The following is a 57671-nucleotide window of genomic DNA, read 5'->3' as shown; positions in this document are numbered from 1 at the left end:
TCCAAGCCGATATCGACCAGATGCTGCAGCCGCTCCGTGAGCGACTTGACCACAGGGGCTGCGGCCGCATCGTTTATTTCCCGAATAACGCGGATGAGGTGTCCGACCTCCATAGCAGACAGCTCGGCAATGTTATGTCCGTTGATCTTGCAGCTCAACGCGGCTTGGCTGAGTCTCGCGCCGTGACAGCAGGAACAGACGCCTTCGGTGATGTAAGGCGCAACCGTTTGCTGGGTGCGTTCGGATTTCGTTTTGACGTCCTGCTTGATATATTTATTGGTGAATTTCTCGATGACGCCTTCCACCGTAATATTCGTTGCTTTCCCGGCAAAATCCATCTTGACTTTCTTGGCCTTGCCGTAGAGCAGCTCTTCCAGATCCTCAGCCGAATAATCGCTCAGCTTCTTGTCGGGATCGAAAGGCCCCGACTGAATGACCATGTTCCAATCCCAGCTATCCACCGCGTAACCCGGCAGCATGATAGCCCCTTCCTTCATAGACTTGGACAGATCCACTGCCTTGTCCATATCGATGCACAAACTGCGGCCGATCCCGTTGCATTCGGGACACATGCCTTGCGGATCGTTAAAGGAGAACACATTCGCTTGTCCGACATAGGGCTGGCCTACCCGCGAAAATAATAAACGAAGGAGCGGAGAAATATCGGTAATCGTGCCCATCGTGGAATGAGAGCCTCCGCCAAGCCGCTTCTGGTCTACTATAACCGCCATGCTGAGATTCTCGATCGCGTCCGCGTCGGGCTGCGGGTAACGGGGCAGGAAAGTGCGCACGAACATACTGAAGTTCTCATTCAGCAGTCGCGTCGATTCCGCGGCGATCGTATCGAAGACGATCGACGATTTGCCGGAGCCGGATACACCGGTGAAGATCGTAATGTTCCGCTTCGGGATGCGCAAAGATACGTTTTTGAGATTGTTCTCCCGTGCAGCAGTAATGACGATATATTCCTGATTCGATTCGCTCATGATTGACGTCCTTCCGATTTATATTTTCGTCCCACTCCACATTATACCATTTTAGGAATCGCAAAATCCTGCTCTATCGTCCGAGGCACATAAAACCGGCTGCATCCTGCTTGCAGCCGGTTACCTCCGAACTTCTTCCACCGACCTGCTGGAGCGGCTGCACCGCGCCGGCGTAGTGTTCACCTTCGGCTCGGATGCCCATAGCCCCGCCCAATTGCTGTACGATTAAGAGGCGGTGACGAGTTACCTGCATTCCATCGGAGTGCGGCAGCTCGCCACGTTCCGCAACCGCAAACGAATGATGGTCCCGCTGGGGCGTTAGCAGCGCTGAGCTGCGGACCGGATCGCGAGGTCGGCCGAGCTTTCGGGCCGGCCTCCTCTTTTATGATGCGGTAGTTTATATATGAGAACGCGTATCTTTTTTCAAAACCAATATGGCCGCTGCTATAAGGAGTACCCCCATAAAAGCGGGCGCGGCATGACCAAGCGATACATAGATTTGGCCTCCTATAATAGGCCCGATTATTCTTGCTAAAGCCTGAATCGATTGACTGCCTCCTTGAATCCTTCCTTGTTCGCTGGAACCGACAGACTTGGAGAGCATCCCGTTGAAGGAAGGCCCGAAGATCGAATCACCGAAACCGAATAGAAACATTCCGGCAATAGCATGGTCAGCAGAAGGATCAGAATCCCGACGACCAGCTTGATCGCCGCAATGTCCGCATATAAGTAAATCATGAGGCCTGGGATTATCATGATCAAACTTCCCGTAATCAATCTCCCCATAAGCCGCTTGTTTAACTCTTCCCGAATCCTGAACATCTTGAACATCGATATAACAAGCGAATGTTCAATTGGATTGCGGTATGAGCCGGAAACATCATCAGAAGAAAAGGCGTCCCTATAATCGAAAAACCGAACCCGGTACTCGCTTGCAGCAGCGAAGCCGCAAACACTACCATCAACAATACAAGCAAGTTCTCAATAACATTCACCGCCTAACGCCGGACTTTCTCGGTGGCCGACCAGTTTCCTGTATTATAGACATATCCGCTTAATCCCTCAACCCTTTTTCAGCCATTTCGCCATATCGAACAGCTCAAAAAGCACCCAGGATTGGGTGCTTGATGATACATGCCGGACGACGCGCAAACGGTAGCGCTCGTATAACAGCCGGCGCCGTTATTCTTTTTTGATCCAACTGCTGCCCAGCCAAGTTTTGATCCTAATCCAGTCGTTCCACCGCTCGATCGCCTCTACTTCCTGCGAATGCAGCTCGGCCAGAGGCAGCTTCACATCCGCTTTCGGGGACGCATAGATCGGTGTTTTGTCCGTCAGCTTGACTCGCTGTTCGTAAGGCTCTGTATGTCCGATCAAATAAGCGGACGGTTCCGGACGAATCCACTTCGGACCAAGCCATGTCGAAACCCGGTACCATTGTCCGAGACGAGCGTTTGCTTTCAGCTTGGCGTCTTTCAGCGTGGCCCCAACCGGCGAAGATTCGCTGGGACGATTGTACAGCTGCACTTCCCCCAGAAGCTGAATCTGCTCTTCCATCTGCTCGATCGGATAACGCTCCAGCCACAGGCGGTACCCCTCGGCGGCCAAATACAGCGGGACTTCTTTATTTTCCTCCCATAACTCGCCGAATGTCCAGAGCGGCAGTTCGTTTTCCTCCTGATACGTGCCCAGCTCCGCCGTGAAACCCGGACGTCCGAACTGCATGATGAACCAATCCGTGAAGCCGCCGCCGGAAGGATTTTTCTCCGGTTTGACCTGGCCGTATCCGGTCATCGCGCTGATCGCGTTAGCCAGCCTTTTATCCCGATTCACATGCTCGGACGACGTATTGAAATGCCAGTACAGCACCCGGCCCGACGAATGGTACGAAAAGGCGATTTCCGGGTCGATCTCGTACGTTAACTTCATCATACTAGCCGCTTCCGCTGTCTGCGCCGGCTCCCAGCCTTTAAAGTTTTTGAATTTCGGGTACCCGGGAGAATTGCGAATGTCGGCCCACATGGCCGGGTATTGTCTGTTGATGTCGACCCCTTGGGCATTCGCTTTCCAATGTTTGAAATTGCTGCTGTTTCCATTCATTCCGAGCAGATTCGCATGCCAAAATTCGGGGAATGCCTCCAGCCCTTCCTGCTGAAGTGCAGTGCCGTCCGGGTTGACCATAGGCACAAACCAAATTGTGCAGCGGTCCAGAATATCGCGAACGTTATAGTCTCCATAGTTCACATCATGCTCGTAAGCATAGGCGTATCGGTCGATCAAATACAAAATGAGATTCGTCCCCATCCACTCGCGTGCATGCTGAGCCCCGTCCACAAGTATCGCGGCATCCCCCTTGCCCAGCTTGACCGCCCGGATATCCCGCCCGAAGACGGTTTGGCCGATCGATTGAAGTTCGATTAAGTCCGGATAGGCAGCAGCCAGCCGTTCGAGATCTTGCATCATCAGCGGATACGTGTACATTTGATACGGATCAATGATTGCTTTGTTTGCGACAGCCGAATCCGCGCCCTCCGCCGGGTCCGGGTTCGCGATCGAAACTGCCCCCAGAACGACTGCCAGTACTAGCAGCAGCATTCCGATTTTGCCTTTTGTTCTCAAAACGTTTCTCTCTCCTGTCCGTTTCTGCATGATTCTCTTCGTATGAGAGGCATTTTCAGTTGCGATTCACTATTTTAATAGGTCATCGACAAAATTACCAGTATTTTGTCATAGATTCATAACTTTATAGCCTTGCTTTGTACATGAATTAGGTCATTTGTCACAGTCCGGGTAGATTATATGCAATAAAAAAGCTTTCCTAAACCACCCTATCGGGCGATTTCAAGAAAGCTAGTCTGCTTTAGAATACATGGAAAATCTCCCGTTATTTAGTGCATACGGGGAGGTGATGAGGGTAGTCGATATGCCATTATCCTCGCGGCAGAGCCTTTCCCTAATCTTTCTTTCTTCCATATTGATTAATGCAGCAATAAAGGACCAAAACCCCTGCGGCCGCTACAAGGCCATAACTAAGTGGAACCGCTGCCGAATTCCGGGCGAGGGTAGGCGACTTCGCATCTATTTTACCAGCTTGATAAAATTGATCGTAGACAGAAACGTACGCAGCATTTGAACTGCCAATAACCTCCGCCACTCGTTCTCCCCGGATGATGCCTAAGTTATTCGTATCTGCCACACCGGACAGGCTATTGTCCGGCAGCTTTCGTTGCAGGATCAGCAGTTGACCATATTCGTGAACCGGAAATGTTTGATGCACGGCCAGCCCGCCTTCTGTTTGCCTTAGGATCACGATATCCGAATCCAGATCCCCTTTTAATATTTGTTCGACCTTCACATATATCCGTTTAATCACGTAGGGTCCGGGTTCGTTTTTTTTTGGAGGCAGGTTCTCGAATCTAATAATGTTACCGGTAAATATCACATCAGCATATTCCAGCATCTGATCGGGAGGAAGAATCAATGCCTTTCCATATGAAGGGGGCGTAATCCGGAAAACGAGAAGTAGCCAAAGGCAGCCTATCACGATAACGGTTGCAAAATATCGCATTCGGGTTCCTCCCTTCCCTGCCATGTTGAATTTTATCCTCGTAAGCGGAACGCAATGTTAGATCCTTGTTACAAGTTCCTCCACTTCCCGCAGCACCGTACTCCCCTCAAGTGACGGCGCCCATAATCAGGTTCATCAGCAGCTTGTAGTTCCGCCAGTGTCCGTGAAGCTTCTGGCTGTTCGTGACGACTGCCGCCGCTACGTCATAGGCGGGATCAATCATCAGCATGCAGCCGCTAAAGGCGGGATGCCCTGCCGCTAGCGGCGAGTTCAAATCGCCAAAGCAGCCGTAACGGTCGGCTTCCGTTTTCAGGAACATAACCGGCGTTTTCGCAAATTTGCCGGCTGTTGACTCCCGCAGCATGAAATCGATCGCCGCTTCCGAGAACACGTCCTCCCCGCCGTATCGTCCCTTGGTCAGAAACAGGGAAGCGAACTTGACCAAATCTAGCGCCGTTGAATACAAGCCGGTCCCGCCGCTCGGAGCCCGCTTGTCGAGCCGCATCTCCTCCATCCCGTTGTCCTGAGAACAAGGAAGCACGTATTCTCCTTCCGCATAGTCGGCACTGTCGTAGCTCGTACGATTCATAGCGAGCGGCTCGAACAGCACAGACCTGGCCCAGCCTGCAATCGGCTCCCCGGTGACCCGCTCGATCATATCCATAACGATATCCTGATTATTCGTGTCGTACAGCGCTCTTTCGCCTGGCGCCGCTTCACGCTCCAGCGATGCGTATACGCCTTGCAAATACGCTTTCATTTCTCCGCGCGCCGGACTCGCGCCCGGCAGCTTGTTATGCCCTGCGCTGTGTGACAGCAAATGGCCCAGCGTTACGTCCTCGAACGGATATTCCGTGACATATCTCCGGACAGGATCACCTACCGACCATACGCCCGACTCCATCAGCTTGACGGCCAGCGCGGATGTGACGACTTTCGTGATGGAACCTACATTAAACGCTGTCTCCGGTCCAATCTGACGCCCTTCCCCGGGGCTGAACGTAGGTCGGCCGTGCGCCAGCTGGTAGACAAGCTCGTCGCCTTTAACGACAGCAACACTCATGCATGGTGTCAATCCCTCTTCTACCCGTGCGATAAACGGCTTATCCAGCAATCTGGCATTCCGCTCGCACGCTTCCTGATGAATACGAATCATTACGCGCCATCTCCGTTTCGCATGTACTGTCATGAATCACATCTGTATTGGATGCGCCTTCAAAAATGGAAGGATCGTATCCTAGTACATCTTCAAATCGTCGAACTGAACAAAACGTATATCTTCATTATACAGAAAAACCCAATAGTAGTATGGCGAATGTTCCGAATAAATCCAGTGTTTTGTAAACAGCTATTGCACGCGGAAAAGCCGCCATTCTCTTAAAATGGCGGCTTTCCGGGACACCGTCGCAGCAATCAGGCCTGCGCCCAGCCTTGCAGCAGCGCTCCCGCAGCTGCGTTCAACAGGTCCGCCGCGGTGGCGGACACCAGCTGCTGCGCTCGTACGCTCGGATCGTTCAGATGAGCGACGAAATCTTGTAAATAGGCGATCGCGGTTTGCCGGTTCCCCTGCTCCTCCAGCAAACGAATGATATCCAGTCTGTACTTCAATTCGCCGGCAAAGGTAGACTGAATGTCTCCGGATTGTTGCAGCTGGTTCGTCTGCTCCGCCATCGCAGCGATCGTCATCGGCCGATTCGGTTCATTGTCGATCACCGCGGCTCTGCCTGCGGACTTTACAATGCTCCATTCGCCAGTCGCCGTCAGCTCGGCCGTTGCATAAGGAACAAGCTTCCAAGCCTCTCCTCCGTCAAAAGGATAACCATCGCCTGCCGCATACGTGACGAATCGGGTTTTCCCGCCTTCTGTACGTACATCCAGTACCGGGTACGCCGTCCAGTCCGTCCCTTTACGGATGAGCACATGGCTTCCGATCCAGAGGTTCGCATCCGCCACGATGCCGCTCGCTGTAAAGCCGTCTTGAAAGCTTTGTGCGATCGCTCCTTCCTTCTGCTCGCCTTGCGCGATAGCAATGCCTCGGCCGTCACGCTCAATCCGGCCTTCTCCGGCGAGGAACGCGGAACGCAGAACATCGGCCCCGTTTTGTTCTTCATAAGACAATACGCCTAGTTGGCCGCCGAACGTAACCGTCTGATTCGGGTTACCGCCCTCCCGGAACGTTCGAGGCAGCGACGCCGCTCCCGTTCTCGTACTGAACACCAGATCGTGCCAACCGGCTCCGCTAACGGCAAGCCCGACCGACGCGGAAACATCCGGCGCATATACGCTGTCCGTCGCGGTTAATGCCGTCACCTGCTGGATGCTCGGCGCGGCGGTATACGATTCGAACACCGAAGCAAAGGTGCTTCCTTGCGGCGCTCCGTTCAAACGCCGGACCACATACGGCAATTGAGCGCCGCTATCAGCCGTCCCCCGTTGTCCCCAGCCGCTGCCGATGTATACCGACTCCGCGACTGTCATTGGCACTTGCCACGACTTGATCCATCCGGTTCCGCCGGCATTTTTCCAGCCGACCGTCCACGGCTGGTCGGTTACAGCCGACTTCACATCGGTCAGCCCATATCCGGCAACCGCCGCCGAACCGCCCGGAGACAGCTGAATGTGTTCGGACGTTGCGCCTGACGTTGCCCCATGGAGCATGTAGTCGTGAGTTCCGCCCCCGCGGACGCGGAACAGATCAACCAAATATTCCGGCCGCCGTGCGGTCGCTCCGAGCGAAAGCACGGTGCGGTCGTATACATCCGTTTGTGCGTACGCCCTCGAGCTGGCTTCCGCCGCCTTTACCGGACCCGGAGTTTCGTAGAAGCCGAGACTGCCACCCCGCCCGCTGTCCTTCTGGTTCGCCTTGTCCACGACAACCAGATTATGCGCCGCCGACCGCGAGGTCATCGCCTTATCGGGACTGTCCCACAAATACCCGAGGTCGGATAAAGCTTCTCCGCCGTTCGCCCAATAGCTCAGATCGAGACTGTCCAGATGGCGATGGCCTCCCCAGTCACTGAGATTCAGAATAGCGGAGCTGCCCAGATTACTGCTGCCGCCGCGCAGGTAGGCCAGCTTCCACTGTGGAAACATCACATCCGGCAGCACCAGCGGATCGGCTTGCTCCAATTGATCCGGCCTGTAAAACAGCCCTTCCAGCCCGCTCAGTGTAAACCCGCCGAAGCGCAGCAGGCTGGTCAGGCTGTCCAGCCCGGACCGCTTCGCCCCAAGACCAAGGTAATAACCGGCGGGCGCGCTCGTCATATACGAATCGCCTACCACCGGATATTTCATCGAGGGCAGCAGCGCATCGCCCAGCGTTTTGTACACCATCCGGTAATCGGTACGGTTATAGACGGTAAAGTTGTCGATTCGAGAAGTGCCCGCCGGCGGCGTATACGACGGCGGATCGGAATAACCCTCCAAAATTTCGCCGAGCCGCCACAAATATCCGACGACCTGCAAACCGTACGCCGGCGTTTCGGCCGGAGATCCATCGGCTTTATACCACTGGCTCATCAGCTGATTGAAACCATGAAGACCGAACCGGACCAGCTTCGGTTCGTCGACGGCCACGCCGATGGCCGCGGCAGCGGTACGATTGGAGATCGATTTGTTGTTGATCGACGAGTCGGCCAGAAACAGCGCCGCCGATTCCAGCAGCAGATCGCGCTCGATGACGAGCCGGTCGCCGCTATTCAGCAGCGGAGCCTGCTGATCCTGCACATTTTGCAGCAAATCGTAGGCGGTGACGAGCGGCAGAATGAACGAGCCTTCCAGCCCGTCCGCATTGCCGCGCCCGGCCATCCAGTATCCGGCGTACAGCCCCCGGTTCGGCGTGTTCGGCGGAGCCGTCAGCTCCGGCTTCGGCAGCTTGTCGATGGAAAACGCCGCCGTTTTCGGGTCCATATCGGCAAACTCGCCATAGCCCGAATGCAGCAGCCAGTGCGGATACACGGCGGCAAAACGCAGCAAAATGCTTTTCGCCTGCCGGGCGTACGCCGCCTCGCCGGTCAGCTTGTACAAGATCGCCATCTTGTTTGCTATGTTGGCCATGTACAGCACTTTTTTGGCGCGAATATAGGAAGTGAAGCTTGGGCGCAGCGGAAATCCGTTATAGTCGTAAACCTCGCGGTTGTAGTAAGTAATACGCTGCTCTACCCCGCCCCAATTTGCAATCATAACCCCTTCCTCGGGATATTGTTCGTTCGGGAACGCCATGCCGCCGCAATACATCACATCCGGATTGCTTGGGCTCCATTGCCAGCTTCCGTGCGGGAAGCCGTTAGCAGGAGCGTTCGGACAAGGAGTGAACAAATTGGCGTTCGGCGTCGTTACGGGAATCATATTTTCGATCGCAGCGGCATCGTACCCCATCGCCAGCGCTGCTTCGTTACGCAGCGACTGGATCTGCTGGTCCGAGAAAGCGCGAAACTCGGCCGACGTCTGCACTTTCTGGAAATAGTCGTTCCAGTCCGCTTCCTTGTACAGCACGCGCGGTACGGATGCCGCGCCCCGTTCGGCGGGAGCTTTCCAGTTCGGAAACAGGTCCGCGAATTCGACCGGCGGTTTCGGCTGAGCCGACGGCGACATCAGCACCTGCCAGCGTTCCGGATCGATACCGCTGCCGAACGTCTCCTCCAGCTTAAGCGTTTCATCCGCAAAAACGGTTATGTTATCCATGTATACATTCCCCGATGTCCCGACATCCGAATAATCGTTAGCCAGGAACGGATTTGTGTAGACCGAGGTGCTGCCGAACCCTTTACCTACAAGTAAATACGGTGGAGGACCGGAAGCCGGAGCCGGAGTGGTTTTTAGCAAGACGGGATCGGTTCCTTTCAAACCGCCCCAGAGCTGGACGGTTCCGTTCTCCCAAACGATTCGCACACGATATGTTTGCCCGAGCGGAGCGGTTCCCGTATAACCTCCCGGAAGCAGGTTGAACTTGCCGTTGCTGGAAATGCCGATGGAGACATACTTGGCCGTATCCCAGTACAGAGACAGGGCCGGTGCCCACGAACTCCCTGCGTTGCTGATCGGCTGAATGTCCGCCTCCGCTATGACTCGTCCAGGTACCGACGGCCATGCAAGCGGAGTAACGAGAAGATCGTAGGCGTTAACAGGACCGGAGAAAAAAAGTTTTCCTTGATCCAAATGCTCGAACGGATCCATCAAAGCTGCGCTCACATCCTTTGGCTGCGCCGCGTTCCAGCCCGTCCAGACAGACAGCGTCAAGACCAGGCTGAGCAGGAAGCTGACGGCGCGTTTCATATGCTTTTTCATTACAAACACCTCCCTAATTTATGGAGCCAAATAGGGGTCATCGAGATATTAGCTCATGCTGCTAATGCAGGTTCATCCCTCCTTTCGCAAACGCTTACATTACATATTATATATAGAATAATATGGAAGAGAATACAATACCCCTTTTAATATAGACATGTTATAGACATGAATCATACAGGTTTTAAACAATTAATACCTTCTATTCTTCCCATCCCTCCCTTGTTAGGGATATGAGGAGTGAGAAACGGAAGCGAAAGTTCCGCTATAACCCGCGGAGCGCCACAATCCAGAGCAATAACGGAAGCAAAGTTCCGTTATGATCGCATTTTCGCCCGAGCAGAGCCGAATAAACAGGCGTTAACGGAAGCAGCGCTTCCTCTATTCGGGCCTTGGACGCGCGCGATGCTGTCTTAGCGGAACTTCCAGTTCCGCTAACTAACGCCATGTCACCGTCGCTGCAAAATAAGAAGCAGCTCCACGCCCGTTACCGGGTCGGGAACTGCTTCTCTCGTTAGGTGTTGCTATGCTCAAGCGATTCTACTTGATCCATGCCGCGGGCTCAGCTCAGCATCAGCCTCATCTTCTGCCTTGCCCGAAGCCGCCACCCGGTCCGCGACCACCGCCTCCGGGTCCACCGCCGCTGTTGACCGTTGTGACGCCGGATTGGTTGACGTAGGTCACCTTGTCGCCCAGCGTAAAGGTAACAAGCTTGGTGCTGCCGCTTGTCGAACCGCCTTCATACAGCCCATTCTTCGCCGTACCGGTAGACTTGCCGCCTGTGGAAATCGTGTAGGTCTCTCCCGCTTTCAGCTCTGGCGAGGAGACGACCACGCTGCGGAACGTCTTCGCGGGAGCAAAGGTTGCAAGCGCCGTACCGGAGCTGTCCGTCAAAGTAACGAGGGTGCCCGCCGCAAGCGAGCTCGGGAACGTCATCAGCACGGCCCGCTGTGTTGAATCCTCGGACGGAGCCTGAGCCATTCCTGCGCTGCCCGCCGCGATCAGGAATCCGCCCGATTGCTTAAACGTGCCGTCGTAATCGAGAGCGCCATTGCCGTCAGTCGTCGGTCCGTTCACAATGACGGTGCCGCCGGACATCACGATGGAACCGTTGGAATCGAGCCCGTCTCCCGCCGCATCGACATAAACCGTCCCGCCGCTAATCGTAAGCAAGCCGCTTGTGGCGCTGAACCTGTCTCCGCTCTTGCCGGAGCCAGCCGATGCGGAGCTGTCGTTTCCCCCGCTGACATTAATGCCGTCATCGCTGGAAGCCAAGCGAATGTCGCCGCCCGCAATCGTAATATTCGTGCTTTCGATGCCCTCATAGCTTTTGACGATCTCGATCGTTCCTCCCGATATCGTGATGGACGCATCGGCATGGATGGCGTCGTCGCCTGACGACAGATTGAATTGCCCGCCAGCCAAAACAATACCCGCGTTGCTGTGGATGGCGTCATCCGCCGCGTCGATCCGGAACTGGCCGTCCGCGAAGGCGATATCGGCCGTCGCTTTCAGCGCCTTGGCGCTCGGCGTTTCCGCAGCCGATGCCTGCGTCGCCGCCGCGCCACCGCGATTCTGATCTTGCGGCGGTCTGCCGAAGCCGCCCCCGCCCGGCATTTGCTCCTGGTGCGTTTTCGTGGAAGCGCCGCTGCCCCCGCCGGAGACGATCTCGAAATCGCCGCCTCCGATTAGAGCGGAAGAAGCCGCCTGAATGCCGTCGTTTACGGATTCAATCCGGAACGTCCCGCCGGCGATAACCACTCGGCCATTATCCGTCTCGGTATCGTTCGTTGTTTTGATACCGTCGCCTCCCGCCTTTATCGCGATCGAACCGCCTTTCACGGCGAACAAATCGCGTCCGATCATGCCGTCGTCGGCAGCCTGAACGTCTATCGTACCGCTCATGATTTTCAGATCGTCTTTGCTCGTAATGCCATCGTTAGCGTTCCCGCGAACACTCAGTTTTCCGGCTCCGTTGATTGTCAGATCGCCTTTGCTGAACAGCGCCGCGGTCGGGGCATCTTCGGACGTATCCGCATAAACCTTGCCGTCGGATAACAGGTTGTCGGTGCCGTCCTGCAAAGTGACGATCGTTTTATCGGCCTTTTTCACGTATAGGGCAGGACCGTCGTCCTTGGTGATCTGAACGCCGTTAAGCACCAGATGCACGACCGCATCCTTCGGCACGTCGATCATAATTTGCCCGTTCGACGCCGTTCCGCTTACGACATAAGTGCCGGCGCTGACAATCTTCACTACGCCGCCCTCGACCGACGCACCCGAGCCGTTGATACTCGCGCCTTCGGCTTTCAGCACGATCGAAGTCGAGCTGCCCGCGTCCCAAGCGGTCAACGCATCATTCTCCTTGAAGCCTGCCAGCTCGGCCGCATTCATATTCGCCTGCTTCACTTCTGCGGCTGCATGGGTCCCCTCCGCTTTAACTGCTGAAGCGGCGTCCGAAGATCCGGCCGCAGATGCGCCCCCCAAGGCGGATGTATCTCCATTTGAGCTGCACCCCGCAGCCAACAAGGCGCTTACGAGCATATAGGTGATCGCTTTTGCTTTGTACGTATGTTTCATCGCGTCTTTCCCCCCGTTTCCTTAGTATTCCTGCACGGCAGGATTCATCGTTAATGTAATATCGAGATTGCCGTTCCGCGTACGTACCGCGTCCAGCAATTCCTTCTGGTTGGTTTGCGGGCCCAGCTTCACGGCGTATATGATCTCGTACAAACTTCCCAGCTCCGTCGTACGCACCTTTTTCAGCTCGTAATCGATCTTGAACTTGCGGAAAACGTCAGCGAACGCCTCCTCGTAACCGAGGTTTTCCGGAACCGTTATTTTCAGCATCTTCATCGATTCCTTGCTCGCCCCGAACTTGATCGTCTTCAGAACGAGCATCAGCACACACAAGATTACGGTAAACAGCACTGCATATCCGTAAGCGCCGACGCCGCAGCCGAGACCCGCCGCCATTGCGAACAGAACGTACGAGATATCCTTCGAATCGCCAGGAGCGCTGCGGAACCGGATAATCGAAAACGCGCCGGCGAGACTGAACGCACGGGCGATGTTGCTGCCGATCAGCAGAATAATGATGGCGACAATCGTCGGCAGTACCATCATCGTGAGCGTGAAGCTTTGGGAGTAGGCCGGTTGCGTCTTCATGTAGGTCAGACTGATCACTCCGCCCAGTACAATGGACACCACGAAAGCGAGCAAGGCGTTAGTAACCGTTAATTCGGTAACGGCCGTTGAAGCGAAGATGGATTCGATCATAGCAGGATTCTCTCCCTTACCGGTTTCTCATCGCAAAGCGTACGTTTTGCTGCGATATTTTTCTTGTACTCATTGCCGTATTTGGAAAAGCTCGTTCGGTACAGCCGATACTCGGACAACAAGCCTGCCAGCCATACCGGAATCGTCTTCTCCGCTTTCACTTCCATCAGCCACTGGCCTCTTTCCGTGAGCGGATCGCCATAGTCGCCGCATTCCAGCCCCAGGTCGTACCGGCGCGACCGGATATTCGTGTCGAACGTTATCCGCAAATCCCGGTTCCCCCGGCAAAACATCGCGATCCGGTCATAGGCGATATACACCTCCGGTTTCAGCTCGTATCTCGACAGGAAATACTCGATCTCCCGCACGACCTGACCGTTCATCCCTTCCCGGTACGCCGGCGCCTGTCCGCTGCGGACAAATTCGTACGCTTCGCCGAGCCGAAGCGCCGTCCGCCGCTTATTGACCAGGCCGAACACCTTCTTCTTTAGCTCCAGATACACCTTGGCATCCGGAACGGGTACGCCATAGGCACGGATTCGCAGCTTCTCCCTGTATTTCGGCTTCGCCAGACTATTCCGCACCAGCGTATGCGTTTCGGTATCGCAGTACAGATTGCTGATGGAATAAAACTTGTCGTCTTTGTTGTAAGCGTCCAGCTCCATGTAGGCCATCAGCCGATTATAGATTTCGTAGAACGTTTTCGTATCCATTACATATTTGTTCTCGTATCGATTGAACACCTCAATCGCCATATGCAGCGCTCCTTCCCTTACCCGGCGACCGTTTCGCCCTTCCTGTTTGTAGCTTAGGGCGCGAACCTTTAACGAATCTTAAATCGTTAAGGAAATGTAAATTTTTTCTCGAACGTCGCCAGGAATGCTACTATATAGAAAGCCCCGGCAATTAAGGTTGATTAAAGCTTCGAAGCTTACCATACTAGCAAGACGACGATACAGAAGGGGTTAACAGCCATGAGAATATTGATCGTAGAGGACGAGGTGAATTTGGCGGAGGCGCTCTCGCACCTATTGAGGAAACACCATTATTCCGTCGACGCCGTTCATGACGGGCAGGCCGGTCTGGACAACGCGTTTAGCGGAATTTACGACTTGCTGCTGCTCGATATTATGCTTCCGGGTCTGGATGGGGTATCCATATTGAAAACGATCCGCGCCCAAGGCCTTCCGACGCCGGTTATTATGCTGACGGCCAAAGGTGAAATTCCCGACAAAATTGCCGGTCTCGACCACGGTGCGGACGATTATGTCGCCAAACCGTTCAATACCGATGAGCTGCTCGCACGCATCCGGGCGGCGCTTCGGCGCAAGGGCGAGGTTATGCCGGAGGACGGGCTGCGGTTCGGTGATATCGAGCTGAATACGGCGAATCTCAAGCTTACTTGCAAAGGCAAGGAGCTGAAGCTGATTCTGAAGGAGTGCGAGCTGCTGGAGCTTTTAATGATGAGGAAACAGGCGGTAACGTCCAAGGAGCAAATGATCGAGAAGCTATGGGGCTTCGATTCGGAGGCGGAGCATAATAATGTGGAAGTGTATATCTCGTTTCTGCGGAAAAAGCTCGCCTTCCTCCATTCCTCGGTGCGTATCAACACGCTTCGAGGCGTAGGCTATGTATTGGAGGCGTCCACCTGATGTTCAACAAGCTGCGCAACCGGTTCTTGCTGATGAACATGGTCATCATCTCGGTTATTATGCTTGTCGCTTTCGCAACGATCTATGTGATTACGTATCGGAACGTCTCGAAGGACATCGGGATGGACTTGAAACGCGTGGCGGATGCGGAGCGTAAGCTGGGGGGCGGTCCGGGCCGTCCCCCGCACGGCAAGGACATGCCGGAGCCCGGAGAGCGGTCGGTGTTCTTCACGCTGCAGACGGACAACCAGTGGAAGGTTACAGAGGCGAAATCCCCCTTCGACTTCGACAGCGAGTTTTATGCGGCCGCCGCCAAAAAGGCGGAGGCGCATCCTGCCGAGTTTCGCCAGTTCACGCTGGACGGGACTCGCTGGGCCTACAGCGTGATGCAGATAACGTCAGGTTATTCGATCGTTTATATCGACGTCACCGCCCAGACGACCATTTTGATCCATCTGGTTTATACGTTCTCCGCTGTCGCGCTGGTCATGCTTGGGGTGATCTACCTGACCAGCCGTTATTTTGCCGACCGTTCCATCGCTCCCGTCAAGCTGGCCTTCGATAAGCAAAAACGGTTCATCGCCGACGCTTCGCACGAATTAAAAACGCCGCTAGCCGTTATTAACACGAACGCGGACGTCCTGCTCGCGAACGAGGATTCGACCATTCGCGAACAAGTCAAGTGGCTGCACCATATTAAAAAGGAGACGGAGCGCATGAAGACGCTCACGAACGAGCTGCTGTATCTCACCGAAATGGACGATGCACGGGCGCGTACGATGCACATTCCATTCGATATAAGCGAAGCTGTCGAGAGCGTAATTCTCACAATGGAAGCGGTCATTTTCGAAAAAGATCTCGCGCTGAACTATGACATCGAACCGTCGCTTACCGTCACCGGCAGCAGCGAGCAGCTGAAACAAGTCGCTATGATCCTGCTCGACAATGCGATCAAATATGCGGGTCCGAAAGGCTCGATCGGACTGGAGTTGAAGCGGCATCAAGGCCATGTGCTGCTGGCCGTGACCAATACAGGCCCGGGCATTCCGCCCGAGCACCTGGACAAAATTTTCGACCGCTTCTATCGCGCCGATCCTTCGCGTTCGCGGCAAAACGGCGGCTACGGCCTCGGTCTCGCCATCGCCAAGTCGATCATCGAGCAGCACCGCGGCAAAATTTATGCAAAAAGCGTGCCGAATGATCACACGGCGTTTTACGTACAGCTTGGCTAGTGCTTATCTTCAATCATTCAAGCAGACCGCCTCAGCTTAACCGTTTCGGATGCATCGCGAGTCTTGGCTTAGCTATCCAAACTTACAGGGCCGGGGGCAAGCTCCCGGCCCGATCCATGGCGTTATCTCGGCGAAACCTTTACTTCTGCTTCTCGTCGATCGCTTTCTTCGCTTTCTCCTCGGCAGCGCGCAGCGCGCTGTTAATATCCGCTGTTCCGTTTAACACGTTCGTACCGGCCCCGATCATTTCGACGAGAGCGATCCGGTTGAACCGATTCGTATACGGCAGATCGGCCATTTTGTGCTTGTATACGGCCGCCGTGTTACGGCCTTTCAGAATAGGCAGCTCCGAGCCGAACGCCTGCTCCACTTCTTTATCGAGCAGCACAGGCATTTTGCCGTTTGCCGACAATTTCTTCTGAACTTCCTTCGACCCCATCAAGTGCGAGATCGCCGCGAAAGCCTGCTCTTTATTTTTGCTGGACTTGGAAACCATGAAGTATAACGGTTTGTTCGCACCGGCGATGCCGGGTTTTTCCTTGGACTGCGGCAGCGCAGCCACATCCCAATTGATCTTCTGTCCCTTCTGCTCCGCTCCGTCCAGCAGATTGACCATAATATTGAAGCTTTGCATCAAGGAGGCCAGGGTCTGCTTCTGATAAAAATCCTCGTTCGTTTGCTTCGTATTGCCCGGTATGCTGTTGATCTCCTGCAGCAAGGCGAGCGATTTTTTCCACTCGTCGGTTTGGAACGACACTTTACCCGTTTTCGAGTCGAACAGCGACAGTCCCCACTGGCTGCCGGTCATCAGCAGATTGATCGTGCGAAAAGCCGAATACTGGACTCCGCCGTCCTGCCGCGACAGCCGCTTGAACATCGTCATGGCGTCGTCCCAGGTCATATCGTCCGTCGGATACGGAACGCCGAATTTATTGAACAAATCTTTATTGTAGAACCATATCATCCGATCCGAATATAGCGGAAGCGCCAGCAGCTGTCCGTTGCTTCCTATCGACCGCGCTCCCTCAAGCACCTGGGGACTGATTTGCTTCAGATCGACGGAGAAGCTGCGCACATACTCGTTCAGATCCGCCGGAAAGTCGTAATCGAGCAGTCCCGCCAGATTCGGATGATCCGTAAACACAATATCTGGAGTGTTCCCCGCCGCCATCAAATTTTCCAGCGTGTTTGCCGTTCCTTTCGTAAAATCCACATACTCCAGCGTAATGAACGGGTATTTTTTGCGCACCGGCTCGGCGATAAACATGTCGAACTCCGCCTGCTGAAAGGCGGTATTCCAGTTGTTCACCCTTAGTGTAACCGGTTTCGTATCGAGTTGCTTCGGCTCCCCCGTCTTAGCCGCAGCCGGCGGTTCGGTCGGACCGGCGCCATCCCCGCTCCTTCCCGAGCAGCTCGCCAGTATCAGGCCGCTCATCAGCAGCACAGTGCTTTTCCATAACAGCTTCGATTTCATGTTTCGACCCTCTTTCTTTATAATACGTTCTTTTTGCCCTATAAGGAGCTAAACGTTTGGAAGACCGGATTGACGCCGCCATACGTTCCAGCCGCCGTGCAGACCCAGCCGATGAAACCGGTCGAGCCCGGATGAACGCACATGATTTTATCGCCTTCACGCCACGTCCCTGCCGTTGGCAAGCTATCCGAGTACCATATTTTGACCCCGTTCTCGATTGCGGATATCGGCGCCGTTCCATATAAAAGATCCGCCCCTGTATGATTGTACGCCTGGTTATGCGCCAGCTCGACATTCGTGACGGTATCGAGCACACGTATGCCGTTCGGCTGCGTCCTGGCCGCCCCCGCCCTCGTATCGCAGCACAAATTGTTCGCGATCGTAAGCCGATCGCTGCTGCCGGAGGCGAGAATGCCGATCATTTTGTTATCTATGCATTCATTGCCGCTGACGATCGCCCGCTGGCAGTGGGTCATACTGATTCCGTAGTAATTCGTGCCGCTGACGACATTGCCTTGAATGAGGAGATCGTTCGACGCGTAACATTCGATGCCGGAGCCGTTCACGTTCTGCAGCTCATTGTTTACAAACTTCATCCGTCCGCCATTCGAGGACGTATAGATGCCGGAGCCGATCGTCACTTTGTTCGATACGAACACATTTCCGATGACTGAACATTCCGACGCTTTACTCGAGATGTCTGCTCCTCTCCCGTAATAATTCTCGAACTGGTTGCCGATCACCGTAATACGCTTGCCGTTTATCCGGATGGCGTATTGGGTCCCGAGATTCGGTTCCCTTTTGAAATTGCGAACGATGTTGTTCGCGAATACAACATGCGAGGTGACGACATCTCCGCCGTTGTTCGGCTTTTCGTGCGTTTCCGCCTTAAACGCGGCATAACCGGTTCTCTCCCCGACATTGTTGGCCACTACGATGTTATAACAGCCTCCCGACACGTCCACACACATGCCCGATCCGAAACCGTTCGCAAGTATAGGCTTCATCCCCAGATCATAAAACGTGCAGCCTGTCACGATGCTATCGACCCATTCGTTCATTCCCACGCCGTGATTGCCGGTTTGTTTGAAGTGGCAATTCTCGATCCGAATCTGGCTGCTGATATAATGCGGGTATGCATGCGCAAAGCTGCCATAGCTCTGAATCGCGCTGTTGAACGAGCCCCTGAAGTAGCATTCAGTGAACGTAATATTGTCGACTTCCCGGTCCGCAGGCGGGGTAAAGTAGAAAATATGATGGGCGTTCAGCGAAACTTCCGGGTCGGACAACCAATTGGCGTCGGCGTTCCCGTCGAACTTGATCCCCCGTACGGTGACACGTTTGGCGGTCGTTAATCGGAATGGATAAAACCAGGTGATGGTGCCGTTGTTGACTGCCTTGATCACGGTCCCATTGCCCGCCCCATGCAGCGTTATGCCGGAATGCTCGGCAGTCAGCAGAACGGAAGCCCTTGTCACGCTATCGTCAGCCGATACGATATAGGTGCCTTCCGGAAAATAAACCGAGCCGCCGCGTGCCGCATCGACGGCCAGCCGGATGGAGGCCGTATCGTCCGTCAACCCGTCCCCTTTGGCGCCGAACCATCTCACATTCAACGCCCCATCATAAATACGCTTGAATCTGGCGCCGACGGAGGGCGATACGAGAACGGTGCCGGAATTATCCGCTGCCGATGTATCGGCCGGATCGTACAGGAAGATGCCTTCCCGGCCTGCATTTTTGACAAAATACGGACGGTTAACATCCGGATTCGCCTCACTTCTAAGCAATTCGATCGTCGTTGTGACGCAGCAAGCTTTTCCCCCTTTACCGTATACGGAATCGGTTACCGTAGGGCCCTTTCCGTTGGAGGCGCTAACCAGTCCGGAGTTCAACAAGAATCCCGAGGCGGCCGCCATCCCCCCGAAGCCTGCCGTCGCAAGCAGCACCCTGCGGCTCATTTTCCCGGGTGGAACCGCTGCCTTTGGATCATGTCCGTTAACTGTTTCTTTGCACTCTTCCATTTCCATTCGTTTTCATCACCTTTACCAGGATCTTTCCAAAGCAATGGGTGTATCTTTATCGAATGTTTGTCTGAATGGGGTCATCTTCAAGCCCCTCTAGGAAGGGAAGCCGCCCTGTCAATCTGGACCTTGCTGCGGAAACCGATCTTCGCGAATATGCTGGAACATCCGGTCGCACAATACATCCTCGCCGATCAGATTGGCCCAATATTCCTTTAGTAGATACACTAGCTTGAGACGAAGAGCATCCGAGAATTGCAAGTCTTTGTGAGTGCGGAACGTAAACAGGATCTCCCGAAACAAACCGTAACGCCCCGGCTTCTTCACTGTACTCGCTACGGGGTTTTCCCATAAGGGCCGATAGCTAGGAATGGTAAACGTACTGACCTGAATCAGCTCCTGCGCATGCCGGGATGCCAAATACCGCAAAAAAAGATGAGCTTCTTCCTTATGCAAGGAACGCTTGCTAATACAGGCGCCGATCGAGACAAGCAGTGTGGCGGGATCATGCTGCGTGGGGACAGGCGATATGTCGTAGTCCAGATCGGCGTTAATAAAATCGTTCATGTGCGCGTAGTTGGTCAAAATTATCGATAATTTGCCGTCCAAAAACAGCTTCGTAATTTCTCTGTCGTTCTCCGACAAAAAGAGCGGCGACATCGCCCGGTTATGAAGAATGTCCTTGCAAATCTGCATGTTCTGTTTAAGCTTGCGCCGAAGCGATTCGTTCTCCCACGGTGCCTCCCATTCGTCCCTACGGCCGCTTTGAAGCATAAAGATCGGCCAGCGGTTCTCCGATATAGCATGAAAACCGAAGCCGTAGCGGCCTCCTCTGTCCGACAAGGCCGTAGCGTGGATCGCCAGCTCGTCCCAGCTCCAGCTTCCGTCCGGCTCCGGAACGCCAGACTCGGCAAAATGGGCTTTGTTGTAACACAACACGATGGGAGCTGCACCTAGCGGCTGTACGAGCAGCTTCCCCTCCTGGCGAAACGGCTCCAGCAGAAACGGATGGGTTCCTTCCGGTTCCGGCAGCTCTTCGAGCTGAACCGCCAGCCCTTGCCTGACGATCTCCAGAAACTGGTACACGTTGGCGCTAAGTAAATCGAGCGGCTCGCCATCCCCGATTAATTCCGGAATAACACTGGTGTATGGGACTACTTCAACGTGAATGTGCGGATGCAGAAGATGAAACGCGTCGATCAGGTCCCTCATCCTTAAGTCGCGCATAATCGTCTGGCTGCATCCGAAGCGAATGACAACCCGGGGCCGCGGCGGAACGATCTGGTTGCCGACACGCGGGATTTTACGGATGTATCCCTCCTTTTCCAGTACTTCCAGCCCTTTGCGAAGCGACTTGTTGCTGAGCGAGAACCGTTTCGACAACTCGATCTCGGAAGGCAAATAAGACTCGGGCGGGTATACGCCTTCCGTGATTTCTTGCCGGAGAGTCGTCACCAATACGTTCAGCTGTTCCTGATGCTGTTGTTTGGAAGGTCTGTTTTTGTGAATGGGCCACACCTCTTCTGATGTATATAAATTTAATTTTATATACATCAATGTAAAATTTACCAAATAAAACTACCCGTTTTCATCATATTATCTTATGTAATCGTTGTCAATTGCTATTTATATACATCAATAGGTGATTATTCGATACATTTTATACATCATAATTAGTTCGGTATCTATTATGCCAAACCAACAACACAGCAAAAAGCCTGCCAAGAGGACTTAACCCGGCAGGCATACGATTAGTCGATACGAATCGGTGATGATCAATATACTAGGAGAAAGCTGCAAGCTACGGTAACCCGAATTGCAAACGGATACAGAATGAGAAAGTGGTAGGTGGACATTCATCCTTACTCGCCTGACGTTGTGTACCAGCTTCTTGCCGTTGGGTCCGTTTTGAAAAATTGAGACAGCATAGCCGACACTTTCGCCGTACTGGAAGCGTTCGGGTGCATTTGATCGGATGGAATGTAGTCTTCAAGCTCCCATGCAAGCCCGTCGCTTCTCGGGGTCGCGCCGTTTGCCCATAAATACGGCCCCCATGCTACCCAAGGATCGCCCGGAGTCTGTCCTTCTTCCCATTGTTCGATCATCCATTTATACGCGAATCCGCCTTCGTATGCCCATGGCTCCTGACTGCCATTGCGAAGCGCGTATCCGCCATAGGTGCGGCTCGAAACGTACAAAAGGTGCAAGTTCGGATTTTTCGACTTGAGCGTTTGCACGATTGCAGTCAGAGCATCGCGAAAACGCTCTGCATCCTCCGGAAACTGCATCGTATCCCCCGCTACTACTTCTTTCAGCCATACAACTTGCACTTGTTCGGGAGACTTATAGTTTCCCCGATTCGACTGCCGCCGACTTTTTCGGTACCGGGAGTGATTCATCGACGCGAAGAGTATCGGTCAGCAGCCCCACGACCAGTCGCACACCGTCCCGCAAACCTTGCAGGTACATGCCCTCATGTTCCATCGCTCGTGTCAAAGGCGCCTTGTCCACCCATTCCAAAAAGGGCGGGTTCGGCATATTGCAGATTCCAACGACCATCGCTTGATAAGCCGTACTCTCTTCCTTGCGATACCTGCTCAGCCCAGGGTCACTTTCAAGCTGAGCTGCGACATGATCCAATCTCCTCTGGATCGCTTGTTGAATCCAGGCTGGGAATGCCATCATCTACTTCCCCCCTCTCTTCTGCAATTATCGCCGATGCCGCTCACGTCCAGCGTTCTGTTCCTGCAGCCGGACGATCAATCGATCAATTTTTCGGCTCTGCGCCTGAACCGCCTCATTTTCAGCCAGAGGGATTCCTCGTTCCAATGATTCGATCGCAGTCTCGATTAATGTTCTGCGTTCCGCTTCCAATCGTTCCAGCAATCGACCCATCGTCAGCCCTCCATGTCTGCGTAGAGTGGTGTCATCGCTTTGATTTACAGACTGAATACTTGTTTTAATGCGAAAATCGGTTTATTTTATTTTAATTCGATTTTCGCATTAAAACAAGTGCAGACTCACATACAATTTGGCTTGTAAGGTGGGTGCATGTCCATGAAGCATCGCAAAGAACCCCCGGGTGACAAAAATATAATAGGAACTCGTGTCGTCGCCCTTCGCAAAGCGAAAAAGATGAAACAGAAAGAATTTCTCGCCAGACTGCAAACGGAGGGTCTCGATATCAGCCCGACCAGTCTATCCCGGCTGGAAGGACAGTATCGTTTGGTCCAGGATTACGAAGTTGTGGCGATTGCTAAGGCGTTAGAAGTGTCTGTGCGTGACTTGCTGGGCGAAGAGTAAGAATAAGCTTGGCAACTTTCAAGCATCAACATAATGCTCGAGAAGCACTATCTAGGGGCGAATCCGCGCTCGAATCGCCATTTCGCCGGAAATCGAGGGCAATAGTATTCAAAAGAACACTATTCCGCTGCGACTGCCACATTTTCGCGGACATAGTGCTCGAAGGAGCTCTATCTAGCTCGAATCGGCGCTCCGAACCGCCATTTTGCCGAAAATTGCGGGCGGTAGCGTTCAAAAGAACACTACTCCGCCGGACTGCCCCGTTTTCGCGGACATAGTGTTCGAAGGAACATAATCTAGGGGCGAATCCACGCTCCGAACCGCCATTTTGCCGAAAATTGCGGGCGGTAGCGTTCAAAAGAACACTACTCCGCCGGACTGCCCCGTTTTCGCGGACATAGTGTTCGAAGGAACACTACACTCCATGCCACGAATTCCTCTCTGTAATGGACCGGCTCCTTCGAGCACCAGTTCTATTCCGATTTCGAGCCCCTACGAGTCAGCACAAATAAGCCGCGAAATTCGCGGCTTTTTGCTGCATCGGTTTCAAGTACAAGCGGTACCTCTAGTACCGGGAAATACGTTCAACGCAGCTTTACCCGGCAGCAACGCAAAGAACTACTCACCATAAGAAACGAGCGAGCTGAAACCAAGAAGGTCTTAAGGAGTTAAGAAAATACTCCAAAGGATCGATAGGATGAGATAACCAAACATGATGGCGCCCCACGCCGTATGATGGGCTGTGCTCACACCGCCTTTTACAATTTTCTTGGCAAGAGCAACTCCGTTAACGAAAAAGATGATGGCAACGATGGGGGTTACAAAAGCAAACACGTAAATCATCGCTACGCCTCCTTCTTGTAAAAAAGATTTCCATTCATTGTAAAAGATTATTTCGATACTGACAACGCTATATGGAATAAGATGGTAAAATAACGCAACTTACCAATTTTCAGGGCGTCTATCTATTTGCATACAACCACAAGGAGGGTACCTTACTTTGAAGAAATTTATAGTCGGATTGGTTTGCGGGGCTGCTATCGCCTCATCGACGGCCGTTATAGCTTCGGATACGCTTCAGGCGTATTTGTTTCCCAGCCAAGTGGCGATCACGAATAAAGGAACGATTCAACCTATCGACGTTACCGCTGAAAACACCCTGATCAATTACAACAACAAAGCCGCTGCCGGACGCCTCCTATTACAGCTTTACCGTTCCCTTCAATCCGGTCGACAGCGAAGCCCAGCCGCTTGGTCCGGGACGTTACCGGATCACCCTGGAGAGGTCGAAAACCGTCAGCTACACGGCAGCAGGCGAAAGCGATGTCGTAACAGAACCGCTACTGCTGAATACGCGTACGCCCTCCAGCTTTATATTCGAACTGGACTAACAAAAGTACCAAAAGACGCCTGACGGACAAGCCGCAAGGCGTCTTTGCTTCAATGAAGGTCAATTAGCGTATTCCCGGAGGGAGCGCTTAAAACGCTTCCCGTCTTGAGCAGGTTCGCCACGGTGTCGTCCGAATAACATTCGGAGAACAGTGAATTCGTGCCTGTCTGAACGTTCCAGATAAACGTGCGGGTCGCCGTCGCCGTGTCGGTAGAATTATAAAATATGCAGCCGCGGAACAAGGAAAGCGGTTTGAGCGTTCCGTTCTCCTCGATGCGGATGGCGTAGTCGGACGCGGCGATGTCTTTTTCGAAACGACAATCCACGAACTCCGTTCGTATATCCCGATTTTCCGTATTACGGACGATTCCGATCCGCTGCGTTCCGCTCAGTACAGCCTGCACGGATTCGAAACGGATACGTCCTGCCGTACTCAGGTCCATCCCGCCTGCTACCGAGCAGCGAGTAATCTGCAGATTACCGGCGGTTGTCGACTGCCCGATCGATTGTACATTACCGGTAAACCGGCAATTGTCGAAGCTTGCCTCCTGGAAATCTTTCAGTACGATAACTTGAAGCAAACAATTCCGTACCTGTAGGATCGGCGTTCCCTGAAGCGCTTTCAAGATAAGCGCCGTTCCGGCGTCGACACAGGAGCAGTCGTTGACGAACAATTGCAGCTTGGCGTTGTTGGACAAAACAATATCGCCGGAGGTCGCCGTACTCGACATCAGAAGCGAAGGGTCGGACGCGGAATGATCGTACAGGCAATCGCTGATCCGAATCGTGGCCAATTTGTCATTGCCTGCGCACAAAACACCAGTCGCATTTTGCCCGGAAGCGGTTACGTCCAATCGGAAATAGCAATGATCTAGCGTAACCGTATCGTTCGCATGATAAGCATTGATCGCCATGCCGATACGCGATCCGAAGACGAAGCAGTCGCTGCACGTCACAGAGAACCGGTCCCCCTTGCTGTCGCTGGCGATGAAACCGTACAGGCCGTTGCCGATCGCGACGCACGAATCCAATACAAACGGTGCCGTCGATGTTTTGTACGGCCGGTTCACGCCGGGGGCTACTGTAAATCCACAGTGGGTGTTGTTTTCGGCTACACACTGCGAGTAGGTGACGTTCTCCGAGTTTTCCGACCAAAAGCCTGCATTGAATTCCCCGCCTCCGTACAACTTGGACTGGTCGTGCCCATAACTCGCGTGACATTGGGAAAAGCTGACGTTCCAGCTCCCCTGCTCGCAGACGAATCCGATTCTCGTGTAATCTTCCGCCGAGCAGCGATCGAACCGGACATGGTCGCTTCCCGCCACATAAATGGCATCGCCGTAATTGCCCCGCCCTCGCTTTGACGTGCAATTTTCGACGATAATCCGGCTGCATTTCTCGATCCGCAATGGCGACATGACGCTGTTGCGAAACGTGCAATTAGTAAGCCGAATATCGGTCGAATTGAACAGGTAGCAGGCTAGCCCGCCGGTGAACGCATTATAGTTCGAGCTGCTCCATACGGACGGATCGCTGCTAACCCCTCCGTCGAACGTCAAACCCTCCAGCGAGAGACCGGTTCGGCCCGTTATTCGGACAAAATTGTACTTGTTCGCGGTCGGCGATAGATTCTCCACAACAGACTTGCCATGCGCAAACCAAGACGTGGTGACGAGCAGGCCGTAGGCTTTGTATGTACCTTCTGGAAAATACAGCCGTTTGGACGCCGCTGCCGCCACTGTATCTGCCAATTGGATTGCAGAGCTGTCATCCGTCGTTCCGTCCCCTTTCGCTCCAAACCACCGCACGTTGTGGTAATCGGTTTCTTGAATACGTTTCAATCTAGCCCCAGAGACATTAACGAGGAGTGTCCCTGTATTATCGGCTGATGTCGTATCGAGCGGATCGTATATAAAATGACCTTCTTGCCCCGGATCGTTCAAAAAGTACACATAATCCAGATCCAGCGCAGCAGCCGTCCGCAATTCCGCAATAGTAATCGGAACGACATAGGACATATCCAGCAGCTTCTTCAGCTTATGGGGGTCCATCGGTCCTCCGTATACGGAATGCTGCACCGTGTTTCCGGAATTCGCTTCACCGTATACGGTTCCGGATAGTGGGCCCGGCAGCACGAATCCCGCAGCGGCAGCCGCTCCCGCGATTCCGATCGTTGCAAGCGCCTGCCTCCGGCTCAGCACGCCCCCTTCCGGCCCGATCTTCGCTCGCTCCGGGATTTCATGCTCTGTCTTCCCATTTTCCCGATTCATAGTATGCGCCTCCTATGTATTCGTTTTCCTTACCAGATTGAATCCGCTTTCATAAAAAATTGCAAAATCGCTCGAACATTTTCACCTTCATCCTCCTGATCGTTTCAGGTTCTTCACCCCCGCAAAAACTCCGTTTCACGAAAAAGAAACCGATTACCGTATTGATTCGAGAAAACGAATTCTTAACACATATATGCCTTTTAAAAAGGGTAAATATGTAATACTATCGCCAATTATATTATACGTATTCCTAAAATGTAAACAAAAATTTCAGCGGGAAAGAAGCGGGTAAAACAAAAAGGGATATTGCTTGTCGCCAGCAACAAGCAGTATCCCGCCCCCTATAGAAACTACGCTAAACAGCTCGGCCGCTTGCGCTTGCCGCCTGGGTTTTCGGTCTCCGAATGAGCAGAACAAGCGGAAGCACCAGCAAAATAATAACCGTTCCGATGACAAACACATCCTGTATGGCAAGAGCTTGCGACAGCTCGCGGGGTTAGGCGGCGGACGGCGGCAACGCCGCTTGATGCGCTGCCGAGCGCGAAGCGAGAATCGAGCTGAATATGCTGACCGACATGGCCGCCAGCCCTTGCCTGATCCAGTTCATAACACCGGACGCTTGACCTGACTCTTCCTTGGATACGGCCGACATGGCCGAGTTCGTGACCGGCGAGTTGCACAGCCCGATACCAGCATAACGGATCATTAGCCAGATCGTGACGAAGGCGATGCTTGTCGTCATATTCATCCGGCTAAGCTCCCATGTCGCGAAGGTGACCTGAAGGCGTGGGTTTTACGGCCTGTTCTATAAACATGCGGTGATTTTCTTCACCTGATTTTCACCTGACTATTTAATGTACAATATCAATTAACCCGTTGTCACCTTTTTGCCAACCGTGGTTGTCCCCCTTGACCTTAGGTCTGACCTAGGGCTTATCCTGGAAACGTTGGAATCGGCGAACGGCTGGCCGTTAAAACCTTTCACAGGAGATGATTGAGATGGGTCCCTCAAAAGAGCGGATAATCGCTTACGATTTTGCCAGAGCTCTAGCAATCTTTGGTATGATTATCGTGAATTATAAGCTGGCAATGCAGACGGAACATGACGCTGCGGCATGGCTGCAGTCGATTGCCGGTATGTTTGAAGGAAGGGCGTCTGCCTTGTTTGTCGTGCTGGCTGGCATCGGTGTAACGCTAATGACCTCGAACACCCGGAAGTCCATGAGCAAAGAGCTTATACATCAATGCCGGAACAGCCTGTGTCGCAGAGCCGCATTCCTTTTTGTAGCCGGACCGGCTTTACTAGGGATAGGCTGGAACGCCGATATCTTGCATTATTATGCCGTATTCATGCTTGCCGCGGCCGTCTTGGTTACCGCCTCTGACAAAACCTTGCTTTGCCTTTTCGCTATAGTTCTAGTCACATCGCAGGTCTGTTTACTCGTATTTGATTACAGCAAGGGATGGGAATCGAGCTTTAAAGCGTATACGGACTTGTGGACACCGGAAGGATTTGCCCGCAATTTGGTTTTTAACGGATTTCATCCCGTTTTTCCTTGGCTCGGCTTCTTCCTGTTCGGGATGTGGTTGGGCCGGAAACGCTGGCCGGATAAAGCTAACCGGTCGAAGCTGCTTCTGATCTCGCTGTTTGGCCTGGTTTTTCTCGAGATACTTTCTTATTTACTAAGCATATGGAGTTCCGCGGTTCTGGATGATGAAGCGACCCGTTATTTTTTCGGAACGAAGCCGATGCCGCCTAACATGCTATACGTTCTCTCCGGAATAAGTTCAGCTGTGTTTGCTATAGCGATTTGCTCCTCCATCGTGGAGCATTATAAGGATGCTCTTCTGACGCGAGCGGTGATTCATACCGGTCAATTATCGTTATCTCATTACATCGGACATATCGTTATCGGTTTAGGGATACTGGAGACAGCCGGTTATTTGGAAAACGGCAAGCTTTCGTTTTCAATGGCTTATGGGACCGTTTATTTCATAATTGCCATCGTCTTTTCGTATTGGTGGAGGAAAGGGATGAAGCGCGGTCCGATCGAGTCGATTATGCGAAAGCTTTGCTGAAGTCTCTTGCCATGCCCTCCCACAACAAACAAGCTGGAACGCACATGGGCGTAACCAGCTTGTTGTTTAGGCCTTTACTCGGTTTGACCGTACCGCCGCAGCACAACCGGACCAAGCAGACCGGACGGCAGCGACGCTTCGCAAAACACATTCGCCAAACTATTGGTGACACGCACGCGGAGCGTATTCTCCCCTGCTCGCAGCGTGCCTGATACGTCATGGTACGCATAAGGCTGCCAGAACCGGGTGCCTTGCGGTACCCCGTTCAGCTCCACCTCCGCCATTTCCCCTGCTTCGCCCAAGTCCAGCTGGACTGTGCCGCCGGACAAAGCCCGTTCCTCGCTCCAGTCAAAAACCGTCTCGTACTGCATCGTCCCGGACAAATGCGCGAGCTGCGGCCATGTCGTCCAATCGGTCAGTGCCGTCAAGACGAACGGCTCTTCCGCACGCGCATCCGACGCAGCAATTTCCTCGAGTCCGGACGTTACCTTCTCCGGTTGATCCGGCAACGTCCGCGCGATCAGACTTACGGTCCACGGTGCGGAAAGCGGAATCGTTTCGAGCAGATTTGGCTCATCTTGAACCGGGCTTTCCTGCGGCGGCGCCGATTCGTCGACCACATACACGATCGCCTGTCGCCTCTCGATGGCAGCGGCGAAAGACATGCCGCTTGAATCGGTTAAACGTTCGACCGTTTGCGTCTCCGTCCCGGCGTGCCACGGATCCCATCGCTCCGCATAACCGCTGTGCCGCAAAGTTACGCGGCCTGCCCAGCGTTCTTCGCCTTCGTTCACTAGCACGTAACAAGTGAAGCCTTCTTTGCGAACGACGCTCGTCCGGATCGCGGACGACGCCGCTCCTTCCAGACGGATCGGCCGATCGGCGAAGAGATCCAGCTCTTCGATCCTCTCTGCAGGACAAATGAAACGTGCAAACGGCGCGTAACTGTCGTTCGCCTCAAGCGCAAGCACCGTACCCCCGCCGTCCGCAAACCGCTCCAGCGCCTCCCGCGTCTCGGACCGGAACCGCTGCGGCTGATCGACGATTACCGTCCTATAGACTTGCCGCTCGATCCGGATCGTCCCGTCCGAAATAGCGCTGTTCCGCAAGAGCAGCTGCTCCTCCAAATAGTTGAACTCGATCTGATGCTCATACAGAGACATAACCGCTTCCCAAGGCAACCTCTCCGCCTCGCACAGCACGGCGACGTCAGTAACGTTCACGCTGTCCGTCATCAACCAGCTCATCCGCCGCATGTACCCGCTGAACAAGCGATAGTGCGGCCACCAGATGCTGTTCGGTCCGACATCCGGCGGACGCTCGTGCTTGCGGAAATCGGACAGCGAGTAGTAAAACGCATGAGGCACGAGCATATTCACACCGCGGACGAACAGCCAGTCCATGTACCACTTGATGTCGTCAGCCGGCAAGTTCCAGCCGTGCGGCTCGCGAAAGCAAGCGCCGAAGCATTCGTTCAAGTTGCGCCTTCTGCCGCGGTGACGGGCTGCGTCGGAGCTGCATTTGCCCATGGTGCTGTGCGGTCCTGTAATGCCCTTACCGTCGCCCGGCTCGAAATAACGCCACACGATATCTTGTCCGGGCAGTCCGAAATAATCGAGCAGACCGATCTCGTCGCTATGCGCCGGATGTCCGGTCAACTGAATCCCGTGGGCGGCGCACCATTCCGACAACGGACGATAGTAGCTCTGAACCGTACGTTCATGAACGGCTGCCTGATACGAAGAGCGAATCGCCGCCGTGGTTTCGCCCGCATCCAGCCACAAGGCGGCCAGATCGCGCTCCTGTAAGCCGAACGCAGCGGCATAAGATAAAAATCCGTGCGTCCACGGACGCAAGTCGCTCACGGGGCCGCGCCCCAATAAGTTCGGCTCGTCCGTAAACATCGCGATAATCGTGTCGCCGAAGTACGGATGCAATCGTCTGTAGTACGCCTCGTGCGTCAGTTCAATGAACAGCGCCGTCGCATCCGGATTGAGCAAATCCGCGGCACGAGGCGCGAACGGCTGACCGTCGTCCTGCCCTTTGTAAACGCCGCGAATCTTTCCATGCGACCAAGTCTCCACGAATAGCAGCACCGACCACGTTTCCGAAGCCGGCGGCTCGAACACGAGAGTGTCGTGCTCCAGCGCGAGCGTCGCGACAGAGGTCAGGTCGATGGTGCCGTCCGCGCAATGCCGTACCGCCTGCGCGGCCAAAACCGTCTCCCCGTCTTTCAGTGCGATCGGCGTCTCGAGCCGTCCTCCGGTACAGCTCCACCTTCGCATCGCCAGGGCCCTGCTGGCATATGCCGGGTTTGTTTCGACAATCTTGCCGTTAGCGGAGCCGGACGGATACATCGCCTCGTCATACAGCATCACTTGCATCCCGAGCCTGGCCGCTTCACGGACCGCCGTCTCCACATAATCCATGTAAACGTCCGACAAATACGGGATCGACTCGGACAAGCCGAGGCGGGGATGAATGACGCATCCCGCAACCCCTTTGTCGTAAAAATCGCGCAGCTGCCTCACGATTTCGCCGTGATCCAATTGATCGTTCCAGAACCAGAACGGTATCGGAGAATAACGGTCGGCCGGCTCCATAAATGCCTGCCGGAACTGCTGCATTCGTGCAGGTTCATCGCTGTTATGCATACTCAAAATCTCCTTTGCTCCTGCATCCTCCCGGGGCGGAATAACTGTTCTTCCATACCGGGCGGTTTACTTTTTGCTTGCGGCCTTCAAATCGGCGACGGTCTTGTCGGCTTTCTCCGCCGTTTCGCGCAGCACGGTGTTGAGGTCTTTCTCGCCGCGGATCGCATCCAGCACAGCAGCCGTGTACACCTTTTCCACCTGCAGCTCGTAGGTCGACTTGTACGAGATCGGCGCCAGCTTATTGAAGTACGCGCCCTTCCAGTTTTTATCCTTGAACTGGCTTTCGCTGCCGAAGACGCCTTCGATTGTTTTGTCTTTCAGCACAGTCATCATGCCTTTTTTCGAATTGGCCGTTTGCGACTCTTTGGACGTCAAAAACTTGATGACTTCCATTGCGGCGTCCTTGTTTTTGGCCATCGAAGTGATGCTCATCGCAACGGCTGTAGCCTGACCGCCCACGCCCTTCAGCTCCGGAAACGTCGGGAGGGCCACCATATCCCAGTCGATTTTCTCCAGATCTTTCGGCACAGCCGCAGGGAATTCCGAGTGGAAGTGCAGCATCGCCACATCTTGCGAATTCGTAAAGTTAAGACGGGTCGGCAGTCCTTTTTTCTCGATGACATAGTTTTTCATGCCGTTATTCGCGTCGGTATCGATAAAGATCGTCTCGATCAGCTTTTTCCACGTCTCCCGCTCGAACGTCGATTTGCCGGTTTTCTCGTCCAGATAAGGATCGGAGAACGGAGTCATTTTGAGCGAATATTGCTGCGAACCGATAAAGCCGAGATACTGCACATTGCCGTCCTTGCGCGTCAGCTTCTGCGACGTCGCCTTCATCTCATCCCAGCTCATGCCGTCTTTCGGGAACGGAACGCCGAACTTGTTGAACAAATTTTTGTTGTAAAATACCATCGGCACTTGAAGGCTGGTCGGCAGCATATACAGCTTGCCGTCGCCCGCCCGGCGTATGCCGTCAATGACCGAAGGCTCGAACTGGGCCAGATCGACGCCGTGTTTTTTGGCCAGATCGGTCATGTCGTAGCCAATGCCCGAATTCAGCAGCGGGTCGATCACGTAGTCGAACACGTTGTATATAATGTCCACCCGGCGTCCCGTCATGATCACCTCCGGTATCAGCGAGCCCGGCTCCTGACGCAAGTACGAGATTTTGTAATCCGGGAACTTGGCGCGGATCACGTCGCCGAACTTGCTGTTGAAGCTTTCTTCCGCTTCGCCGGACGTGCTGTAAAAGATGAGCTCCACAGGCTCGCTCGGCCCCGTCTTCGCTGCAGGCGTTTTTCCGTCTTCAGCCGGTCCGGCTTGCCCTCCCCCGCCTCCGTTTCCGGACGAACATGCCGTCAGCAGCGAGCCCAGCAATACGGGAAGAATAATCGCGCGGTACTTCTTTTTCATGGTTTGCGACCCCTTTACTAGTGAGATTGAATGCTTCGAAGCGCTTCCAACCTCATCATAAACGGTGTGATCCCGAACCTCCATTGGCGATGTTGACTTCCAACATGGCGATTCGGTCATATGGCCGCATTTCAGGCACATCATTCTTTGCAACAAAAAGACCACTACGGTCCGTAGTGGTTAGCGATGCAACTCCCGATATTTGCCGGGCGTCATGCCGGTGACTCTGGTGAACAATTTGCTAAAAAAAGCAACATCTTCGTATCCGACCATCTCGGAGACAACGTTCATCTTCTCGTCCGTATCGGTGAGCAGCCGTTTCGCCTTTTCCATACGTACCCGGTGTACATATTCGATCACCGTTGACGCTTTGTGACGATGAAACAACCGGTTCAGCTGGCGCACCCCGATATGAAACAGCTCCGAGAGCGTAGCCAAGGTAATCCGCTCGTCATAATGGCGTTCGACATAGCCGCAGATCCGCTGAACGAGCAGCTCGCTCGACCCGCTGTCTCCCTTCGTCTGCTGATCTTCCGTATAGTAGCGGGACAGCAAAATGAACAGCTCCGTCATTCGCAGCTGAACGACCGCCTGGTAACCGGGACGGGCCTGCACCAGCTCCTGGTGCAGTTCTTTCAGACCGGAGCGGACTACATCCTCGATGGAGCCGCGCAGGTTCAGCTTGTGATGAAACCGGGCTTCCTTGTTCAGAAACGGCTGCACGTAGAAAAAGTCCAGCGCATCGGACAGGCGCAGCTCACGCAATAGCGAGGTTGGGATAAACCCCGGGTCGAACAAGCAATTCGTCACGACAATATGCTGTCCGTCCTGGATCGAGTACCCGTGAGCTTCCCCCGGGTTAATAATAAAAATATCGCCGGCCCGCACCTCGTAGGAGATGTCCTGGAAGAGGTGGGTCGCCTGCCCGGACTCCACATAGATCAATTCTACAAATTCATGCCCGTGCAGCGGCGGGCTGTCGAACTTGTCATGGCGATTGCGCTTGATCCAGAATGGAAAATCGCGAGGGTGCTTGTAGTAGGACATGGTTTTGATCTCCAACCTTCATCCCTCCTCTGTTCTCCGTTTATTTATCCTTGATTAAAAAATACCAGTCCCTTACAGCTTCGTCAATAAGCGGGCAAGATCAAGACAAACAGAGCCGCCTCCTCGAAGGAGACAGCTCGTCTGCCGGTTGCGGTGGAATCACAGCGTGTCCGACAGGGACCATATGCCGGGCAAACTCGCGTTCGCGGCGTATCGCTCCTGCGGCTCGACGATCCACGACGCCGCTGCGGCTGCGCCATTCAGCTTCAATTGATCCGCTCCGCCCGCCTTGATCCGCACTTGACCGCCCGCCTGCGAGGCGTTAACGATCGTATACGTCAAACCAAGCGACACGGACGAAACAGGCAGTTCCACATCGAGCACGCCCGTCGCTGTCTCGGGCAAACGCAGCTCGTATCCGGCCCATATGCCCGATGCGCAAACAAGCGGCGAATCCAGCAGCTTCAAGGGGCGATCCCCGGTATAACGCACGGTCACGCTACCAGCCTCATTAACCCGCATAAATCCTTTGTTGCCGTCCAGGTCGTTCTCTCCGAAGCCGTCTACGATCGTCATCCGCTGCACGGACGAACCCGGAGCCGTCTGCATCCAGAACGGCGCCCTCATCCTCGGTGTGGAGCGTGTGTCAACGGCGCGGGGACGAATAAGCGTAATGCGGCCGGTGTGCGTCATCCCTTTGGTGACATCGTCCGCTGTCAAGGTGAGAACGAATGCGCTTTGCAGCGTATAACTGACCCCGGTCACCCCTTCTTCGTTCGGGTCCTGCACCATCACGTCCGTAGCTATGACAACCGGGGAATGCTTGCCCCAGCGCCCCCATTCTACCCCTTTGCGTTTGGGCCGCACAATCATGGCCGTTTCGATCACGATTTGCCCGCGAATCGTTTTTTGCAGCTCGGCGGGAGTGCTCGGAGCCGGGTTGTTGAATTTGATCGCGCCGTTCTGCCCGTCGTCTATGGAACGAAAGTTCGATACGTATACATTGAAGAACGGCTCCTCTACAACGGAACGGGACAGGAAGCCGGGCACAAGCTCCAGACCGCCCATTTTGTTATTACGCGTCGTCACATCGATCAGAGACACATCGACATACGACTTGGCCTGCGCATTCGGCTCAATATCAATACCGAACGCCGGTCCCGTCCAGGCGATATTCCCCGTATTGCGATACTCCCCGCCGATGATGCGGCAGCAGCGCCCGGCCGTAATCGATAAGCCTTGCCTGCGGTTGTTATCGGCCACGCAATTTTCCAGCGTAATATGCTCCGGAATCGGCAAAGTCGGATTCGCGGGATAAACCCCGATGTAATATCCGTCGCCCCAAAACTTCTCCGCCCATCCGTCTTGAATCGTAATATGCTTCGCGCCGGATACGATGTAAAACCCGAAGCCCCATTCGCCGCCTGTGCCCGTATGCGTCGTACCCACATCGCCGATAACCCGCGGGCGATACATCGTCACATGCTCCCGGCCTTGAAAATTAAACAGGATATATTCCCCGTTCGCGCTCCCTTTCGCCTGAAAGCGGAACTGTCCGTCGAACAGGTGGCGGCTGAAGCTTGGCGGGAAAATGCCGCCGGCAAACTTGGACGCCGGATAATTCGGATCGTCGCAATCGATGATCGGCGCCATATCTCCCGTGTAGGTGTACGTCCTCGCATTTTTCGCATATGCCGCACGAACGCGAGCCGTACAATCGACCCCGGACTGGACGCCGGCTTGCAGCATATCGATACCTTTCGATAGATCCATCACGGCTACTTTACCCGCAGCGCTTAGTGCATGATCCACGAATCCGTCCGGCGTCCCCGTATAGCTCGTGCTCGCAACCATGCGGTAGCAAGCGCCTCCGCCGTCGCCCGCTGCATAGTAGCCGCTTGTCCGGACCCACTGTCCCTCATCGACGCTGCTTAACAGCCGCATCTCTGCTACCGTGTCCACCTGCACACACGACAAGCTCGCCGCTTCGGCGCGATTAAACGTCAGCATACTCCCCGCCAGCACCGTCCCGCCTGCAATCCCAAGCGTGCTAAGCAAGGCTCGTCGGCTTAATTTCCGGTTCTCCATCTTTATTCCCCATTTCTTATTAGATTTGATCCAGCAGCAACCACAGACCAGGCATATGGGCCTTTACCGTATACGCTTCCTGTGCATCTACGATCTGCGCAGCACTGCCCGCCGCTCCGTTTCGCTTCAGTTGGTCCGCCCCGTTCGCTTTGATCCGCACCTGACCGCCCGCCTGCGAGGCATTCACGATCGTATACGTCAAGCCAAGCGACACAGCGGCAGGCGGTAGCTGCACTTCGACGATACCTGACGCGGCCGCGGGCAAACGCAGCTCATAACCAGCCCACATGCCGTCGGTAATCGTTAACGGCTGATCGAGCAATTGGACGGGACGGTCTCCTACATAACCCACCGTTACGCCATCGGCCGCATTGATGCGAAGAAAGCCTTTATTCCCGTCCAGATCGTTCTCGCTTGCCGGGTCAAGGACACGCAGCCGCTGAATCGAAGAACCGGGAGCCGTTTGGATCCAGAACGGCGCCATCATTTTCGGCGTTGCGCGCGTATCGATCGCTCTGGGTCGAATAAGCGTTACTATCCCGATCGTCTGCATTCCTTTGCTTACATTGTCCGCCACAATTTCCAGCGAAAATGCGCAACGGGCATGATTCGTCGGGGCGGCAATGCCGGCTGTGTTCGGATCGAGCACGGTTACATCGGATGCAATCACTTCCGGCGCATTCCGTATCCATCTGCTCCAGTCCACTCCTTTGGTAACCGGCCGTTCGATCGTCGCCTTCTCGATGACGATACTGCCGAACAGCTTCCGATTGATATTGATGCTGCTGGATAAGTCCGGATACGCAAATCGCATCGCGCCGACATTGCCGTCCTCGACCGAATGATAGTTGCTTACATACACGTTATAAAAGGGATTCACCACATTCGCTGCGGATAAATACCCCGGCACGAATTGAATGCCGCCGCGCGAATTGCCTCGTGTCACTACGTCGGTCAAAGCTACATCGATATAAGCGCTTGCATGGTTATCCGGCTCGATGTCAATTCCATACGAGGGCGGCGTTGAAGCTATTTTCCCCGTATTGCGATACTCGCCGCCTATAATACGGCCATGCTTAACCGCCGTAATCGACAGGCCTTGTCTGCGGTTCGAATCCGCGATACAGTTTTCGAGCGTAATATGCTCCGGTGCGGTCTGCATCGTATTTTTGTCTTCCGCTACCCCGATAAAATAACCGTCTCCCCAAAACTTCTCGGCCTTTCCTTCGACAAGGGTCACATGCTGCGCTCCTCCCGCCATGTAAAACCCGTATCCCCATTCGCCGGTCGTTCCCTGATGCGTCTCGATGTCGCCAATGACCCACGGCCGCCGCATCGTAACCCGTTCGCAGGCCTGAAGGTTAAACAAGGTATAGCGGTCGAGTGAAGATGTTTTCGCCTGAAACCGGAATCGTCCGTCAAACACATGCTCGCTGTGGTTCGGAGGCCGAATGCCGCCATTGTTGCGCGTCGTCGGGTAATTCGGATCGTCGCAATCGATGATCGGCGCCATATCCCCCGTGTACGTGTACAACCTCGCATTTTTCGCATAAGCCGCACGAACACGAGCCGTACAGTCGACTCCGGACTGGACGCCGGCTTGCAGCATATCGATGCCGTTCGACAGGTCCATCACCGCCACCTTGCCCGTTGCACCCACAGTATGATCCACATAACCGTCCGGCGTCCCCGTGTAGCTAGTGCTCGCGACAATGCGATACCAGGCGCCTCCACCGTCGTTCGCGGCGTAGTACCCGCGCGTCAGGACGATCTGACCTTCCTCGGGCTGCGCCAGCGCTTTCAGTGCTGCGATGTCATCGACCGCTATCAGCTGTACCTCGCCTGCTGCATGTACATTGTTATGCAGCAGCAGCCCCCCTGCGACTAGCAGCGCCCCTGCCGCTCCTGCCGTGCCGAGCAGCGTTCGACGGCTTATTTTCTTGTCCTCCATCATTAATCTCTCCTCATGATTGAATGACCGTAAGCGTTTGCATATTCTAAGACTATCGCAGCGGTTCCTCTTCTGACTATTGGCGATCTGGACTTTGCACAAGGCTATCCGGTCTTCCGTCGGCGGGGTAAGAAGCTTCGGATCGAGGGGGTTCGGTGAAGCGTTTTAACGGTTTTGTCAACCCCAACTTGCTTGAACAACGCACAAGCACCGCTCCCCGCAATCGACCAAACGGCCTGTTGCGGAAAAACGGTGCTTCCCTCCGGTAGATCTGATTTTTATGTTTTGCTGTTCCGCTAAATCCCGTGGAACTGATGTTAGCAATCGTCGTCGCCATGATGCCATTCACCTTCTTTCCTCTTATGACTTCCTCGCATCTGACCATTACTTCAAACTTTTCCTGAGGGAATCACGTCCAATTTTTAGTATAACGAAATGGGAGTGATTGGTATGACGGTTAAGCTGCTGTCAGCCGTAACCGCCGCCTTTCTTTTGTCGGCCGCTTGCGGAAGCTTCGCGGAGGGCGGCAAATCGGCGGCGGCTGAGAATAACGCGAACCCCGTGTCGGCACAAACGGCTCCTATAGCCGCAAATACGGCGGATATCTCCGATATCGGCTTACGGGAGCTGCCGTGGCAAACGTATACGAACAGAGGAGACGTTCGCCTTTTACCGGACGGACTGGGACCGGATCACCGCCTTGTCAAAGAAGTGCCTCTTATTGCCGGAACCGGTTCAGGCAAAACGAAAGTCATTCTTTACGAGCGCTCGGACGATTCCTTTTATGTTCATGCGGCGCTGGAGCTAGACGGCATCACCTACGACTTGGGAGCGGTCGCCGGCCTATCGGATGAACCTGTGCAGATTCAGGACTTGTTCCTGTTCGGCAAAGAAACGATCCAAATAAAAGGAGCGGTCGGAGCGGCCGCCTCGATGACGCGTTACATCGACATTTCGGACGGAGTGCCGAAACCGCTGCTGCTCGTTGACGAAGGGCACGCCTCGGAATACGACATCGATCATGACGGACAAGAGGAAGTCATCGCAAGCTCAGGCACGATTCCCGGCTTATCCGTCTACCGGCTGAAGGACGGACATATCGAACGATGCCAGTTAAACGAGGCGCTCCGGGCCGATGCCGTCATCTTGACCAGAGAAGGCGCGATAGCGGCGTATTTCGGACAAGAACGGGTTAAGCTGTACTGGCTTAAAGCGGAAGGAATACTAAGCTTCGCTACGTATTCGGCGGAAGAATTCGAATCCGACCGCTTCGTCACGATCCCCTATACACCAGGCGATGTGAAGCAAATTCGCGAGCAGGCCGACCGGCTTCGTCTCTTCGATCCATACGTACCGCGGCAAGGGATTGCGACCGATTATTCGGTCGAAGCCGCAGCGGCGATGAATCGCGAAGGAACTCTCAAACTGACTTATCCCCACTTCGCCATTTACGAGTCCAGAGCGGATTTGCGTCTGCATGAGGAGGATCAGTCCGTTACAGGCGAGAAACGATATTTCCCCGGCTTTACGGCGGAGTGGATCGGACCGGCGGAGGGCGGCGGCGAATGGTATGTTCAGCGGGGATCGACCTATATGTCCATTATTACGGCAAAACCGTTCGATAAGGAGCAATTGCTGTACGTACTCGCCTCGATGATACCGCTCGAAGAAGTGAAAACCTCGGACGGTATGACTGCCGCTCTTCCTTCTCCGCCCGTCACCCGCGACTATTTGTTTGCGCTGCAAGCGGCTAACGAATTTGCGGCAGCCTGGGCGCACCGCGACCCGGACAGCGGGTTGAAATGGGTGACGGACGAATGGAAAGCCGGACAAGACCCGCTCGCGCTCGACGCCTACTTCCGCGGCACATCGAGTCCGCAGCATATGACGTTCGAATTGTCCGGAAAACGCCGGGTCGACGATCGCACTTATTTGTTTGAGCTGCGTTTGTACGAATATTATACCGGGCAGCCGGATTACGTCCTCGGTTTTCCAGCCGACTACGGGCGCGGCTTGATCATCGAGGTCGTGAAGCAGGGAGAAACCGAGTGGGGTGAAGGCATATGGCGGGTTAATCCTTAGTCGCCGTTTGGCGTACCCGGCTATAGCGCCCCAACAACCCGGTGAGGCACATACGGCTCTTCCAGCGAGGCCACTTCCCCAGGTGTCAGCTTGACCGAAAGAGCCGCTGCGGCCTCTTCGAGATGCGATAGCTTCGTCGCGCCGACAATAGGGGCCGTCACCGTTTCTTTTTGCAGCAACTATGACCCGATCAGCCTCGGCCGTAGCGTCGTACTTGGCTTGGCTAACATATGGCATTTACTAATGGATTATTAGGATCCAAGGAGGGAATGCCTTCCTTGTGGAGAATCTAATGTTCGAGGTGCCTATTTCCCCCTCTTATTTTCATTCGTATACAGGAACAAGGAGAATTGAATTGGGATGGACAAACCCAACAGTCTGATTCAAAACTGGCTGGATAAGATCGGCAATCCGTATCCTTACGAGTACGAGCATGAGCTGCGGCTTGTTCGCAAATTCGAGACGGACGAATTCGCCGGAGAACTGTACGAGCAGGCAAACGGACCGGGTACAACACAGCGGACGCTGCTTATGCTTCCGAAAACGATGGGCGGAAAACGGCCGGCGGTAGTCGTTCCGTTTTACTCCCCCGACCTGATGGCCGGTTATAAGCTCGACACACTTGAGCGTACGGACGAGCCTGATATAGCGATGGCTCTTCATCTTGTTCGGCGCGGGTACATTGCCGTGACGGCGGAGGCCTATCACCTGACTTACCGGGAGCTTGAGCTGGATCGTCAAGATTTCTCGCGCTGGCTGCTATCCGCCGAAGCCTTGCTGAGCGACCATCCCGGATGGACCGGTATCGGCAAACTGATTGCGGATACGCAGCTTCTCGTGGACCTTTTGTGCAACGATCCTAGGGTCGATCGCAACCGGATTGCTATAGCCGGGCACTCGCTTGGCGGTAAAATGGCTTTGTATACCGGCTGTCTGGACGACCGGATCAAAGCGATACTGGGCAGCGACTTCGGACTGGAATGGGACCGGACGAACTGGTCGAAGCCGTGGTACTGGGGAGAGAAGCTGGGTGAACTGAAGGCAGCCGATATGGACCATGCGGAGCTTCTGCGTTTAGGCGGATTGAAGCCGTTTGTCCTGATCGCAGGAGAATCCGACAGCGATGAGGCGCACGATATGATCAAGAAGGCCGGCTATTCCGAATCGTCGCAGTACCTGTTTATCAATCATGCCAGCGGTCATCGTCCGCCGAAGGAAGTGCTCGATACAGGGTATGATTTCTTGCAAACCTGCTTCTGACCAAAAAAAGGCGTGGGCCCGGTAAGATCGGAACCCATGCCTTTCTCTTTCTGCCAATGGACGGCGAAGCGGCCCGCTATCCTTTCACCGAACCGATCATCGTCCCTTTTTCAAAATAACGAAGCAGGAACGGGTACACCACCAACACCGGCAGCACGGACACGATGACCGCCGCCATTTTTAGGCTTTCCGGCGCAGGCGGAATCTCGTTCACCGCCGACGTAAACGGGTCCAGACGGTTCTCGATCAAGATTTGGCGGACGATCTGCTGCAGGACGAATTTCGTTTGATCCGTCACGTAGAGCAGGTTGTCACTGAAAGCATTGATATGATATACAAGCGACCACAGTCCGATCGTTACAAGCGCAGGCATCGAAAGCGGCAATAAGATCCGGGTGAGAATGCGCAGGTCGCGAGCTCCATCGATCCGCGCCGCTTCGATAAGCGCATCCGGAATCGAACGGAAGAACGAGATCATGACCAGCACCTGGAACGCATTCGCCGCATGCGGCAGCACGTAGACCCACCGTGTATTAAGCAGATGCAAATCTTTCATCAGCAAATAATTCGGCACGATCCCTCCATCGAATATCATCGTGAACAGCAGCAGCAGCACGAGCACCCGTTTCCACGGAAAATCCTTGCGCGATAGCGGATAAGCCGCGCATACAGTGACGAGCAGCGTCAACGCCGTTCCGACGACCATGCGGAAGAGCGTATTCGCGTATCCCGTCCAGATGAACGGATACGTGATGACTTCCTTGTAAGCGGCAAGCGTCGGCTGCCTTGGAATCCAATGGAAGCCGCTGCGCAGAGCCTCCCCCCGCCCGCTGAACGAAACCGACAGCACATGAATGAACGGATAAACGACAACGATCGCGAGTAGGCCCAGTACGATATAGATCAAGCTAACAGCCAGCTTATCCGGCCAGCTTCCGTTTCTCATGCTACCTTCCTCCTGCCTCTTACCATAGGCCGCTCTCCCCGCGGCTCAGCCTACGTACCGTGAAGTTCGCCCCCAGGATGAGCAGCAGCCCTACCAGCGATTTGAACAGCCCGATCGCGGCGGTGTAACTGTATTGGAATTGCTGAAGACCGACGCGATACACATAAGTATCAATGACATCACCGGTGTCGAAGGTGACGGGGTTGAGCAAATTGATGATTTGTTCGAAGTTGGCGCTCAAAAAGCCGCCGAGACTGAGAATAAACAGGATCGACACAGTCGGCATAATCGACGGAATGCTGATATGGAGCATGCGCTGCCAGCGGTTCGCCCCATCGATGGTCGCCGATTCGTGCAGCTCCGGATGGATGCCGGCGAGTGCGGCGAAGTAGATGATTGAGCTCCAGCCGATATCTTTCAGAATGGCCGATGCGACAATGATCGAGCGAAAGTATTGTTTCTGCCCCATATAAAAAACCGGCTTTCCTCCGAACCATTCGACGATAGAGGCCACGACGCCCGTCGTCGGGGACAAAAAGTAAATGACGAGACCCGACATAATGACCCACGACACAAAATGCGGCAAATACATCGTAATCTGCACGAAACGCTGAAAAAAGCGCGATCGGATCTCGTTCAGCAGCAGCGCCAGTGCAATCGGCGCCGGAAAAGCGAACAGCAGCAAATACAAATTCAGCAGCAGCGTATTTTTGAGCAGCCGGTAAAAATCGTCCGTTTGAAACAACGCTTCAAAATGCTTCAGCCCCACCCACGGACTGCTCCAGATGCCGTCGATAACGCGAAAATCTTTGAAGGCGATCGATACCCCGTATAGCGGACCGAACTTGAATACAAGGAAAAAAGCGAATGCAAACAAATAGAGCGCAAGCAGCTCCCGATGCTTGATGACGGTCTTCATTGTCCTGTGTGCACTTCCTTAAGCCGAATTCGATCCGTCCGCGCGAAGGCAGTGCGCCTCCGCCGCGAACGTGAAATCGCTTGGCAAGCTGATTATTTTTTGAACTGCTTCTGGTACATTTCGTTTGCTTCCTTGGTTAGATCGTTCCCGCCCTTCGCTTTCCATTCCGCAACATATTTGTCGAAGTCGCTGAGCGGGATTTCTCCGCTGATGAATTGGGCGAAATATTTTTGCGTCAGCGCGGTCAAATCTTTCTTATACTTGCCGTCCGAAGGCAGCGCCGCGAACAGCAGCGCATCGGTCCAGTGCGGTGCGGACGAGTACGTGCGGACCGCTTCGTTCAGCTTCGGATTCGAATATTTGTCGCGATAGCTGCGGGTCGTAATGTTGCCGAGCGAGAACAGCCGGACGCCAATCGAATCGCGCTGCTCCTGCTTCTCGAAGCCGGGCAAATATTTCGTTGCTCCCGAGGTCGTTCCGCTGGTTGCAAAATCCCAGTTCGTTCCTTTTACTCCCATACTCGTCATGTTGATCGTCTCTTCGTCGCTGCTCTGCGCCCGCAAAATCTCGAATATTTTGTTCAGCTTCGCGGGATCGTCCTTCACTTTGTTGCCGATCACGACATAATTGCTCTTGACGCCCCAGTCCCAGTTGCCGCTGCCGCCCGGGCCTACCGGATTTTTGCTGATCGCAAGCTTTGCACTAGGGTTTACGTCCTTCATCGAGACGATGGTCGCCCCGTCTTCGAGCGCAGCTCTGCCGATCTGCTCCTCGATGGCGCCGATCCGGTTGTTGTACAGCTTCTTGCGGTACGTATCCTGCGTATCGGTTATAAATTCCGGATCGATGACGCCGTCCACGTACCACTGGCGCAGCTTGGCAAGGGCATCCTTCGCCTCCGGCATAATGGAGCCGTTAACGATCTGACCGTTCTTCTCCTGCCACAGCGTAGGCTCTACGCCGTAAGCGCCGAACACCGAATAAAACCCGGTCGACCAGGTCGACGTCGCCGTTCCCGTCAGACCGTACGTATCGTTTTTGCCGTTTCCGTCGGGGTCCTGCTTCGCAAACGCATAGATCGCCTTCTCGAACTCCTCGAGCGTCTCCGGCAGCTTTGTGATGCCTACCTTATCCAGCCAGTCTTTGCGCCACAGCATCGTCATATCGTAAGGCTTCAGATCGATATACATCGGGATCGCCCACAGCTTGTCGCCGAATGTTACCGTCTGGAACAGCGCCTTCGACTGCTCTACGTCCTTGTAATACTCTGGCATCTTTTCCTTCACCATATTCGGGTCGATGTTCAAAAGCACGCCTTGTCCCTGGTAAGCGGATACATTGGCAGGATCTCCGAGCATGAACAGATCCGGCACATCACCGGAAGCGATGCTGGCGTCGGTCACCTTGACCGGTTTGATTTTCACATTGAATTTTGCTCCAGCCATTTTTGCACTTGCGTATCGGCAACGACCGCCGTCGCCTGGAAGTGAATCCCCCATTTAATCTCGATCGGTTTGGCTGCGCCGCCGGAACCCGCTTCGGCGCTATTCTTCTGGTTATCCGAGGTGCATCCGCTGAGAAGACCGACCGCCATACTGGCTGCTATCACGGAAAGCGCGACAGGTTTCATTTTTGTATAGACCACTGCAATTTCCCCCTGCTCTTAAATGGTATATCGTTTTCCCGCAATCGTGTCCGGCCGGGACTTGCGAACGGTTACATTCCCTACGATAGTCCGCAGACGGCTCCAGCACAATCATTTCATTCGATTCCGGTTATGTTTTTCGCTTCTCGGGTCTGTTTCCGGCCATTGTGTTATCCGATTTTTCGTATGTTATTCGCCTCTCGCCTTCCCGTCTTGACGATCTGTGCTATAATTTTGACGTGCGCGAGTGAAAACGCTAACAGAGACAAAGGGGGGTCAGAATGATCGGTCGTCTAGGAATCCGCAATCGTTCCTTATTCGTCAAGCTGTTGCTGTCCATGACGGTCATCGTCCTTGTCACCGTCATCCTGATCTCCACGGTCACGTATACGATTTCCGCCGATACGAGCATTCAAAACTCGATCGAGTATAATCAATCGATCCTGGAGCAGCAGCGCGAGCTGATCCATAAAGAACTAAACGCCGTCAAAAATATCGCCTCCAGCATGATTATGACTCAATCGTACCTGTTCAATACGATTAACGACAAGCTAAGCGTCGGCTCGCTGATCGACCTGTCCCGGGTCGTGGATGAGCAGCAGAAGCTGAGCCCGTATGTGGACTCGATCTATCTCGCCTACGGCAAACAGGATCTCGTTCTGACTTCCCGTTCCGATATGAAAATGTCGCCGTTGTCCTCGTTCATCGACCGTTCTTGGTTGCCCGAAATGAATAAGGATACAGGAAGCCGGACGGTCTGGCTCACCGGACGCTCGAACGGATTTGCACAAGGGAAATCTGCCACCAGCTTAATGCAGAAAATGCCGCTCATTGGTCCTGTCGAAGGAACTATCTTAATCAATCTGAAGCTCGATATGCTGTTCAAGGACTATCTCGGCCATTACCGCAACAAAAAAGGTACGACCGTCGTGCTCGGCCCAAGCGGCGAGCTGCTGTACAGCGAAACCGACGACGCCGTGCAGCTGGCGTCACAGCTTGACCCTGCGACTTTATCCGAAGCAGGAAGCGGATCGTACTTCTTCGATCGCCATTGGATCGTCACCTATACGACTTCCGAGCTGACCGGCTGGAAATTTGTTAATTTAACCAAGCAATCCATACTGCTGCAAGGCCTGAACCGGATTAAAATTATCGTGGCGGCCGTTGCCGGTCTTTATGTGACGGTTGCTCTGGTTTTATCCTTTTTCATTTCTCAGCGCCTTTACCGCCCATTGAAAAACGTCGTGGCTTATATTAACGGTTCCAATGCGGCGGCAGGCTCCTCCTCCGAAACCGGAGCGATTCGGGATTCAGCTGCGCCTCCTGCCGACGAAGCGAGCTTTATTCGGCAATCGTTCGAATGGCTGCGGCACAGCCAGGAGACGATTTTGCATGAGAAAACGCGGGTGGAGACGCTGCTCGGAGCGAACCGGCCGGCGATCAAGGAGAAATATTTGAGCGATCTCGTCAAAGGGAAAGCGATTTCTCCGGCTACCTTCGGGCTTGAAAAGGACGCAGCGGAGCTGCTCGGATTAAGGCAGGACTTCACGCGTTTTGCCATTCTCACCCTCGAGCTGGAGGAGCCCGCAACGCTTCACGATTCGACCGGAAAGCTCCGCTTTCATCTGCTGCAGTACGGCGTTATCGATGAGCTCGAACCGGAAATCGAGGGGGACATTTTTGCCATCGACGATGAACGGACGGTTATTATCCATTCCGTACCGTCCGGTGAGGACGAAGCTCTTATCGAGCTGGCCAGAAAGCTGCAGCGGGCGATTGAGCGCCGCTACGGCATGACAGCAACGTTCGGGATCAGCCGCATCCACACCGGCGTGCAGGCGGCTAATACGGCTTACGAGGAATCGGTCGAAGCGCTCAGCCTCAAGATGTATGTCGGCAAGGGGGAAATTGTGCCCCATGCGATCGTAAACAGCTGGAAGCAGGATGATGAAACTTACTATTACCCATACGAGCTGGAAACGAAGCTTCTTCAGGCGCTGCTGCAGCTGGACGAAGCGGAGTGCGCGGAGCAGATTAGCCGGATTACGCAGGAGGTAACCGCCCGCAGGCTGGGAAAAGCCAATGTGCAGCAGCTTTTCTTCCAGCTCAGCGGAGAAGTCGTCAAAACGCTCGTCCAAACCGGAGGGGATATGTCCGTCGTATTTGGCGAGAAATCGTTCGCCTTGACCGGCATTCAGACGATTCGCGATATGGAGACGCGCCTTACGGATCTGTGCGCCCGGATTATTGCCCATAACCGGGAAAAACGGCTGAAGCTGAACGATAGGACGCTGCAGCTCGCCACCGAATTTATGGAGATGAACTACAACAACAATATTACGATCGAATCGGTAGCGCAGCACGTACAGCGAAGCACCTCGTTTTTGAGCCGCATCTTCAAGGAGGCTACCGGCACAACGATCAACGATTATTTGATTCATCTTCGCATCGGGCGGGCCTGCGAACTGCTGCGGCTGCCGAAGTATACGCTCGAGGACGTTTGCCGGGAAATCGGCTATTCGAACGTCAGTTACTTTAATAAGCTGTTCAAGTCGCGCACGGGGCATACGCCGGGGCAATACCGGCTGCTTCAGGCAGCGGAGCAGAGTGCCTTGGGGAAACGGAAAGAGCCGGATGCGACCTGATCCGTTACGGCTTGGCGCTCCCTTCTAAGGAGATAGAACTTCGTGCGAGAAAAAAGGCAGCCGCTAATTGTCGGCTGCCTGTATGAGTTAACGCCCATTTTTAATCGGTGAAGCCCATACCAAATGAATCGTACTTAGCATGTAACGCTCCATCCGGCGGATCTGAATCGGCGACTGCTGAAAAATGGCGATCATATTGCGATCCAGATGGCAGCCCACAGCGCGCCGAAAGATCGGATCGACGAGCTTCTGAGCGCCGCCTATAAGACGGTTGGAGCTGAGACCGTGCTCCATTAACAAGATTTGACCGTCCGGTTTGCACCACCTGCTAAAGGCTTCCAGCATTCGAACCGGGTTTTCGTAACCGCAAAAGGACAATGTCGATACAATCGTATCGAATGCGTTATCGGGAAACGATATCGATTCGATGTCGGACTCCATGAAGGTAGCCCTAACATGGCTGGCCGCTGCGGACTCCTTGGCCTTGGACAACATAGCGCCGCTGAAATCGACAGCAGTCACTTCCACATCCTTGGGGTAAAAGCAAAAATTCGCTCCGGCGCCGACAGCAACCTCCAGAACGTTCCCTTTGGCGCATCCGATCAATGTTTTCCGCCATTCTCGTTCCGTTTGCCGCTTTCTTCTCGCTTCGTAAATAGGAGATTGATGATCGAACTTGCGGATGAGCTTCTCCTTGTCCATAAGTCCCCTCCTCCACTAACGATGATTGGACTTCGAATAACTTCAGCAGTTGATATTATCGCAAAGTTATTCGCCAAAGGAAAGCAGCATGCTCATTTTTTCCCACAGAACGGGTCCGCGCTCTCCATCCGACCAGGGGAGAAAATGCGGCTGCATCGTTTCGTGCCAATTGTCCGGAGCGACAGGCGCCGGCCACGTTCTTCGAGTCGCCCGGCTTTCGCCCTTCGGCGCCGGTAGTTCCTGATACGAGAACAGGATATTTTCGTGCGCGCCGATGATATAGGTCGGGTTGAAGCTCCCCGGCGTCTCCTCCTGCTTGGCATAATGGTAAAAGACGTAACTCGCGAACAGCTCCGGCTTCAGCCGGGCCAGCGAGCCGAGCCGCTCCCTACCAGCGCGTCCGATGCCAACTTCCTGCGCTCCCGCCTCCCCGTCATGATAAATATCCAGCATAGGCACCTCTAAGCGGGCGCCCTTCTCCCCCGGCCAGATCTCCAGCAGTTTCCGGCAACGGCCAGGCCATTCCCATTCGAAGCTATTCGCCGCATACTCGGCATAGACGAATACACCGCCTTTCTTCTCGAACAAGCAGCCGTTTATTAGCCCCAAATCGCGGAGCTCCTTTTCCCAACGGGAACCGTTTTCCTCAAGCGCCAGAACGAAGTCTTCTCTAGCCCCTTCCTTTACCTGCGCGCGATACATCCGTCTCGTTATCATCATTCGATCCGGTAAATCCGCCGGGCGTTCCCTGCGCGGATCCTTCCTTTCTCCTCCTCGGTCAGTTCATCCGGCAGCAGCACTTCGAACAAAGCCACGACGTCCCCGTAGCCGCCGGTTTGCAGTGCAACCGGCCAATCGCTGCCGAAGAGCAGACGGTCTGCGCCAAACAGCTTCACCAGTTCGTGAGCGTATGGCCGGAGCAAAGCCGGATCGAAACCGCCCGCCATCGTGATCATACCGGAAAGCTTAACCGCCACGCCCGGTAGCTGCGACAACCGCTCCATGCCGGTACGCCACGGCTCCATCCGCTGCTCCCGAACGGCCGGGCAGCCCAGATGATTGATGACAGACTTTAGCGCAGGCACCGCCTCCAGGTACGCTGCAACGTCCGGCAGATCGTCCGGCCGGGCAAGCAAGTCCAGCGTCATCCCGGCTTGCAGCAATTGGTCGAGTGCTTCCCGCATCTTACCCCGTTCATCCGCCGAGCGCCCGTCCCCAAAGGCGCTGCCGTTCATCCTGACGCCGATGAAGCGAGAATGTGCTTGCAGCGACCGGAGCTGCGCGGCAAAGCCGTCCGCGAACGGATCGAGTCCGCCGCTAACAGCCGCCGTCACCGGACTATGCTGCGTCAATTCGAGCAAATAAGCCGCCTCCTCGGGGGTAGGGGCCGCCTGGACAACGACAAGCCCCTCGATCCCGTACGTACGAAGCTCCGGAAGCAGCTGCTCCGGCAAGTAATCCCGGTAAAGCAGCGAATTGTCCGGTTTCAGCCAGCCGTAATCGCCGCGTGCGGGCTGCCAGAAATGGACGTGACTGTCTACGTACATGCCGCTCCACCTCCTTGTGCGCTCCTGCCGAGTAAAAGTGGATCCGATGAGCTGCGATTCTCCCAGGGTCCTTCATAGCTTGGAGCATGAACATACCGCTCCATATCGAGACGCAGCCGTATACCCGCTCCGGGTTTCAGAAGAACGGCCAGCCACTTGCCCTGGACCTCGGCAGCCTCCCTTTGCGGGCGGTTGTCGGTCCCAAGCCGCTGGGCAGTCGTGAACCGGTGCTCCCCGAACGTCCCCGCCTGAATGACAACCTCCCGTTCGTTGAACAGGCTCGTGTTGCATAGCTGAAGCGTAGCGCTGTCGGCAGTTAGCGCTTCTACGAGCGCCGATACCCCCGGTGGAAGACCCGGACGCCGCTCCTGAGCGTCGAAGTAGCGTACCCGCGCATGCTGCAAGCCGCCGTGCGAGATATGCATCGGTCCGCCCAGCGTCAACTGAACGAGCGCCTCGAAGTACAGCGGGCACATCTCCTGCCAGATATGGATGCTGGAAAAGTCCCCTTCGTGGAAGCCGCTGCGCCAATTCGCGGGATCGCCCTGCTCCGAGCGCATCTTCTCCAGCTGACGGCCGACCAGCTCCATATTGGCGGTCAAGATCGCTTCCGGATAACCCGGATTATGGCCGCGAATATACTGGAACCACGGCTCCGTATTGCCGATATAGTGCTTCGTCTCCCTCCCGGTCCGGCTGTCCCTTCCCGATACGACCGGCACGATCACTTCATTCCAATCGTGATCCCGGGGAATCCGTTCGATCCGCTGCAAATCTTCGTCCGCCATCGACATCGTCCACAAATAAATCGGATATTTAAGCAGCGGCTTCCGCCAATCGTTCCAGCCGTTATCCCCGTGCTTGTTCGGCACGAGCATCTGTCCGTTCACTTCCCGGCGCAGTTCCCAGTTCGCATCAAGCTGGGAACGCGCCAGCGTCAGACGGCTCATCTCTCCCGTCAGCAAAACGGCGTTCATGCAAGCGTTCGTAAGCGGCTCGATAATCGTCATAAAGCCGTGCGGCCATCTCCAGCCGTAATAACCGCCCCACCATTTGCCGTCATTGTACTCGCCGATTTGGCCAGATAAACCGATATTGTCCGGAATGATTCCGCCGTTGCGGAAGGTTCTCTCCTCCCAGGCGGAGAGGTAATCCGTCACCCATTCGCGGAACGTCTCCTCTCCCGTATGCATGAAGGCGTGCGCGAGCAAACCGGTGGCGTTCAAGTTCAAGGGGACGTCCCCTCGGTTCATCCGCTCGTTCATCGCTGCGATCAGCTGCCGGTACACCTCGTCGTCCGACCAGGCGCATTTGCCGCTTGCACAGTCGACGCCCGGGATGTCCTCATACGGTGCCGGGTAGTGGTCCAAGATACCGCGATGCGTGCTCCAATCCTCCTCCGACACGGTAAAGCGAGGCCCCTTGCTCCCGTTCAGAGGCGAACGGATAAGCCGCAGCGCTTTATCGTAGTTCGGGGCGTCCGGATCGTCCCCCGTATACATATGGGCAAAACGGACCGACCGCTGCTGGTCTTTCCGTGTGGCCGGACCCGCCAGCCCGAGGAAGTACAGAAATAAATAACCTTCGCCGTGATGCATCCAATCGTAGTACGCGTCGAATTCCCGATGAATCTGCCCGTACTCCGTCCATTGCCACGTAATGGCTTCCCATATACGCCGCGATACCTCGTACAGCTCCCTGTTTCCCCCCAGCACGTAAAGCAGCGCCAAATTCATAAAGCCTTCGTAAGGGTCGTCCGAGCCGTCCATCCCAGGCCATTCCTTCTGCCAGATCAATGTGCCGTCCGGCTCGGTATAACGCCCGACAAATTCCTTCGCCGCTTGGTTCAAACTGGCGAACAGCCACTGTTCCCGCAGCGCCCACTCCGGGGGCACCATGCGTTCTGTCGCCTCGATTCGCGGCATCTCGTTTCCCTGTTCCTTCACCTTGCGCCCCTCCTCCTACTCTTTGAACAGCTTCTTGCCCTGGAACAGGGCGTACACCCGGGCCAGTTCTTCCGGCTCCAGTCCCTTTCCGTCGCAATACGCCATGTTCGTACGGAGCACTTCAGAAGTCGCTGCACCGGTGAGCGTAACGTGAATGGCCGGCTGCGTCAGGCTGAAACGCATGGCAGGCTCGACAAGCCCGTACGGCTCCCGCTTGCGCAAAAAACGCAGCTGCTCGATGCGCGATGCCGCTTCCTCCACGATAGCCCGGTTCATGAACGGCGCAGGCGTGTCGGCCAGCAGCCCGAGACCGAGCACGCTGCCGTTGATAACGCCGATCCCTTTCTCCAAGGTCAGCGGAAGCAGCTCGTCCTTGGCCGTATGATCGATCAGCATGTACCGCGCATAAAACTGGATCGTGTCAAACCGGTCCAAATTGACGAATTGCATTAGAAGTTGCAAAACCCGGGTCGAGATGCCGATAAACCGGATTTTGCCGTCCTCTCGAAGCCTCTCGAGCGCCGGAAGCGTCTCGCCCACAATCATTTCAAACGGCGCCTGCTCGGCATCGTGTATTTGCAGCAGATCGATCCAATCGGTTTCCAGCCGCTTGAGGCTTTGTTCGACGGAGCGGATCGTCCCCTCATAGCCGAACGACTCATCCGGTCCAACTGCTTTCGAGGCGAGAATAACCTGATTGCGTTTCCCGCCCCTCAGCGCACGACCGATCCTCCGTTCCGATTCCCCCCGGCCATAACGCGGAGCCGTGTCGATCAGATTGATGCCGCCATCGATCGCCTCATGGATCATCTTCTCGACCTCACGCTCATCGGTAGGTCCGAAATCTCCGGCCAGCGGCGCGCCGCCTAATCCGAGCCTGGATACGCGAAGCCCGGTTCGGCCTAGTGCAGTGTATTCCATTATGCAACCCCTCCTACTGTAAATTGTAGAGATCCTGCCCTATAATGAAATAGCCAGAGTTCTTCATCTTATAGCATATGTTCTCTACCACAAGAAGAAAGAGGCGTAATCCGTTGGAGTTCATTTATACGAAACCGGTCGGACTGACCGATCTTGCGGTGCTGGAGGTCGGTACGCAGGCTGGCACGCCGGACATGAAGTTCGGACCGGGCGTACGGGATATGTATATTCTTCATTTCATCCATAGCGGTTATGGCACTTACGCCGCAGGGGACAGCCGGGAAAGGATCGGACCGGGCGGCTTATTCCTCGTCATACCGGACACCGTCCATGCGTATTGGCCCGACCCGGACGAGCCGTGGCATTATTCGTGGTTCGGGTTCACCGGTACAATGGCGGCGCGTCTATGCAAACAGGCAGGGCTCGCCGGGAACACCCCCGTTCGGCTTCCCGATCGATCACATTCCGTTGCCCCGCTGTTTCACGATCTGCTGGCTTTGCGCGAAGAGCCGGCCAAGGAGCTGCTGTTTACCGGGCTGCTGTACCGGATCTTCGGTACGCTAGCCGTTGCGGATGAGGAGCCCGCACTGCGCCCCGACGTCGGCCAACATGTGCGCAAAGCCGTCGCCTTCATCAACGCCCGTTACGCCGATGCGATCGGGCTGGTGGATATTTCCGGCCATATCGGGCTCGACGCCAAATACGTATGCCGGCTCTTCCGGCAGCGTCTGTCCATGTCCCCTTACCGGTACTTGACCGATGTGCGGATGAGAAAAGCTTGCCGCCTGCTGCGCGGAGGGCAGCTTGGAATCGCCGAAGTCGCCCGTTCCGTCGGATACCAGGACCAATTGCTCTTCTCGCGGATGTTTAAACGCATGATCGGACTTTCCCCGTCCGCATACAGGGATAGGGCCCTGCTGGAGAACCGCGAGTGAACGCAGCCTCCCGGACCCTCACGCCCTCTATGAAAATGAAGGCCCTTGTCGCAACTTCAGACAAGGGCCTTCGCTTAAGTCTCCTTTCCATGATTCGTAATAAATCTGGCATCTACCTCCGGTATGGTAACAACCGTTCTCATTGTACTGTCATACGTATACAGCCCTTTCGAAACGCCCCAGAGAGTGATGAGATCGTTCTCCAATATCCGTTCCTCGTCTCTGGTGCGCACATAGTTCACATAGATCGTGTCATTCCAGACCGACCGGTCTTTCGTCACGTTCACCCGCAGCGAAGTAATATTTCCACGTTCGATGAGTTGAACGACTTTGCCCGTAAACGTTACGCGTTTCAGGCGGTGATTGTTCGGATATCGGGCCAGCTCCAGATAGGGGATCTGTTCGGCAGCGTTCGTATACGCTTCCGGAGATTCCGCATGAGCGGACGAAAGAACTTTCACGGTTTGCAAGTCTGTCGAATCTTCGGTCAGAGCGCAAGAAGTCAGCAGAGCAGCAAGGCATATCATGCCTAGTGGAGCAGCTAAAATCGATCGTACGATTTTCAAAAGGTTCACCTCTCTACGGTCAATCCGTTTTATCGCCATTACTTATTCCAATATTTCTCTTCAAGTCTGCCGTTAATGAAATGCAGAACGATTTGCGGAGGATTGAATAAGGTCCGGAACGTCCAGCGGAACTTCTCTCTGTATTCGTACTCTTGTTTAGAGTACAAAGTGGTCGTTTTATCGCTTGCCAAGTAACCCGGTTTCTCTGCAATCTCCACCGCTTCTTCCACCGTCATCCCTATTTCAAGATGACTGTACTGTTCGAGTGTGATTTTGGGATACCGCTTGTTGCTGAAATAAAACGGAGCAATGATTGCACTAACAACTACCAGTATAACGACGAACAAAATAAGCCAGCCTTTCATTTGTTTCGCTCCTTCTGCTTGGAATAGTCTGGAATACTTGTACGACAAATATCGCGGAAAGTTGCAGATGAATGGCGGAAAATAAGAAAAAGGACGCAGAGCGTTAGCAACACTCTACATCCTGTATACGTTGGTCCGCTTACCCATCTGTGCCCGCGTCAGGCGAGCGTGGCCAACTGCTCCTGACGAACCTCTCCTTCCAGCGGCTGTCCCGCCACGAGCCGTTTCAGCTCGTCAATGGCGAATTGGCCGAGCCGCTTCACTCCGTTGCCGACCGCACCGGCTATATGCGGCGTCAGCACGCAGTTCGGCAAGCTTCGCAGCGGGTGATCTTCGGCCGGAGGCTCCGGATCGGTCACATCCAGGCAGGCGAACAGCCTGCCTTTCCGAAGCTCCTCCACAAGCGCCAACTCATCGACAATCGCTCCTCTAGCCGTATTGATCAGAATGGCGTCGTCCTTCATCGCCATAAGCCGGTCGCGGTTGATCATCCTGTACGTAGCCGGCAGAAGCGGCGCATGAATCGAAACGACATCGCTTTCGGCGAGCAGCGTATCCAGCTCCGTTTTGCATGCCCCCAGCTCCGCTGCCTGCTCCGCGCTCAGCACCGGATCGTACACGATAATGTTCACGCCGAATTGGCGCAACAGCCGAATGTAGTGCCGGCCCGCTTGACCGGCGCCGATGACGCCGACCGTCACCTCGTACAGCTCGCGCACGTTTTCTCTTCCGGCGTACCAGCCTCCGGCCCTAGTCGACGAGACGAGACTCCACATATTTTTGAGCGAGGCGATCGTGAGGCCGAGAGCCGTCTCGGCTACGCCGATGCCGAGCGGCCCGTTCGCGCTCGATACGCGAATGCCCCTCTCCCATACGGCCGGGGTGACGATGCCTTTCACCGTCCCCGCCGCGTGAAGAATCGCTTGCAGATTCGGCGCGGCCGATAACAGCTCCTCCGTAAACGGAAGGCAGCCCCAGGAGGTGATTGCGATATCCGCCCCCTTCAGCAGCTGCCGAACCGCTTCCGGCTCGGGCTTCCCGGCCCGCTCATTGGCTGCAACCCGCCCGAGCACTTCCAACTGCCGCCACTGCGGCTCGCCGAATATTCGATGCTGCGTGCCAGGCTGCGGCAATACCGCTATGTTCAAACGCATGACCGTCTCTCCATCCTGGTTCCGTCCCGTAACCGGGTATCGTTTTATTTGCTTTTTTCCTTGGCGATTTCCGCTTTCAGCTTTTCGTCCAACTCCCTGAGCGCGGAATTGACGTCCTTTTTGCCCATTGCGACGTCCACGAACGATTGGCTGAGCAGATTTTGCTGGGTAACCCCGGGAATGTCCGTCAAGCCCGCTTTGCGCTTCGGCGTATAAGGGATGGGCGGGTAAAAGTTGATTGCGTCCATGTTCTTTTTGCTGTAGATCGGATGGCTTTTGCCAAGCGCCTTCTGGACGTCCTTACTCGCAAGCGTAGTCGTTATGCCTTTCTTCGAATCTTCCATCTGCACTTCGTCGGACAGCATCGCCATAATCATCTCGAACGCTTCTTCCTTATGCTTGCTAGTCTTCGAAATCGACCAGTAGGCCGGTCCCCTCTGCGGCATCAGCTTCGGAGCGTCCTGCATGATCGGGTAAGAGACGAGATCCCAGTTCAGCTCCGGCGGAAGCACCAGATAGACACTGTGCTGGTTGGTCATAAGCGCCACATTGCCTTTGGCGAACGCTTGCCCATCGAGGGTGGCGGTGCTCTCGATCTTATTGTTCGGAATTTCGTAGAACCGCTTCAAGTTGTTGAACAGCGTCGTCCAGCGCTCCGGGTTCGCCAGCTTATCCTCGTTCGGATCGAGAATCGGCAGCGAATACGGATTGTCGCGCAGCAGATTGGTCGGGTGCGAGCTGAAGCCACGGTATACGACGCCTCCGTCGACGCGCGTCATTTTTTTGGCCAGATCGTACAGTTCGTCCCATGTCATGCCGTCTTTCGGATAAGCAACTCCGAACTTGTCGAACAAATCTTTGTTGTAATAAAGCGCCTGGGGAAAATACGGGGGCACCGGCAAGCCATACAGCTCTCCGGTTCGGACAACGTCGACTATTTCGTCGATAAATACGTTGTTGAACCGCTTCAGATCGTATTTGTGCTTCTGCACCAGCTCCCTCATGTCGTAGCCTAACCCCAAATCGAGATACCCGGTAACGAGCGTCGGCACATCGGTTCGGATAATGTCGGGAATCGTGCCAGACGCGATCATGTCGTTGATCGTCGCCCCCTTGCCCCCCGGCGAATACTCGACCGTTACATGCGGGAATTTCTGCTTCAGCAGCTCTCGGAACCGGTCTTCGAATTCCTCCGTCTTCACCCCGTTGGCGAGAATTTTCATCGTGTACGGCTCTTTCGGCTTCTCCGCCTCCGCTTTGTTTCCGTCCGCCGCCCCTTGTTTACCGGAGCTGCATGCGCTCGTCAGTAGCAGTACGGCCAGCCCGGCACCCAGTCCCATCTTTACCCGGTTCATTCGTCCGCTCCCCTTCTTCTTCTCCTAAGTAAGGCCAGTTGCTTTATTGACCCCAAACTGACCCCATAATTAGCATAAGCCGTTTTGAAAGCGCCGTCAATGAAAATAAAAACGTTTGATCGCGACTTTAAATGGTCTTTAAATTAAAACTGGGAGGGGAGTCGTTCCCCCACAGCAAAAAAAGACACTCGGAACGGGGTCCCGAATGTCTTGGGTATGGGATGCCTTTTATGATGCGCCAGGCCGGTTTTCCGATAGCGCCCGTTCCATGCCTCGGCTCATCGCGGCCGCGTTCTGCAGACCGGTCAAATAAAGCTCGAACTGCTTCTGGATCGCCCTGAGCTGGACGGTACTGAGCTTCAAGTGTTCCAACAGCCTGTACGAAGGTATCATGTCCGTGAAAATACCGAAATGCTCCGGGTGCGGCACATCCGCCTCGCCCACCCATTCGGCCGCCTCCCGCAGCGCCGGAATGCTGAACGTCCGGCTGCGGATGGCCAGCTGCGCCTCCTTGCCGCCGAGAAAATCGACGAGTTTGACCGCGGCTTCTTTTCTTCGCGATTGGCGGCTGACCACGGCGCCGATGACGGCGAGCAGATTCGCATTCACCCTGGAGTGCGGAAGACGGGCCACGTCGAACGCGATGCCCGTTTGCCTCAAATGGTTCAGGGAAAAGTACGTCGTCATGATCATCGACACTTTGCCGTCCTTGAACCATTCAATCGCCATGCTGTCGAGCCCCGACAGCATAGCGGGAAATACGTTCGTCTGCTCTACCAGCCTGCGGCATACGCTGAGGCTATCCGTTAGAGCTTCCTCCGGCAAACGGTACTCCCCATGCTCATCCGGAGAAAAATCGATCCCGCTCTGCAGCAAAAACACCGGCCAGCGGTTGCGCGACAACAATTGGAAGCAAAAGCCGAACCTGCTTCCGTCAACCGCCACCTGACTGGCCAGCTCCATCAGCTCGTTCCAGCTCCACTCTCC

General features: G+C 54.7%; 45 protein-coding genes and 2 pseudogenes (2 of these 47 cut by a window edge). 9 read left to right on the top strand and 38 right to left on the bottom strand.

Going from position 1 to position 57671, the window contains the following annotated elements; all coding sequences use genetic code 11:
* The 9 genes and pseudogenes from D7M11_RS25545 to D7M11_RS25505 form a co-directional block, all read right to left on the bottom strand.
* A protein-coding gene (locus D7M11_RS25545) for an ATP-binding cassette domain-containing protein (RefSeq protein WP_120750103.1) crosses the window boundary here: on the bottom strand, positions 1–986 show its beginning. It extends 1270 nt beyond the left edge of the window; only the first 986 of its 2256 coding nucleotides appear in the window; its start codon is at positions 984–986; its stop codon lies off the left edge, out of view.
* Between the two features lie 397 nt (positions 987–1383).
* Positions 1384–1650 (bottom strand): annotated as a pseudogene (locus tag D7M11_RS25540) (MFS transporter); the annotation flags it as partial.
* Positions 1651–2168: 518 nt separating this feature from the next.
* A complete protein-coding gene (locus D7M11_RS25535; protein WP_158606830.1) occupies positions 2169–3605 on the bottom strand; it encodes a M14 family zinc carboxypeptidase in 1437 nt (478 codons plus the stop codon).
* 334 nt (positions 3606–3939) lie between these two features.
* Entirely contained in the window at positions 3940–4554 is a 615-nt protein-coding gene (locus D7M11_RS25530) for a hypothetical protein (protein WP_120750101.1), read from the bottom strand.
* 106 nt (positions 4555–4660) lie between these two features.
* Positions 4661–5710, bottom strand: coding sequence for a serine hydrolase domain-containing protein (locus D7M11_RS25525; protein ID WP_158606829.1), 1050 nt, complete (start codon positions 5708–5710; stop codon positions 4661–4663).
* 257 nt (positions 5711–5967) lie between these two features.
* Complete coding sequence (locus tag D7M11_RS25520) at positions 5968–9840, bottom strand: FIMAH domain-containing protein (protein WP_120750099.1); 3873 nt, start codon at positions 9838–9840, stop codon at positions 5968–5970.
* Between the two features lie 579 nt (positions 9841–10419).
* Positions 10420–12420 carry a carbohydrate-binding domain-containing protein gene (locus D7M11_RS25515; protein WP_120750098.1) on the bottom strand — a complete coding sequence of 667 codons (2001 nt, stop codon included), beginning with the start codon at positions 12418–12420 and terminating at the stop codon, positions 10420–10422.
* Positions 12421–12441: 21 nt separating this feature from the next.
* The gene (locus tag D7M11_RS25510) at positions 12442–13119 is read right to left on the bottom strand and encodes a DUF4956 domain-containing protein (RefSeq protein ID WP_120750097.1); all 678 of its coding nucleotides are present in this window, start codon (positions 13117–13119) and stop codon (positions 12442–12444) included.
* Positions 13116–13874 carry a polyphosphate polymerase domain-containing protein gene (locus D7M11_RS25505; protein ID WP_120750096.1) on the bottom strand — a complete coding sequence of 253 codons (759 nt, stop codon included), beginning with the start codon at positions 13872–13874 and terminating at the stop codon, positions 13116–13118. Before D7M11_RS25505 ends, D7M11_RS25510 begins: the two co-directional genes overlap by 4 nt.
* Before the next feature lie 219 nt (positions 13875–14093).
* Between D7M11_RS25505 and D7M11_RS25500 the strand changes: the two genes are divergently transcribed.
* Both D7M11_RS25500 and D7M11_RS25495 read left to right on the top strand, forming a co-directional pair.
* Positions 14094–14771, top strand: a complete 678-nt coding sequence (locus tag D7M11_RS25500; protein WP_120750095.1) for a response regulator transcription factor — start codon at positions 14094–14096, stop codon at positions 14769–14771.
* Positions 14771–16003, top strand: coding sequence for a sensor histidine kinase (locus D7M11_RS25495; RefSeq protein WP_120750094.1), 1233 nt, complete (start codon positions 14771–14773; stop codon positions 16001–16003). Before D7M11_RS25500 ends, D7M11_RS25495 begins: the two co-directional genes overlap by 1 nt.
* A gap of 139 nt (positions 16004–16142) precedes the next feature.
* On the opposite strand, the gene D7M11_RS25490 is transcribed toward D7M11_RS25495, so the two are convergent.
* The 6 genes from D7M11_RS25490 to D7M11_RS25465 form a co-directional block, all read right to left on the bottom strand.
* A complete protein-coding gene (locus tag D7M11_RS25490; RefSeq protein WP_120750093.1) occupies positions 16143–17477 on the bottom strand; it encodes an ABC transporter substrate-binding protein in 1335 nt (444 codons plus the stop codon).
* 38 nt (positions 17478–17515) lie between these two features.
* A complete protein-coding gene (locus D7M11_RS25485; protein ID WP_205127109.1) occupies positions 17516–19438 on the bottom strand; it encodes a right-handed parallel beta-helix repeat-containing protein in 1923 nt (640 codons plus the stop codon).
* Between the two features lie 180 nt (positions 19439–19618).
* Positions 19619–21019: an extracellular solute-binding protein gene (locus D7M11_RS25480; RefSeq protein ID WP_205127108.1), complete on the bottom strand. Its 1401-nt coding sequence runs from the start codon at positions 21017–21019 to the stop codon at positions 19619–19621.
* 344 nt (positions 21020–21363) lie between these two features.
* Positions 21364–21831, bottom strand: coding sequence for an SGNH/GDSL hydrolase family protein (locus D7M11_RS25475; protein ID WP_193556275.1), 468 nt, complete (start codon positions 21829–21831; stop codon positions 21364–21366).
* 13 nt (positions 21832–21844) lie between these two features.
* The gene (locus D7M11_RS25470; RefSeq protein ID WP_120750089.1) at positions 21845–22186 is read right to left on the bottom strand and encodes a hypothetical protein; all 342 of its coding nucleotides are present in this window, start codon (positions 22184–22186) and stop codon (positions 21845–21847) included.
* A gap of 24 nt (positions 22187–22210) precedes the next feature.
* Complete coding sequence (locus D7M11_RS25465) at positions 22211–22396, bottom strand: hypothetical protein (RefSeq protein WP_120750088.1); 186 nt, start codon at positions 22394–22396, stop codon at positions 22211–22213.
* 162 nt (positions 22397–22558) lie between these two features.
* Here D7M11_RS25465 and D7M11_RS25460 point away from each other — a divergent pair, with 162 nt between their 5' ends.
* Positions 22559–22804 (top strand): helix-turn-helix domain-containing protein, encoded by a 246-nt coding sequence (locus D7M11_RS25460; RefSeq protein WP_120750087.1) that lies wholly within the window; start codon positions 22559–22561, stop codon positions 22802–22804.
* A gap of 660 nt (positions 22805–23464) precedes the next feature.
* On the opposite strand, the gene D7M11_RS25455 is transcribed toward D7M11_RS25460, so the two are convergent.
* Positions 23465–23647 (bottom strand): hypothetical protein, encoded by a 183-nt coding sequence (locus D7M11_RS25455; protein ID WP_120750086.1) that lies wholly within the window; start codon positions 23645–23647, stop codon positions 23465–23467.
* Between the two features lie 157 nt (positions 23648–23804).
* Here D7M11_RS25455 and D7M11_RS25450 point away from each other — a divergent pair, with 157 nt between their 5' ends.
* Positions 23805–24218 carry a hypothetical protein gene (locus tag D7M11_RS25450; RefSeq protein WP_120750085.1) on the top strand — a complete coding sequence of 138 codons (414 nt, stop codon included), beginning with the start codon at positions 23805–23807 and terminating at the stop codon, positions 24216–24218.
* A 26-nt stretch (positions 24219–24244) separates the two neighbouring features.
* On the opposite strand, the gene D7M11_RS25445 is transcribed toward D7M11_RS25450, so the two are convergent.
* On the bottom strand, positions 24245–26464 hold the full coding sequence (locus D7M11_RS25445; protein WP_120750084.1) for a right-handed parallel beta-helix repeat-containing protein: 2220 nt from the start codon (positions 26462–26464) through the stop codon (positions 24245–24247).
* Between the two features lie 496 nt (positions 26465–26960).
* On the bottom strand, positions 26961–27212 hold the full coding sequence (locus tag D7M11_RS25440) for an MFS transporter (protein ID WP_120750083.1): 252 nt from the start codon (positions 27210–27212) through the stop codon (positions 26961–26963).
* A gap of 242 nt (positions 27213–27454) precedes the next feature.
* Here D7M11_RS25440 and D7M11_RS25435 point away from each other — a divergent pair, with 242 nt between their 5' ends.
* On the top strand, positions 27455–28543 hold the full coding sequence (locus tag D7M11_RS25435) for a DUF418 domain-containing protein (RefSeq protein ID WP_120750082.1): 1089 nt from the start codon (positions 27455–27457) through the stop codon (positions 28541–28543).
* 74 nt (positions 28544–28617) lie between these two features.
* Here the strand turns inward: D7M11_RS25435 and D7M11_RS25430 are convergent, their stop codons facing one another.
* From D7M11_RS25430 to D7M11_RS25410, 5 genes are all read right to left on the bottom strand, one after another.
* On the bottom strand, positions 28618–31197 hold the full coding sequence (locus D7M11_RS25430) for a glycosylhydrolase-like jelly roll fold domain-containing protein (RefSeq protein WP_240041302.1): 2580 nt from the start codon (positions 31195–31197) through the stop codon (positions 28618–28620).
* A 66-nt stretch (positions 31198–31263) separates the two neighbouring features.
* Positions 31264–32610, bottom strand: coding sequence for an ABC transporter substrate-binding protein (locus D7M11_RS25425; protein WP_158606826.1), 1347 nt, complete (start codon positions 32608–32610; stop codon positions 31264–31266).
* Between the two features lie 180 nt (positions 32611–32790).
* On the bottom strand, positions 32791–33672 hold the full coding sequence (locus tag D7M11_RS25420) for an AraC family transcriptional regulator (RefSeq protein ID WP_120750080.1): 882 nt from the start codon (positions 33670–33672) through the stop codon (positions 32791–32793).
* 144 nt (positions 33673–33816) lie between these two features.
* On the bottom strand, positions 33817–35745 hold the full coding sequence (locus D7M11_RS25415) for a hypothetical protein (RefSeq protein ID WP_120750079.1): 1929 nt from the start codon (positions 35743–35745) through the stop codon (positions 33817–33819).
* Positions 35746–35764: 19 nt separating this feature from the next.
* Entirely contained in the window at positions 35765–37699 is a 1935-nt protein-coding gene (locus tag D7M11_RS25410) for a twin-arginine translocation signal domain-containing protein (RefSeq protein WP_120750078.1), read from the bottom strand.
* A 447-nt stretch (positions 37700–38146) separates the two neighbouring features.
* On the opposite strand from D7M11_RS25410, the gene D7M11_RS25405 reads away from it, so the two are divergent.
* A complete protein-coding gene (locus D7M11_RS25405) occupies positions 38147–39778 on the top strand; it encodes a hypothetical protein (protein ID WP_120750077.1) in 1632 nt (543 codons plus the stop codon).
* Positions 39779–39798: 20 nt separating this feature from the next.
* Here the strand turns inward: D7M11_RS25405 and D7M11_RS25400 are convergent.
* Positions 39799–40000 (bottom strand): annotated as a pseudogene (locus D7M11_RS25400) (aldo/keto reductase); the annotation flags it as partial.
* Between the two features lie 138 nt (positions 40001–40138).
* Between D7M11_RS25400 and D7M11_RS25395 the strand changes: the two are divergent.
* Positions 40139–41038 (top strand): alpha/beta hydrolase family protein, encoded by a 900-nt coding sequence (locus tag D7M11_RS25395; RefSeq protein ID WP_120750076.1) that lies wholly within the window; start codon positions 40139–40141, stop codon positions 41036–41038.
* Positions 41039–41114: 76 nt separating this feature from the next.
* Here the strand turns inward: D7M11_RS25395 and D7M11_RS25390 are convergent, their stop codons facing one another.
* The 4 genes from D7M11_RS25390 to D7M11_RS25375 form a co-directional block, all read right to left on the bottom strand.
* Positions 41115–41984 (bottom strand): carbohydrate ABC transporter permease, encoded by an 870-nt coding sequence (locus tag D7M11_RS25390; protein WP_120750075.1) that lies wholly within the window; start codon positions 41982–41984, stop codon positions 41115–41117.
* Between the two features lie 19 nt (positions 41985–42003).
* Positions 42004–42903 carry an ABC transporter permease gene (locus tag D7M11_RS25385; RefSeq protein WP_120750074.1) on the bottom strand — a complete coding sequence of 300 codons (900 nt, stop codon included), beginning with the start codon at positions 42901–42903 and terminating at the stop codon, positions 42004–42006.
* Between the two features lie 92 nt (positions 42904–42995).
* Positions 42996–44327: a type 2 periplasmic-binding domain-containing protein gene (locus tag D7M11_RS25380; protein ID WP_120750073.1), complete on the bottom strand. Its 1332-nt coding sequence runs from the start codon at positions 44325–44327 to the stop codon at positions 42996–42998.
* Positions 44324–44548, bottom strand: coding sequence for a hypothetical protein (locus D7M11_RS25375; protein ID WP_120750072.1), 225 nt, complete (start codon positions 44546–44548; stop codon positions 44324–44326). The genes D7M11_RS25380 and D7M11_RS25375 overlap by 4 nt, the downstream gene beginning before the upstream one ends.
* A 281-nt stretch (positions 44549–44829) precedes the next feature.
* On the opposite strand from D7M11_RS25375, the gene D7M11_RS25370 reads away from it, so the two are divergent.
* Positions 44830–47193 carry a helix-turn-helix domain-containing protein gene (locus tag D7M11_RS25370; RefSeq protein ID WP_120750071.1) on the top strand — a complete coding sequence of 788 codons (2364 nt, stop codon included), beginning with the start codon at positions 44830–44832 and terminating at the stop codon, positions 47191–47193.
* A gap of 87 nt (positions 47194–47280) precedes the next feature.
* On the opposite strand, the gene D7M11_RS25365 is transcribed toward D7M11_RS25370, so the two are convergent.
* The 5 genes from D7M11_RS25365 to D7M11_RS25345 all read right to left on the bottom strand — a co-directional run bounded on the left by D7M11_RS25365 (position 47281) and on the right by D7M11_RS25345 (position 52309).
* Positions 47281–47895, bottom strand: a complete 615-nt coding sequence (locus tag D7M11_RS25365; RefSeq protein WP_120750070.1) for a class I SAM-dependent methyltransferase — start codon at positions 47893–47895, stop codon at positions 47281–47283.
* Positions 47896–47961: 66 nt separating this feature from the next.
* Positions 47962–48615, bottom strand: a complete 654-nt coding sequence (locus D7M11_RS25360; RefSeq protein WP_120750069.1) for a hypothetical protein — start codon at positions 48613–48615, stop codon at positions 47962–47964.
* Positions 48612–49442 carry an amidohydrolase family protein gene (locus tag D7M11_RS25355; RefSeq protein WP_120750068.1) on the bottom strand — a complete coding sequence of 277 codons (831 nt, stop codon included), beginning with the start codon at positions 49440–49442 and terminating at the stop codon, positions 48612–48614. The genes D7M11_RS25360 and D7M11_RS25355 overlap by 4 nt, the downstream gene beginning before the upstream one ends.
* Positions 49433–51388, bottom strand: coding sequence for a DUF8034 domain-containing protein (locus D7M11_RS25350; RefSeq protein WP_120750067.1), 1956 nt, complete (start codon positions 51386–51388; stop codon positions 49433–49435). The genes D7M11_RS25355 and D7M11_RS25350 overlap by 10 nt, the downstream gene beginning before the upstream one ends.
* Positions 51389–51403: 15 nt before the next feature.
* Positions 51404–52309: an aldo/keto reductase gene (locus D7M11_RS25345; RefSeq protein WP_120750066.1), complete on the bottom strand. Its 906-nt coding sequence runs from the start codon at positions 52307–52309 to the stop codon at positions 51404–51406.
* Between the two features lie 113 nt (positions 52310–52422).
* Between D7M11_RS25345 and D7M11_RS25340 the strand changes: the two genes are divergently transcribed.
* Positions 52423–53244, top strand: a complete 822-nt coding sequence (locus tag D7M11_RS25340; RefSeq protein WP_158606825.1) for an AraC family transcriptional regulator — start codon at positions 52423–52425, stop codon at positions 53242–53244.
* Positions 53245–53318: 74 nt separating this feature from the next.
* Here the strand turns inward: D7M11_RS25340 and D7M11_RS25335 are convergent, their stop codons facing one another.
* The 5 genes from D7M11_RS25335 to D7M11_RS25315 all read right to left on the bottom strand — a co-directional run.
* A complete protein-coding gene (locus D7M11_RS25335) occupies positions 53319–53810 on the bottom strand; it encodes a hypothetical protein (RefSeq protein WP_147433492.1) in 492 nt (163 codons plus the stop codon).
* 38 nt (positions 53811–53848) lie between these two features.
* The gene (locus D7M11_RS25330) at positions 53849–54175 is read right to left on the bottom strand and encodes a hypothetical protein (protein WP_120750063.1); all 327 of its coding nucleotides are present in this window, start codon (positions 54173–54175) and stop codon (positions 53849–53851) included.
* Between the two features lie 158 nt (positions 54176–54333).
* Positions 54334–55329, bottom strand: a complete 996-nt coding sequence (locus tag D7M11_RS25325; RefSeq protein ID WP_120750062.1) for a hydroxyacid dehydrogenase — start codon at positions 55327–55329, stop codon at positions 54334–54336.
* A gap of 44 nt (positions 55330–55373) precedes the next feature.
* Positions 55374–56684 (bottom strand): ABC transporter substrate-binding protein, encoded by a 1311-nt coding sequence (locus D7M11_RS25320; RefSeq protein WP_120750061.1) that lies wholly within the window; start codon positions 56682–56684, stop codon positions 55374–55376.
* Positions 56685–56912: 228 nt separating this feature from the next.
* Positions 56913–57671: the 3' portion of an extracellular solute-binding protein gene (locus D7M11_RS25315; RefSeq protein WP_120750060.1), read on the bottom strand. 639 nt of this gene lie beyond the right edge of the window; 759 of the gene's 1398 nt are visible here — the last part of the coding sequence; the start codon falls outside the window, past its right edge; its stop codon occupies positions 56913–56915.

The organism is Paenibacillus ginsengarvi (assembly GCF_003626695.1).
Classification (GTDB): Bacteria; Bacillota; Bacilli; order Paenibacillales; family NBRC-103111; genus Paenibacillus_AB; species Paenibacillus_AB ginsengarvi.
The sequence above is the reverse complement of the archived record's forward strand: the minus strand, read 5'-3'. Positions and strand labels throughout refer to the sequence as shown.

Excerpts from the sequence above, each read along its gene's own strand:
- D7M11_RS25505 (WP_120750096.1), bottom strand. The coding sequence starts at position 13,874 with ATGGCGATTGAGGTGTTCAATCGATACGAGAACAAATATGTAATGGAT.
- D7M11_RS25415 (WP_120750079.1), bottom strand. The coding sequence starts at position 35,745 with ATGGAGAACCGGAAATTAAGCCGACGAGCCTTGCTTAGCACGCTTGGG.
- D7M11_RS25525 (WP_158606829.1), bottom strand. The coding sequence starts at position 5,710 with ATGATTCGTATTCATCAGGAAGCGTGCGAGCGGAATGCCAGATTGCTG.
- D7M11_RS25455 (WP_120750086.1), bottom strand. The coding sequence starts at position 23,647 with ATGATTTACGTGTTTGCTTTTGTAACCCCCATCGTTGCCATCATCTTT.
- D7M11_RS25440 (WP_120750083.1), bottom strand. The coding sequence starts at position 27,212 with ATGAATATGACGACAAGCATCGCCTTCGTCACGATCTGGCTAATGATC.
- D7M11_RS25460 (WP_120750087.1), top strand. The coding sequence starts at position 22,559 with ATGAAGCATCGCAAAGAACCCCCGGGTGACAAAAATATAATAGGAACT.
- D7M11_RS25330 (WP_120750063.1), bottom strand. The coding sequence starts at position 54,175 with ATGAAAGGCTGGCTTATTTTGTTCGTCGTTATACTGGTAGTTGTTAGT.
- D7M11_RS25345 (WP_120750066.1), bottom strand. The coding sequence starts at position 52,309 with ATGGAATACACTGCACTAGGCCGAACCGGGCTTCGCGTATCCAGGCTC.
- D7M11_RS25410 (WP_120750078.1), bottom strand. The coding sequence starts at position 37,699 with ATGATGGAGGACAAGAAAATAAGCCGTCGAACGCTGCTCGGCACGGCA.
- D7M11_RS25405 (WP_120750077.1), top strand. The coding sequence starts at position 38,147 with ATGACGGTTAAGCTGCTGTCAGCCGTAACCGCCGCCTTTCTTTTGTCG.
- D7M11_RS25325 (WP_120750062.1), bottom strand. The coding sequence starts at position 55,329 with ATGCGTTTGAACATAGCGGTATTGCCGCAGCCTGGCACGCAGCATCGA.
- D7M11_RS25445 (WP_120750084.1), bottom strand. The coding sequence starts at position 26,464 with ATGAATCGGGAAAATGGGAAGACAGAGCATGAAATCCCGGAGCGAGCG.
- D7M11_RS25530 (WP_120750101.1), bottom strand. The coding sequence starts at position 4,554 with ATGCGATATTTTGCAACCGTTATCGTGATAGGCTGCCTTTGGCTACTT.
- D7M11_RS25385 (WP_120750074.1), bottom strand. The coding sequence starts at position 42,903 with ATGAAGACCGTCATCAAGCATCGGGAGCTGCTTGCGCTCTATTTGTTT.
- D7M11_RS25360 (WP_120750069.1), bottom strand. The coding sequence starts at position 48,615 with ATGATGATAACGAGACGGATGTATCGCGCGCAGGTAAAGGAAGGGGCT.
- D7M11_RS25355 (WP_120750068.1), bottom strand. The coding sequence starts at position 49,442 with ATGTACGTAGACAGTCACGTCCATTTCTGGCAGCCCGCACGCGGCGAT.
- D7M11_RS25320 (WP_120750061.1), bottom strand. The coding sequence starts at position 56,684 with ATGAACCGGGTAAAGATGGGACTGGGTGCCGGGCTGGCCGTACTGCTA.
- D7M11_RS25435 (WP_120750082.1), top strand. The coding sequence starts at position 27,455 with ATGATTGAGATGGGTCCCTCAAAAGAGCGGATAATCGCTTACGATTTT.
- D7M11_RS25370 (WP_120750071.1), top strand. The coding sequence starts at position 44,830 with ATGATCGGTCGTCTAGGAATCCGCAATCGTTCCTTATTCGTCAAGCTG.
- D7M11_RS25425 (WP_158606826.1), bottom strand. The coding sequence starts at position 32,610 with ATGAAAAAGAAGTACCGCGCGATTATTCTTCCCGTATTGCTGGGCTCG.
- D7M11_RS25520 (WP_120750099.1), bottom strand. The coding sequence starts at position 9,840 with ATGAAAAAGCATATGAAACGCGCCGTCAGCTTCCTGCTCAGCCTGGTC.
- D7M11_RS25365 (WP_120750070.1), bottom strand. The coding sequence starts at position 47,895 with ATGGACAAGGAGAAGCTCATCCGCAAGTTCGATCATCAATCTCCTATT.
- D7M11_RS25500 (WP_120750095.1), top strand. The coding sequence starts at position 14,094 with ATGAGAATATTGATCGTAGAGGACGAGGTGAATTTGGCGGAGGCGCTC.
- D7M11_RS25490 (WP_120750093.1), bottom strand. The coding sequence starts at position 17,477 with ATGAAATCGAAGCTGTTATGGAAAAGCACTGTGCTGCTGATGAGCGGC.
- D7M11_RS25515 (WP_120750098.1), bottom strand. The coding sequence starts at position 12,420 with ATGAAACATACGTACAAAGCAAAAGCGATCACCTATATGCTCGTAAGC.
- D7M11_RS25390 (WP_120750075.1), bottom strand. The coding sequence starts at position 41,984 with ATGAGAAACGGAAGCTGGCCGGATAAGCTGGCTGTTAGCTTGATCTAT.
- D7M11_RS25510 (WP_120750097.1), bottom strand. The coding sequence starts at position 13,119 with ATGATCGAATCCATCTTCGCTTCAACGGCCGTTACCGAATTAACGGTT.
- D7M11_RS25470 (WP_120750089.1), bottom strand. The coding sequence starts at position 22,186 with ATGATGGCATTCCCAGCCTGGATTCAACAAGCGATCCAGAGGAGATTG.
- D7M11_RS25395 (WP_120750076.1), top strand. The coding sequence starts at position 40,139 with ATGGACAAACCCAACAGTCTGATTCAAAACTGGCTGGATAAGATCGGC.
- D7M11_RS25465 (WP_120750088.1), bottom strand. The coding sequence starts at position 22,396 with ATGGGTCGATTGCTGGAACGATTGGAAGCGGAACGCAGAACATTAATC.
- D7M11_RS25430 (WP_240041302.1), bottom strand. The coding sequence starts at position 31,197 with ATGCATAACAGCGATGAACCTGCACGAATGCAGCAGTTCCGGCAGGCA.
- D7M11_RS25495 (WP_120750094.1), top strand. The coding sequence starts at position 14,771 with ATGTTCAACAAGCTGCGCAACCGGTTCTTGCTGATGAACATGGTCATC.
- D7M11_RS25485 (WP_205127109.1), bottom strand. The coding sequence starts at position 19,438 with ATGAGCCGCAGGGTGCTGCTTGCGACGGCAGGCTTCGGGGGGATGGCG.